The sequence below is a fragment of the Sphingobacterium sp. UBA7625 genome (assembly GCF_002484085.1).
GTDB lineage: Bacteria > Bacteroidota > Bacteroidia > Sphingobacteriales > Sphingobacteriaceae > Sphingobacterium > Sphingobacterium athyrii.
Genome location: NZ_DLJD01000021.1, coordinates 1 through 57,671 on the forward strand (window position 1 = coordinate 1; position 57,671 = coordinate 57,671).

The following is a 57,671-nucleotide window of genomic DNA, read 5'->3' on the forward strand; positions in this document are numbered from 1 at the left end:
TATAAGAAAATCTTATGCTTAATAAACTGGCCATCCTCAAAGCGCTTCTTGCTTTCTGTGATAGTAATGTAGTAATCGTTCGATCGAGTTGCTTTTACATCAAAAAAATAAGTTCGCTTACCTGCTCTCACCTTTTTTGAAAAAACCTCTTCACGCTCTTTGTTTTCAAAATCTCCCATTGGTTGTTATTTAAGTTTAAAGTAATCTTAATCTTTGATAAATATATAATAATTCATTTTAATACACCAAATAATATTAAAAAAAAAGACAATAAACCGCAAAAATGATATATTCGTTCAACCGACATCGGATAAAAATTAAACAACAATATTTTTTACCGACGAAATCAGTACATTTACCGAAAATATAAGTTGTATTACCTAAAGCGAATATGTATAGTTTATTTGTGCCTCTATCTTTGAGTCATAAATAGTAAAAACATTATGGAAAAAGAACCTATCATACCAAACAGCAATAACAGCCGCAATATCGTGGGGGCCATTGTGATCATTGTAGGTATATTCTTATTATTGAATAACCTCAATCTAGGAAACTGGTTTCCGAACTGGTTATTTAGCTGGCCAACGATATTGATCATCATCGGCCTTGTTATCGGCGTCAATTCCCAATTTCAGAAAAAATCGGCAATCATCCTATTAATTATCGGCGGAGCCAGCCTTATTTCAAGGATGATGCGTACTGACTTTGGTTCCGTAACCGTCCCTATCATCATCATTTCGCTTGGGATTTATTTTATCATGAGTAAACGGAAACCTCCGATGGTGCCGCCTACCTTCCCCAATCCGCCGCAAAATCCATACGATTGGGATAAACGGGTCAATATACCGACGGATAGTCCCGCTGATACAACGGCCCCGGATGCTGACGCAAAACCTTTTAACGAACAATACGGATCAAGCCAACAAGCCTCGCCCAACGCGCAGGCTTTTGGCGACAAAGAGAACAAATCATTTCATCAGTCTTTTGAAGACAGCCTTAATCTGAACACGATTTTTGCAGGCCAAAAGAAAGTCATCTATTCCAAACATTTTAGAGGCGGCAATTTGACCAATGTCTTTGGGAGTATTGAACTGGATCTAACAAAAGCAGACATCCAGCAGGCAATCGTCATTGACACCTTTCAATTATTTGGCAGTGCGCGTATTATTATCCCACCGCATTGGACGGTATTCAGCAATGTGGCTTCTATCTTAGGATCTGTCGATGACCGAAGGTTCCAGACGATCTACAACCCGGATACGGATAAAAAGATCTACATTACCGGCACTTGTATTTTGGGTAACTTAACGATAAAAAATGCTTAATCGATGAAAAATAGGCTGACGCTCAGTATTAAAAGTCGTTTAATAGGCATTATTTGTATCTCCGTATTTATCGGATATCTTGCATTACAATATTTACTGATGCTACGCTCAGGCTTTGATTCGCAACTGGCGTTTAAAGATTCATTGATCAATAGTGCCGTGATGATGTTTTGCTGCTACGGTATGTCCTCCGCGTTAAACTTCTACACACCACAACCGCGGGAGATATGGAAGGTATTGATCATAGGCTTAATTATGGCCGCCATTAGTACTGGATTGAGTCGTTTTTTAATGAATTATTTTATCCAGCCAAATTTTATCACACTTTTGGATTTGACGCTACCTTTTCGGGGTATAGTTAACTTCCTTATCCTCACTTCGGTCGCTATTATTAATATCGTCTGGAATATTCAGGAAGATAATATTAATAATATCAAACGAAAACAAGAATCCGAAAACCTGCTTCGCGAAGCAGAACTTTATAATTTGCGGCAACAGCTGCAACCACACTTTTTATTTAACAGCTTGAATTCGATCATTGCCCTTATTGGTGCCAATCCGGATGAAGCCCGTAATATGACATTTCAACTGTCCGATTTTTTACGGGGTACGATGAGAAAGGAAAACAATCAGATTATTACATTGGAAGAAGAACTAGACCATCTGCAACTCTACCTTGACATTGAAAAAGTGCGCTTTGGTCATCGTCTGAACACTTCCATTTCCTCCTCTGAGGAAATATTTACGAGTAAATTGCCCGCAATGATTATCCAGCCTTTGGTAGAAAATGCCATAAAGCATGGATTGTACAATATTACCGACCAAGTCGACATACAAATAAAATGCACCTCACATGAGGGCCAGCTTCACATCCAAATTACCAACCCTTTTGATGTAGAAGAACAATCAAAACCGAAAAAAGGAACCGGATTTGGGCTTTCCAGTATTCAACGTAGATTATATCTGCTATATGGCAGAAATGATCTTCTGGAAACTCAGATTCAGGACAATATATTTACTAGCACCCTAAAAATACCTCAATATGATTAAAGTCGTTATCATTGATGATGAACCCCTAGCACGCTCCATTATTGCGGGCTACTTAAAAAATGAAGCTGATGTGAGCGTTATGGCTGAATGTGGAGATGGTTTTGAAGGCGTTAAAGCAATCCAGACATATGAACCGGATTTGGTTTTTTTGGATGTACAGATGCCAAAATTGACCGGTTTTGAAATGCTCGAACTGGTCGATAACCCTCCAGCTATTATTTTTACAACTGCATTTGATGAGTATGCCTTAAAAGCTTTTGAGAAGAATGCCCTGGATTATCTGCTAAAACCTGTATCTCCGATGCGTTTCAAAAAAGCTTTGGAAAAGTTTAGGTCCAGCTATTCCGCTCCCGAGAAAAAGGTACAACCCAACTACGAGGTTCTCGCTGCGCAAGACGAAACAAAGATCGACCGTATCGTTGTCAAAACAGGTACACAGATCAAAATAATCCCTATTGATACAGTCAAATACCTGGAATCTTATGATGACTACGTAAAGATTCATACCAAAGATGGCATGTACCTCAAGAATAAAACCATGGCATTTTTTGAAAAATCCCTAGACCCAAATCAGTTTGTACGTATCCATCGTTCGTTTATCATTAAGGTCGATCAGCTGGCTAAATTGGAGCCTTACGAAAAGGACTCTTATATCGCTGCATTGGTCTCCGGTGAGAAGCTCAATATCAGTAAATCAGGCTATGCCCGATTAAAACAATTGATTGGAATTTAAACATTCCGTAGATTTGTGCCTAACAATGGTTATGAAACATTTTTATACAGCAATATTGTTGGGCATCACTTCTTACTCCTTTGCCCAGACAAATCAAGCGGAACAGGTCAACAAAGGAGTTTATAACAAATTGGAATTTTTTATCAATTCCCAGATGACTGACTCTGCCTATAATTTAGCGAGCGACTCCTATAAACAGCAATACAGTCTTCCGAAATTCACACAGATGTTGCGGCAGATCTACCCTTTGGGTAGGGTAAAAAGTTCTGAAATCACTAGTTTTGAAAAAGGAGCGGCAACCTACCGCCTGGATTTTGACAGTCAGTCTTATGAGCTATTATTTGCCACAGATTCAACACTTAAGTTTAACACCTTACACTTTAGCCAGCTGAACCAACCTGCTTCAGATAAAAGCAGCCCAGAAAAAACGATAGAGACAGTCACTCCGTCAAAAACCGTGGACAAAGATGACTTTTTCATCGACTCTGTTGCAAATTCTTACCTAAAGCAACAAAATGCCCAGTCTCTTGCCATAGGCATTATTAAAAACGGGCAGTCCAAAACCTATTTCTACGGCGAGACAGCAAAAGGCAATCAAACATTACCGACAACAACCTCGCTTTACGAAATCGGCTCGCTCAGTAAAGTCTTTACAGCCATCTTATTGTCCAATCTCGTTGAAGAGGGCACAATAACGTTAGATCAACCCATATCCTTATTCCTTCCTGATACACTCCAAAAGAACGAAGATCTGACTAAAATAACGTTTCAGATGCTAGCCAACCACACATCTGGATTTCCGAGGCTGCCAGACAACTTTGAAAAAGTAAAAGGATACAGCGGAAATGACCCTTACAAGGCATACGATAGAAAAGCACTCTATAACTATTTATCCGGTTTCAAAAATCAAAAGACACCGGGGCAGGAATACGAATACAGCAATCTTGGCTACGCGGTACTTGGGGATATCATCGCTAGCATCTACAAAAAATCGTATGATCAAATTGTCCGCGAAATAATCTGTAAACCACTTGAAATGAATAATACCTTTCAGGTATTAGATCCAAAAAGAAAAGATACTTTTAAAGTATACGACAAGAATGGGCAGGAAGTAACGGCCTGGTCTTTCGATGCTTTCAGTGCTGCCGGCGGGTTAAAATCCACCTTGGAAGATTTACTTAAATTTGCGAACGCACAGTTTAAGATGCCGCAGAGTCCACTGGAAAATGCAATGGCCAACACTAGATTGTTTACCTTCTTTCTTCCGCCCGACACTGATTTGGGGTTAGCATGGCACATGAACCTACTTGATGATCTTACTTTTTATTGGCATAACGGAGGGACAGCCGGAAGCAGTTCTTATCTGGCTTTATCTCCGGATAAAAAAAGTGCCGTAGTCGTCTTGTCCAATGTCGCAATTTCAGTCGATAACCAAGGAAAAAGCATTTTGGATTATTTGCTTCATACAAAATAAAAAAGCAAAATATCATTATCAAAGCTATATCGAAACAACGATATAGCTTTTTTTGTTCTAATAAAAACGATTTGTTTTGTTGTGACCCAAATGATTAAGAGTTAACTTTGATTACAGGCCATATAAAACGGGCCCTCTTAATTTTGTTGTACAACAAGCTATTGAATAACACAACATTTACATGAAGATATTTATTACGAAACGAATTCCGCAAAAAGGTATAGATTTATTACAAGCTGCCGGACATCAGGTAACAATACATGACTCATCCATTCCGCTCTCTCCTAGCGAGCTTATTCAAGCCGGACAACAGTGTGACTATATCCTGAATGGCGGTATGCAAAGGTTTGATGTGGATTTTTTCAAAAACTGTCCCAATCTTAAAGCGCTATCCCTAATGAGTGTTGGTTATGATAACGTTGACGTTTCTGCAGCAACTCAATACCGCATCCCCGTAAGCAACACTCCGGGCGTGCTGTCTGGAGCTACGGCCGATGTTGCCTTCTTGCTGATGCTAGCTGTTTCCAGAAAAGCTTTCTTTAACCATAAACAGATTCTTCGGGGACAATGGAAAGGTTTTGACCCAACTGCTCATTTAGGTATAGAACTTAACAATAAAACATTGGGTATCTATGGTCTCGGAAGAATTGGGTTCGAATTTGCCCGAAAAGCAAGAGCGGCGTATAACATGGAAATCATCTATTATAACCGTGGGCGCAACGCGGAAGCCGAGCAGGTCCTCGGGGCAAGATATGTCAACTTTGATGACCTGTTGACACAAAGTGACGTTCTTTCCATTCATGCCGCACTTACTGCGGAGACAGCCAATAGATTCAATCAGGACACATTTAAACGCATGAAAAATACGGCGATTCTGGTCAACACTGCACGTGGAGGATTGGTGAAAGAAGAAGACTTAGCCAAGGCGCTGCGTGAAGGGGAGTTATGGGGAGCCGGACTCGATGTGACAAATCCCGAACCGATGGCAGCCGACAACCCTTTGTTGAATCTTGAAAATGTCTGTATTCTGCCCCATATCGGATCCGCAACCGTCGAAACCAGAGACAATATGGCCTTAATGGCGGCAAGCAATTTATTGGCAGCGATCAGAGGCGAAAAGATGCCACAAACAATTAATCCAGAAGTCTATACATGAAACGACATTTTTTTCAGTTCCTAAATAAGCTCAATAAAGCAATTCTTCCCAAATATGGGAAGAAGGATCCGCTTAAACTAAAAAAGTACCAGCAAGCCATAATAGCCTACCGGTACTTTATTCTTATTCGTGCTCTGGCAGATGATTAAACGTCGACCTTAACCGGACTTCCTTGGTCATTTGCATTAGGGACAATGCTAATCTGTGTAGGATTGGGTGCAACACTGATTTCATTCCGTTCCAGTTCCAGCATAATTTTTTCCTGCATCGAATTGCGTGCAGCCCAATAATGCTCACGCTTTGTCCATGCTCTTACCGTTAATATAATTGAATTATTTCCCAATTCTTTAACAAATACTGTTGGTTCAGGTGCAGTCAGCACAGTTTCATTAGAACGAAGCACCCTAAGTATAATGTCCTTTGCATCCTTCACATTCTTATCGTATGATATGCTCACCGTGTATTCAAACATCCGTTGAACTATTTTTGTATAGTTCTTGATCACCGAATTGGCTAACGGACCATTCGGGCTGAAGATTCGGACACCATCGTCGCCGATCAATGTCGAGTATAAAATATCAATGCGCTCTACTGTCCCCGAAGTACCGTTGGCACTTGATATATAATCCCCGACTTCAAATGGTCTAAACATCAGAATCAATACACCTCCGGCAAAATTGCTCAGGCTCCCTTGAAGTGCCATACCAACGGCCAAACCAAAAGCAGACAAGGCTGCAATAAATGAAGTGGTCTGTATGCCAATTTGGCTTGCCACGGTCAATAGCAACATTACCCACATTACGATCTTTACAATGCTGGAGATAAATGTGCGGATTGAGGGATCCACATTTCTCTTCTCAAAACGTTTGTGCAGCAATCGGTTGACCAAAGCTATAACATATTTACCGATAACCAATAAAACAATACCACCAATAATACCCGGTATCGAATCGATGACGATATCAGTCAATCGTCCAAATCTAGTTTCCAAACTATTTAAATTACTTTCCATATGAATTAAATATATTTCCACGCCTTTTGAAACAAGTATTGTTCCAACATCCTTGCCTGATGTTTAAAATATTAAAATCGTTGAAAAATACCATAAAATAACAAATTAACACCACTAAATAAAGATTATTAAAGCTAATTTTGTATTATGAATAGAAAAAATACCATTCCCATCATAGATAGTTGCAGTCTGGATCTCAACAACAAAACAACTATCCATATTGATAATTTAAGTGAATACGTCATCAAACATGATAATATGGTGTTTCCTCACAAGCATAATTTTTTTCATTTTGTACTATTCACGAAAGGTTCAGGTAATCATATTATCGATTTTAATCACTACAAAATTCAGCCATTTCAGATTTATTTCATGGCTCCCGGTCAAGTGCATACATGGAACTTTGCGGGTGATGAAGCGGGTTACGTGGTTAATTTTTCGATTGATTATTTCCAGTCCTTTTTATTACGGACAGATTATCTGGAGCGCTTTAGTTTCCTACAGGGTAAAATCGAACATCTAATTTTTGAACTGGAAGAACCTTGCCGTGCGCAGGCGACAAATATCCTTGACGAAATCTTATCGGCCAAGTCTGTCGGATTATCCGAAGATTATATTCGTACCCTTCTGCTCCAATTTTTATTGTTTGTTTCTATTTGTTCAGAAAAAGAGCAAAAAGAGGGCAGCAACCCGTATAATCATAAAATATTCAATAGTTTTCAGCAATTGGTAGAGCAACAGTTTAAATCCACCAAATTACCGAGCATATATGCCGATCAACTGTTTATCACCCCCAATCACCTGAATGCGATCTGTAAATCCTATATCGGTCAGTCCGCGGGTGAGATCATCCGCAACCGAATTGTTCTGGAAGCGAAGCGACTCTTGATCAATCGAAATTTAAATATCACTGAAATTGCAAATGAATTGCAGTTTAAGGACAACTCTTATTTCACCAAATTTTTTAAAAAATACACTGATCTCACACCTGAGGAGTTCAGAAAACAATTATAACTATGGAAGAAGTTAAATACGAATTATCCGAATTTAAAGCGGCATGGCAAGCAAAATGTCCAAGGTGTAGAGTCGGTCATGTATATAAAGGTCCGGCCTATGGTCTAAAGGTTCAAAAAATGAACAGTCACTGCGAATATTGTGGCCTTCGTTATGAGCGTGAACCAGGCTATTTCTATGGTGCCATGTACGTCACCTATGCATTTGCCATTGCGGAGATGGTCACAGCCTGTATGGCAACTTATATCTTTACTGGAAATGATTCATCCTTCATTCTTTATGCAACTGTTGCTATATTAAGTGTTGTATTAATGTCTCCCTTCAATTACCGGTATTCACGTATCATTTTAATGTACTGGCTGACCCCGGGATTACGCTATGACCCCAATGTCAAAAAGAAGGAAGTTGATGTGAAAGCTTCTGCATAAACAGCATTATCCTTATCTTTATACTGATGAAGGATACCATATATTTGGACAACAATGCAACCACCCGAATTTTGGATGAGGTATGGCAGGAGATGACCCCTTATTTCATCCAAAATTACGCTAATGCGTCCAGTGTTTATCACCAGATGGGTAGAGCAGCAAATGCAGCGGTCCAACAGAGCAGAGCACAGGTCGCCAAGGCTTTAAATTGTACGCCAAAGGAAATTTTTTTCAATTCCGGTGCTACGGAGAGCATCAATACCGTACTGCAGGGCGTATTCGACAGATACCGGTCCCGGGGAAATCACATCATTACAGCTGCTACAGAACATAAAGCGGTATTAAGCTGCTGCGAACAGCTGGCCAAACAGGGTGCCCTAGTCACCTATCTCCCTGTTGACGAACGAGGGCACATCTCGCTAGATGATCTTAAAAGTGCCATTACAACCAAAACCATACTAATCTGCCTGATGGCGGCGAATAATGAGACAGGCGTACTTTCTGAGATCGAACAGGTGGCAACCATCTGTCAAGAAGAAGATATCCTATTTTTTTGCGACGCCACACAAGCAATCGGGAAAGTTGCGATTGACCTGCAGCAGCTCCCCATCGATCTCTTATGTTTAAGTGCACATAAAATTCACGGCCCAAAGGGAATCGGTGCGCTGTACATTCGACGCAAGTCAAAGCCAATTCAGCTTACACCATTAATTTTAGGCGGCGGTCAGGAGAATGGTTTTCGGGGCGGCACCTACAATGTTCCGGCTATCGTCGGCTTTGGAATGGCGATCTCCATGCTAACTCCGCAAGTCTATGCGACCGTTCAGGAGTATCGGGATCTGCTGGAAAATGAATTGGCTGATATCCCTGAAATTACGATACATGGGCAAAATACTCCCCGACTCCCAACGACAAGCTATATCAGTTTCAAACATGTGCTCGCAAGCGAGATTATGACCGCCTGTCCTACTTTGGCCCTGTCCTCAGGCTCCGCCTGTGTAACCGGATCAAGGGAGCCCTCGCATGTACTGCTGGCCATGGGTATATCCAAAGAAGATGCGCTTTCTGCGATCAGATTTAGCTTAAGTATTTTGACTACGCGTGAAGAAATTCTACAATGTGCACAATTGATCAAAGAAGCCGTACAAAAAATAAGGGATCAATCGCCGATATGGCAACTTTATAAAGCGGGTTTGATCAGTTAATTTATGACATTCTAAAAACTTAAGAGCAGACGAAATATAGCGAGATTGTATGTATCTTTGTTGTAGACAAAGATAGAACTATGATTACAGTTACTGATAAAGCAAAGACTCGTATCGAGGAAATCATGAAGGATGAGCAATATGACAGCAATTACTTTGTGCGTGTTGCTGTAGAAAGTGGTGGTTGCTCAGGCTTAAGCTATAAACTGAATTTCGATAATGAGGAAAAAAAGGGTGATCAGTTTTTCGAAGATAAAGGAGTGAAAATCTGTTTGGATATTAAATCATTCCTCTATTTAGCGGGAACGGAACTTGACTACTCCGATGGACTGGACGGAAAGGGATTTGAATTTCATAATCCAAATGCAAGCCGTACCTGTGCCTGCGGAGAAAGTTTCTCGGTATAACCTGATCCCATCCAATAGAACAGAAAAAGCCCTGAAATAATTTCAGGGCTTTTTTATCAGCGGCCAAGGTTAGTTGCACCGACAAATTAATAGTTTTATAATTACATATTGACCTATTCGCTTTTTCTTGTAATATTTATATTTTTTCAAGATTTTAATGGATAAATATCAAAAATCACAACAAAACATATTAGCAAATGTTATTTTCATATTTTTGTATCAAATAACTGAATAAGAAAAAATGATGCGATGTACAACGATCCGTACATTGCTTTTCAATTGACTCATATGGAGGGAAGAAAACTTTTAAACACCGAAGTTGCTATCAGCTTCGTCAAAGATACATTTGTCCAAGAATTAAAAAACAAGCTAAATCTGATTCCAATTTCATCACCGTTGGTGGTTCTGGATGGCACAGGATTAAACGATGACCTGAATGGCATCGAGCGCCCTGTTTCCTTTCCGATCAAATCCCTAAATGAAAAGCGTGCCGTCGTGGTTCATTCGTTGGCGAAATGGAAAAGAGTTCGGCTAAAAGAGCTTGAAATGTTACCGGGTGAAGGTATTGTCACAGACATGAAAGCCCTTCGTCCTGATGAGGATTACACCCCCATACATTCCATTTATGTGGATCAATGGGACTGGGAGAAAGTGATTGGAAAGGATCAACGTAATTTGGCTCTCTTGAAAGATACTGTACTCCATATATACGAATCACTTCGATTTACAGAATTGCAGGTAGAACGTAAATACCCTCATATAAAAGCGATCCTACCGGAGACCATCACATTTATCTCCTCGGAAGAGTTACTGCAAAAGTACCCCGATTTAAGTGCCAAAGAACGAGAAAATGCCATCACAAGAGAATACGGGGCAGTATTTCTGTACGGCATTGGCGGCGCACTGAGCAATGGGGTAGCACATGACGGTCGGGCGGCAGATTACGACGATTGGAGCACCACTAACGAAGCTGGATACAATGGTTTAAATGGTGATATTCTTGTTTGGAACCCGATTTTAAATTCAGCATTCGAACTTTCATCCATGGGTATCCGTGTCGATAAAAAAGCATTAGCCCATCAGATGGCAATCAGAAATTGCAGCGAAAAGTCCAAACTCACGTTCCACAGTATGCTTCTTAACGATGAACTGCCCGAGTCTATGGGCGGCGGTATTGGCCAGTCGCGTGTATGCATGTTTATGCTAAAAAAACAACATATCGGCGAAGTACAGGTCAGCATCTGGGAAGAGGATAAAAAACAAGCTCTACGAGAAGAAGGTATTGACATACTATAAACCGATACTTATAAAGTATTATAATTCGGATCTTAAAAAGCATTCATTTGCAATAAAGGCCAATACAAAAATCTAATAAAGGTAATCCATCTGAAAGAGGTGGATTACCTTTTCGTTTTAATTCGTACTTTTGTTGCCATGCAGCTAGAAGCTATTCTAAACAAATTAGGTATTTCATCCCTGAATGAAATGCAACAAAAGGTATTGGACGCCTATCAACAAGATAAAGATCTCATCCTACTCTCCCCTACGGGGTCAGGAAAAACATTGGCCTTTTCATTATTAATACTACAACAGCTAAAAGATATTGCCCGTGAAGTACAGGTCCTGGTTTTAGTGCCCACCCGTGAACTTGCTTTACAGATCGAGCAAGTCATCCGGAAACTGACAACAGGATACAAAGTGACTTGCGCCTATGGTGGCCATAGCACACGAATCGAAAAAAATGCTTTCAAAGATGCGCCATCTATTCTGATCGGTACTCCCGGTCGAATAAAACAGCATCTTGAAGAAGGAAATTTTGATCCGACACAGATCCATACCCTAATACTGGATGAATTTGACAAGTCACTGGAACTTGGATTTCATCAGCAAATGGATTTTATCATTCGGCATATGCCCCAAATTAAATCGCGCGTATTGACATCTGCGACAACAATGGAAACGATTCCGGCCTTTACACAGATTCAGGATCCCATTACTGTCGATTTCCTGAAAAATGCAAACAATATCCCACGGATCACAATAAAAAAAGTAGTTGCTACCAGCCAAAAGAAACTCGAAGCACTATTAAAACTTATCTGCAAGATCGGCACAAAAAAAATGATTATTTTTTGCAACCACCGCGATGCTGTAGAGCATATCAGTGACTTATTGGATAATCGCAATATTATTCATGACATTTTTCACGGAGGCTTGGAGCAGCAGGACCGCGAACTAGCGCTGCTAAAGTTCAGAAACCACTCCAACAATGTCTTGATTACAACAGATCTTGCTGCCCGGGGGCTGGATATTCCCGAGGTAGATGCCATCATTCATTATCAACTTCCGCATAAAGAAGATGACTTTACCCATCGTAACGGACGCACGGCACGTATGCAGGCCAAAGGTGATGTGTATGTGATATTAAAACCCGAAGAAAATTATCCCTACATTTCCGCTGATACAGCTGAAGAAGAATTCCCGGATTTTTATGATCTTCCCGAAAATTCTCCCTTTGCGACACTTTATGTCAGCGCAGGAAGGAAGGATAAAATCAACAAAATTGACATTGTTGGCTTTCTGTTAAATCTGGACGGAATCGAAAAAGACGATATTGGCATTATCGAAGTCAAAGACAAAGTTGCTTATGTTGCGGTTAAACGCAAACTTGCTTTAACGATCATTAATGCCGCAAATGGACAGAAGGTCAAAGGCCGAAAAGTGAAAGTTGGCAGAACTTAGAAAGCATAACGACGTGTATCTACGTGTAAAAAAAGAGGTTTGCTGGCAAACCTCTTTTTTTATTTGGCACGCTAAGCTTTACTTGATCAATCCAGATCTTTTAAATAGCCCAGATAACGTTGTACAGCTTCCCGTTTTTTATCCGTTAGGTGAAAGTCAAGATGTGCCGTTAAATATTTTGTATAGTCAAATCCTTCAAATTCAGGCAGTCCCTCAATGACATCGGTCGCATGAGCTACGCCATAGGCGAGCGCATCATTGAAATCTTTGACAAATGATTCGGGCAACTTTTTATTGCTTACCCATAGTGCAAACGCAAAAGGCAATCCAGTAAAATCAAACCATTCCTTTCCCAAGTCATAAACATAGGGTACGGTATTCTTTTTACCGAAGGTGCGGTCACCGATCAGGACATAAGCATCTGGCTCCACCCCGTCGTCAGTAATCAACTGAACCTCTCTCTTCCAGTAATTCTTTAGCAGCACACGGGCCAGACCATTCGATGTACGCGATTGCTTGTCCAACTTGAGGGTTTCCACCTCGGTAATGGGCTTATTGGAAAAAATAAACACCGAATCAACGGCGCCTTCGGTTCCAATACAAAAATCCGTATTGATGTAATATTCGGGGAGATTTAATAGTGCGGCCGTTGGAATAATTCCCATATCGGCCTCGTCATCTATTACTTTTTGTGCGCAGGCACTTGGATAATCGACACTGAGATCAATCTGATCCATAACCTTTGATTTACGTATTCCGTTCAAAAACGGATAAGTGTTTGTGTAAGATACGGCTGAAACTCTAATTTTATTCATTCATTAATGCTTCTAAGTGATCTGTATTGTAATGATCTATAATTTCAAATTGACCATTATCGTACAGCAATTTATATAAAGCAGTATTTGTGTGCGGAAAATCGTCCATATATCGGGCATCAATGCCAGTCATCAGGCAAAGCATAATACGTAGTGCACGACCATGCATGCAAACAAGGATATTTTCCTCATTTGTTTGGGCCAGCATATGATCCAGTGCAACTTGCTGACGGTTCATCAATGCGTTAGGAGACTCTCCATTTTCAATACTGACATCCAATTCTCCGTTACGCCATGCAGCAACCAATTGTTCAAAACCAGTCAACAACTCGGGCGTCTGCTCCTTTCCTTCGTAGATTCCCCAGCTAATTTCGTCCAATCCGACGAGCTGTTCCCAAGGCAAGTTAAGATCAATAAAACCCTTTACCGTCTGGTGGGTACGCAATAAAGTTGAAGTGTATACTTTGTCAAAAGGCACCGTATTGTACCGTTCAAAGAAAGCCTGAGCCTGAGCCATTCCGGTTTCATTTAATGGAGAATTAACCCCTCTCCCCTGCACAATGCCTTTTAAATTTAGATCAGTCTGTCCGTGTCGTATAAAATAAAATGTCTTTTTCAAAATGGGTATAGTCTAATTTATGAGTTCACAACAGGTAGTGCGTAATAACTTTTCTTTTTGGAGTCTTCGTCAAAGACAACATCTTTATAGTCTGTTACCACATTATATAATGTATCCCGTTCGATGGGATGACGTCCTACCTTCTTGATTAATTCCACGACCTCTTGCGTTGTCATCCCGGGTTTTTGCTCCTCGGCACCGGCCATGCTGTAGATTTTGGTTGTATCGTCCAAAGTGCCATCAATATCATCCACACCGAAAGCCAACGATAATTGTGCAGTGTCTCTCGAAATCATGGCCCAATACGCTTTGATATGGTCAAAATTATCCATGTAGATCCGCGCAACCGCATAGTTCCTTAAATCTTCGATAACCGAAACCTCGGGGATGTGCGACATTTGGTTTTCCTTATTTCGAAATTTCAACGGAATAAATGTTTGAAATCCGCTCGTTTTGTCTTGAAGCTGTCTCAAACGCTCCATGTGATCCACCCGGTGCCAAAACTGCTCAATGTGACCATACAACATCGTTGCGTTGGTATGCATCCCCAGACGATGCGCCTGCTCATGAATGTCCAGCCATTGTTCAGCGGTACATTTGTCGTGCGCAATCTGTTCCCTGATTTCCGGATGAAAGATTTCTGCTCCACCGCCGGGCATTGAGTCCAGGCCACAAGACTGCAAATACTTCAGGCCATCATAATGGCTCAACTTTGCTTTCTTGAAAATGTAATAATATTCTACTGGCGTGAGTCCCTTAATATGTAATTCTGGTCGATGTGCTTTACATCTTTTAAAGAAATCCGCATAAAACTCCAGATTCTGCTTCGGCACAACACCACCTGTAATATGCACTTCGGTAACGGCTTCATTGTCATATTTCTTCACAATATCCATCATGCCATCGACTTCCATTTCCCAACCTTCGGCGCGCTCTTTTATCAGCCTGGAATAGGAACAGAATTTGCAGTCATATACACAGACATTGGTGGGCTCTATGTGAAAATTGCGATTAAAAAAGGTATGGTCTCCATGACGTTTCTCACGAATGTAATTGGCTAAGACACCAAGATACCCCAATTCACCCTTTTCATATAAAAGAACTCCCTCATCAAAAGTGATACGCTCCTCTCGCAAAACTTTCTCCGCTATATTTCTTAATTCAATGTCTAAATTTTTATCATTGATCAAGAAATTTAATTTATCTAATGCGTTCATTAATGTATCTCCTATCTTAAACAAATGTACCGAAAAGGCAACAAAAGTTATAATAAAATTGTGATAACACTTATTCAGCAGTGTATCTTTTTCCTGTTATAAAGACGATGAAAACTCTGTCAAAACAATACCTTTAATCTGTAAATTGCTGCATTTCGATCAACTTCTTATATAAGCCTTCGTGTTGCAATAATTCACTATGGCTCCCTGCCTCAACAATCTTTCCTGCTTCGATCACAACGATCTTGTCCGCATTTTGAATCGTACTTAGACGGTGGGCGATGACCACTGTTGTCCGGTTGTCCATCAATTTATAGAGTGAATCCTGTACCAATTTTTCAGATTCGGTATCCAAAGCCGAAGTCGCCTCATCCAGTAGCATGATCGGTGGATTTTTCAGCACTGCCCGAGCAATACAGATCCGCTGGCGTTGTCCACCGGACAATTTCCCCCCTCTGTCGCCAATATTCGTTTGGTATCCATGATCAGTCTTAAGAATAAATTCATGTGCATTGGCGATCTTCGCTGCTGCTTCAATTTCTTCCTGACTCGCAGACAGGTTGGCAAATGCGATATTATTGAAAATGGTATCGTTAAATAAAATCGACTCCTGATTGACCACACCGATCATATTACGCAAGGAATCCTGATCCAGCTCTCTTAAATCCACACCGTCGAAAAGGATCTGACCATCGGTAACATCCATAAAGCGAGGAATAAGGTCGACCAATGTTGATTTCCCTCCACCAGAAGGACCAACCAAAGCCACTACTTTTCCCTTTTCAATCGTCAGGTCTATCCCCTGAAGGATTTTCTTATCCTTCGTGTAAGCAAAATTCACGTCCTTAAAAACAATATTTCGTGCAAAACTTTCAACTTTTTTTGCATTAGGCCTGTCGGTCACTTCACTCCGCTCATCGACCAGTTCCAATACCCGTTCTCCAGCCGCAAGACCATTATGAATACCACTAAAGGCATCGGTCAATGCTTTTGCAGGACGCATAACCTGTGAAAAAATAGCAATGTAGGCGATAAATGCGGGAGCAGTCAAACTCTGATCCCCTGAAAGCACCAGATGGCCTCCATATAACAAGATGATGGCCACCATGATAACCCCCAATAATTCCGAGACAGGTGAACTCATTTGTTGCCGTTTAGCCATCGCACGCCCGATATTAGCATAGCGTTCATTCTCGTTGTGAAATCTATTTTTGATAAAAGAAACTGCATTGAAGGCCTTGATGATTTTGACACCTGATAATGCTTCGTCCAGATAGGAAATCATGTTTCCATAGGACTCCTGTGCCGAACGCGCCTGACTTTTCAGATTCTTTACAATCCGGGCAATAAAAAATGCAGAAATAGGAATAACCAACAACGAAAAGAAGGTCAGTCTTGCTGAAATATTAAACAGCATCACGATATAAGCGATCAATTGCAAAGGTTCTTTGAATACTACTTGCAATGTACCCGTGACCGAATACTGCACAACTTGTACATCGGATGCCACCTTTGAGACGATATCTCCTTTGCGTTGCCCTGTAAAATAGCCAACGTGTAGGTCCATTACATTATCAAATACAGCTCTACGGAGTTTCAACAAGGTGTGGATCCGAAAATTCTCCATAATCCGCTGGCAGAAATAGCGGAAAAGATTGCTTATAAATACAGAAATTACAATAACAATACAAACGTACTTTAATGCGCCATAAGCACCCAATTGTTCATTTGCCATACTAGCGTAGTAATTAAACCATGCTAAAATATCGGTGTAAGTATCAGGTTTTATTGTTTCGACGGTAGCTTCCCCTGTATTAAAAAGTGTATGAAGTAATGGAGCGAGTAATGCTAGATTTAATGTGCTAAAAACAACCGTAATCAAGGTGCAGATTACATACGGAATTGCAAATTTCTCAATGGGTTTAGCAAATGATAAGAGCCTAAAATATGTTTTCATTTATTTTGAACTAAGACAAATTAATTTTATACAAAAAAGTAATTTGTCGATCTCTCCTCTTCCGTTAGGATTTCTTTTAGCGAGGAAATTGAACAAAAATAACAAATTAATCAAGAAAAGCACTCATACACTTCTTTTCAATAAAATTGTTGCACCTCAGTGATAAATACAGAGCGGCGCATTAAATTGAAAAAACGACAAAAATAGCTGCTTTTTATAGATAATTCCCTAATTTAGCTTCATTCAAATACCAAAATTATTAAAAACAAAATGCAAATAGACGTTGCCAAAAGATTGCAGCACACTGAAGAATATTATTTCTCAAAAAAATTAAGAGAAATAGATGAGTTAAATAAACAGGGTGCACGTGTAATCAATCTAGGAATTGGAAGTCCTGACTTGCCTCCTCATCCGGAGGTAATTGCGACATTGAATGAGAATGCCCAACTTCCAAATGTACATGGCTATCAAAATTATAAAGGAGCTCCAGCTCTAAGGCAAGCTGTTGCAGATTGGTATCAACGCTATTATCAAGCTACTTTTAATCCGAACACCGAGATCTTACCGCTAATTGGATCGAAAGAAGGAATCGTCCACATTTGCATGACTTACCTCCAAGAAGGAGATCAAGCGCTAATTCCTAATCCCGGTTACCCGGCCTACGCTGCGGCCGTAAGATTAAGTGGAGCAGAAGCAATCACCTATAAGCTTACGCAGGAAAAAAATTGGCTGATTGACTTTAACGAACTTCGTAAACAAGATCTGTCTCAGGTCAAGTTGATGTGGATCAATTATCCGCACATGCCTACGGGTGCCTCGGCCTCGGATGCATTTTATGGTGAATTGATTGCGTTCGCAAAGGAATACAACATCCTCATCTGCCATGACAATCCCTATAGTTTTATCCTGACAGATAAACCACGTAGTATCATGAGCATAGAAGGCGCTAAGGATGTCGCGATCGAGTTAAATTCTTTAAGCAAATCATCCAATATGGCGGGCTGGAGAGTCGGAGTATTGGTTGGTAGTGAGGAGCGTATCAATCAGGTACTACGTTTTAAAAGCAATATGGATTCCGGAATGTTTCTTCCCGTTCAACTAGCCGCAGCGAAAGCCCTGCAGCTGGACGCATCCTGGTACCAGGATTTAAACAAAATTTATGCTGATAGACGTCAGAAAGTTTATGAAATCATGGACCTATTAGGCTGTTCATATCAAAAAGATCAGGTAGGCTTATTTGTCTGGGCCCAGATCCCGAACACCTATGCTGACGGTTATGCGCTGAGCGATGCAGCATTGAATAAAGCACGTGTGTTTATCACACCGGGAGGAATCTTTGGAGATGGTGGCAATCAGTACATCCGCATCAGTCTCTGTGCCACGGTTGAAGTTCTTGATGAATCCATCCAACGTATCAAAGAAAGCTTCTAGCAGCAATTTTCAATGTTAACATCTCAGTCAGATGAAATAGCTCCTGATGACGAAAAACAAAACAGCTATTTCATCTTATGCTAAAAAAGACAGGACTTCAAGAGCCCATAAAATAAATGTGAAGCATTTATACATACAATAAACACGAATTAATAATTATTCACATATGAATATTGCCATCGTAGGCGTAGGCTTAATTGGCGGCTCAGTTGCCATTCGCCTAAAGGAAACAAAATTCTGCAGTAAGATTATTGGTGTAGATAAAAGCGAGAAAAATCTTGACAAAGCGAAGCAGATCGGCTTTATCGACGAAGCAATGACCTTGGAAGAAGCAATAAAAACATGTAAGGTACTTATATTGACTATTCCTGTTGATGCTATTTTGCAGGTCGTTCCACAGATTCTTGATCAGGTCACCGATCAAGTAGTTATCGATATGGGATCCACCAAAACAAACATACTTAACAAAATCAAAGACCATTCAAACCGAGGACGCTATATTGCGGCTCACCCTATGGCAGGTACAGAATATTCTGGCCCAGAAGCTGCCGTTGCGGGTCTTTTTAAAGGAAAGATGATGGTTTATGTCGAGGCCTTCAGGACAGATGAAGACGCTTTCGAAATTACGGATGCGATCACGGATCAACTGGAGATGCGCACTTGCTTCATGAACGCTGACGAGCACGATGTGCATACAGCCTATGTTTCGCATATCTCCCATCTTACTTCATTTGCCTTAGCATTAACAGTATTGGAAAAAGAGAAATCGCAGGGACGCATATTTGAGCTTGCAGGATCAGGCTTTGAATCCACCGTGCGTTTGGCCAAAAGTTCCCCCGATATGTGGACACCCATCTTCAAACAAAATCGGGAAAATGTGCTGGAAGTGCTGGAAGAACATATCAAGCAACTACAGTCGTTACATGATTCCATTGCTAGCGAAGACTATGACAAATTGCACAAACTGATCAAGCGTTCAAATAAAATTAAGCGCATCATTAAATAGGGCGAGCATTCATAATAGACCACCTATCTATCGTAATGGTGTAACACAAGTCAATTGCAGCTCCAGTCAGCACTTGCCTAAAATAGAAACGGGGCCGTCCTAACTTTGGACCGTCCCGTTTCCATTTCATTTTATTCGTCCTCCAAAAAGCCTCTACTTAACTATTCAATTCTCCAGAGGTACCTTTTATTTGAATCGCTTTCTTCTTTTTACTCGTCTTCCAATTCGTTAAACTTATCTAAATCAAACTTCGCCCCTACCGTATCACCAAGCTTTTCTTTGATAGCGGCACGATAAGAATATAAGTCCGAATAATAAGGATTCAACTCAATAGCCATTGAATAATCAGCCAACGCCCCGTGCATATCTTCCAGTCTTTCCTTAAGATCTGCCCGTAGAGAATATACATAAAAGTCCTCCGGATTCAGTTCGACCAATCGGTCGAAATCAGACAATGCTTCAGGTAGACAACCTAAGCGCTCAAATAAAGAAGCCCGTTCCTCATAAACGATAGACGAGTTATTGTCATTTTCTTCAGCTTTAGCATAGTCCTGCAGCGCTTTTTCGGAATAACGGTATGATTCGAATACCTTCGCACGGAAAACATAGGCAGCAGTTTGATGGTCATCCAGTTCAATTGCCCGGTTAAAATCATCCAAAGCTAGCTCAAAACAGGTGAGTTTAAGATAGAGACTTCCCCTAAAAACAAAGAGATTGCTATTATCTGCCGTATTTTTGTTGATAGCTAAGGTATACAATTCGATTGCTTTCAGATAATCATAACAGTGTACATACTCAAGTCCCAACGAATTCAACTCATCCATACTGAGATCTTTCTGCGTAGATTCTAGCTCTTGAATGACGAGGTTCTCTGCTTCAAAGTAGCTTACCTCAGCTTGGTTTTCCTGCCACTCCAAAACACTATGATAGTTAAAATCCAATCTTTTGGCAATCTGGTAATCATAAAATGCGCCTTCATCTTCTCCGATAATGCGATAGACCAGGCATCGGCTTGCATAAAAATAGGGTTCTTCCTTAAAATATTCAATTGCTGTGGAATATACAGCTATAGCTTCATCATAAGCCTTTATTTTAAAATAATAGAGCCCAAGGTAACTGTAAGCCAACACGCTTTTCGACAAAGCAATTGCTTCTTCAAAAAGCTGTACAGGATCTTCATCACCGATGATTCCAATAGAAAAGCCTCTTAACAAAAGTTTGATATCTTCTTCCCGAATGTGATCAAAGCGGTCTTGGGATAAGGAAATGGTATCCGTTGGAAAAAAAGACGAAATTGGCAAAAAAGAGAACTTAGCAAGTAATACGGGAGGCGGAAGTTTAAAATCTGCCTCAGTAACAGCTTTGTCCCAAAGGGTAACAGATAGATTTGATATCAGTTGCTTCATACCCAAAACTAAGCTAAATTTCAATATAAAAGAAATTTAACAGCCTGCAATCCCTGTTTAAAAAACAGCTTTAATTCAGTTCACCAGTCAAATAAAGATATTTGTAGCGGACGATATCTCTTGAATTGGTAAATCTGACAAGTTTTTCACGTTTAAAGACATAATTGGAAACTTTATCCTCCATTAAACGTAGAAATTCCACAAACTCCGCAAAAAAATCCTGACGTTCACCAGCTGTAAACTGACTATTTCTTACAATCCAGAAGAATTGTTCTTCATTTACATGAAAAGACACTTCATTTTTCTTCTCTTTTCGAAAAATAAAAATCGGATCATTTTCTTGGTTAATAAATAAAGCAAAACCAGTATTTCCCCCATCCAGGTTTACCACAAAAGCAGAAAAATAGACGGTACCTATCTGTAAATTTTCCAGACAAATTAATTTATGCAACATCAGGTCGACAGTTAGATCACCTAAAAGTATTAAGTTTTTATTAAAAAACAAAAAAAAGACCCACAATTATGTGAGTCTTCTTACTACGAAATAGGATATTTTATTAGAATGTAAACTTCACAGAAGCGTTCCATGTTCTCCCAAGACCGATCAATACAGTGTTAGAAGTATTGATTCCGTTCCAATATTCATTCTTCTCGCCGGCCTTTGTGTTTTCAAAAATATTCGTCGTCGCTTCAGAAATATAGAACTTATTCAATAAGTTATTGATGTTAAATCTAAAACTTATTGCGTTTTTATCACTGATATCTATTTTATAAGAAACCCCGGCATCAACAAGTTGGTACGAAGGTAATTCTAACACTTTGCCCTGACCAGCTTGTCTTGAAGAATACAAGCGATCGTAGGATCTCCAGTCTCCATCAACAGACAGACCTTTCGTGATAAAATACTTGGCACCTAAACCATAGGTTGTTTGTGCGGCATCCCCTACTTTTCCGTTCGTTAGATCGGTTTCTTCTGTTGCCAACACAACTCGGTCTTCATTACGGACAATCGTAACAGATTTTCCATCGTATTTCCAGTCACCAATAGATGCAAAACCTTTAAGGGTAAATCCGCTGAATGGACGGGCAGCGAAGTCCAACTCGACGCCTTTGTGGTTTTGTTTTACACCGTAATTTGAGAAATAAAGATAATCACCTTCCGCTAAGATGTTCGGATCATTGGTGGGATTGTATTTTTCAACATCTGCTTTTACAGCATTTTTTGAATTACCTGTCACCCTATTTTCCCAAGTCGTTTTATAGGCATTCACATTCACATCAATGTATCTTGACACGAATTTATACCCTAATTCAAGACCTAAGATCTTCTCGTTCTCCGCATAGGGGTTCACGTCATTTCTGTAGTTCATGAAGATATTGTTCTGATAAGGCTGACGTGAATAGTATCCAGCGTTAGCAAAAAGACTATGTTTGCCCAAGGTATAGCTTACACCACCTTTGGTGTTATATCCAAAATTATTGACATTTTCCGATTTTGAGTTTTCGGGTTTCTCTAGATAATATTCTCTACGGCTATTTTGCTGTTGTGAAACCGATCCTTGGAAAAATGCGGTAAAACCATTTTTAGCATATTCTAATTGACCGAATAGACCACCGTAACGGATCATTTGCTCATAATCCCATGCTAATCTATTTTCTGTTGATTTAGGTTGGCTAGAAAATGCTTTCCATGGATTGGTTGAATAAGTCTCTGTAATAAAGACATTATTGCCCAAGTTTACGTTACCTACGTTGGCAATTGATGACTGACCCAACATATCGGTCACCTGACGATAGTGCTCACCTTTATAATCGCGTAAGTCAAATCCAACATTGAAATTTAAATTCTCATTTAATTTACGGTTATAGTTAGAAACGATACCATACCATTGATGATTGTTTACATCAGCAGACAAATAAGGGCCCTTATTGGTTTTCTCTGTTCTTTTCGACTGACCACCACCACTTGCTACAGAAGCATAAACAACGGTAGATAAAGAAGACTTATCATCGATGGTCCAGTCCCAGTTAAAATTGGCTACTGGTTTATGGTAGTAATTTTTACGGTAGTTAACTTCAGTACCATTCACTATCTCCACATTACTGTTATATCTTCGTCCATTTTTCAAGTAGTTGTCCAATGTCGAAGTGAAACCTTGATTATGCCATTGTGGGGCACCAGTAACCATTAAGTTAAAGTTGTGCTTCTCGCTCGCTTTATAACCTACAGACAGGAAATAATTTTGTCCCTGCCCTTGTGTACCGTTCACATAACCATCACCGGACCAATGTGTAAACATTGCTGAAACGGCAAAACCGTTTTTCATCATTCCAGTACTATAGCCAACCGTTCCTTTCATCAGCATGTCATTACCGACTGTCGTCCGCACAAAACCGCCTTCTTTCATATCGGTGGACTTGGTTACAAAGTTAATCGTTCCCCCCACAGATGAAATCGCTAATTTGGAAGAACCCAAACCACGTTGGATCTGTACCAAAGACGCAATGTCGGTAAGACCAGACCAATTAGACCAATATACACGGCCATTATCCATTCCATTCACCGGCTGACCATTCAATAAAAATGCGGTATTGGATTGGTCAAAACCACGTGTAGTCATTGAAGATTCACCAAAACCTTTCGCCTGTCCCGTAATGTAAACAGATGGCGTATTTGCCAAAGTTGACGTAATATCTTGCGCACCTACTTTTTCTTCAATTTCAGTTTTGTGAATTGTTGAAACCGCAATAGGTGTTTTTCTACCTACAGCAATATCAATAACACCATGACCAACAACAACAACCTCATCTAAATCCGTTGAAGAGCCCTCCGAAAAAGTCGGGTTTATATTCAACGATTCGCCCGATTTCAACATAATGTTTTCAATGACAACTGGCTTTTCACCAATGTAGGTCACCTCCACTTTATAGGGACCACCCTCCTGAAGATTTGAAATTTGAAATTTTCCTTGAGCATCAGCTGAGCCGCTTACAACTTGTCCACTTGGGATGTGGGTGATTTTAATGGTTGCTCCTTTAACTGTTTGTCCAGTAGCCTCTTTTACAACTCCTGAAACCGAACTAGTATTTGCCGTTTGTGCATGAACCGCGCCATAACCAGCAAAAACAAGTGCAAAAAAAAGTAAAGACTTTTTCATGTTAGATGTGATTGTTTTGTTTTTGTGCCGCAAAATTAGGAATTGATTGTCTTTTTAACTAATTTTAACACTAGGGTCGCTATAAATACAGCTTTTATATTCCCTTCATATTTTAATCTTCCACAGGTTAAACTCGGTTTTAAAATTAAAAAGTCAATAGACAAGCGGTACCGTTAACATAACCACAACAAAAACACCTTTTTTATATCAATACATGAAAAATAATCAAAATAAAATTTTGTCTTTTTTGAATAACTCAAATAATTCTTCCCTCTCCATATTTATCGTCAACACCACTTCTCTTGCCTGCCTTGATCGGGTTTTACGATCAACACGATCATCTTTTTCAGTGGACATGGAGCTTTCAATACGATTGAAATCGTTATATTTAAATGAATAATAATAAACTATGTTGTCCATTGAGCAAGCTTACGCAGGAATACTAGAACCTGCATTAATTGAAGAAATCACACAGATTGCACAAATCAGAACATTCCATGAAGGTGATCTGATTATTGATACCGATCAGTATATCAGAGCCATGCCCCTACTACTGGAAGGTGCGATCAAAGTTGTTCGGGAAGATGAAGCAAAAGGTGAACTCCTGCTATATTATCTCGAGCAAGGACAGACTTGCACCATGTCTATTGCCTGTTGTATGGGAAATAAAAAAAGTGAAATTCGTGCGTGGGCAGAAAAAGATACTACCGTAGCGATGATCCCTAATGAACAGGTTAATAACTGGATGGGAAAGTATTCTTCATGGCGCAATTTCATTATATCGAGTTATGCGAACCGTATGAATGAAATGCTTCAGGCGGTAGATAATCTTGCCTTTTCCAACATGGAAGAACGCATAATCAATTACTTGCAAGCGAAAGTAAATCTCAGAAATGACCGGATTCTTACCCTCACTCATCAGGATATCGCATCAGATTTGAACACGTCACGTGTGGTGGTCTCGCGGATCTTGAAGAAATTGGAAAATGAAGATAAAATCGTACTGCTCAGAAATGAAATCAGGGTCTTACTTTAAATCCAAAATAAATTGGTAACACACGAATATAGCAGCGACTCCTTCGGATCTCGAAATAGCGCGGTCTTAGTGTAGCTTTGCGACTCCCGGATACAAAAACATTTGTACCTTTATTGGTAAGAGAATACTCGATTCACACCATTTAATTTAATATGACAACAGAAAACGTAGGATTTATAGGATTAGGAAATATGGGCCATCCCATGGCAAAAAACCTAGAAAAAGCAGGATTTTCCCTTTCCGTTTATAATAGAAATATCGCTAAGACAGCAGGCTTTGGAGCACAGTCAACTGTTTATAGCGAAATAACGGATTTAATCAAGGACAATGACGTTGTTTTCACGATGCTGACAAATGACGACGCCGTCCAGGAAGTTTATGGAAAAATTCTTGGACTGCCTATCAGCGGAAAATTATTTGTGGACATGAGTACCATTGCACAGGATGTAAGTATTGATCTCGCCCGTAAGCTAAAAGAAAAAGGGGCCACTTTTCTGGATGCACCTGTGGCCGGAAGTACCAAGCCTGCCGCAGAGGGTACACTGATCATTATGGTGGGTGGAGAACAAACAGACCTTGACCGCGCTAGACCTTACCTTGAAAAAATGGGGAAATCCATTAAACATCTCGGTAAAAATGGAAAAGGTCTCGCCGCAAAACTAGCCATAAATTATTTTCTATCTATTATTTACCAAGGTTTGGCTGAAACCATCTTATTTTCTGACCAATTGGGCATAGAACGTAGCGAAATGCTCGAAATTATTAATGATAGTGCAAGCGGTAGCGGAGCAACAAAAGTAAAGACACCGCTCCTCATCGAACAAAACTATACCGCTGCATTCGCGCTGGACCTGATGTTAAAAGATATCCGATTGGCCCAAAAGGCGGGCGCATCCTATCCATTGCTCGGAACTTTGCTCGATACCTACGAAACGGCACATGAAAAAGGTCTGGGACAATTGGATGTGATCGGAATTATTGAATCTATAAAACAATCCTGAGTTTATTAAGGTTAATAAAACATATTAAGGTCCCGCCCTTACACAAGGCAGTTACCTTAAAGGACGATCATAAACAAATGGTTTAACCAAATCGAATAGCAGATGAATCCGCGGGAGTTAAAACTTCATTTAATCGCGAACAACATCTGTCGGATAAAAAACAGAACAGATGAAAACAGCTTTGACATTATTTCTATTAACTATTGCCACGATGAGCATGAAAGCACAGGAGTTAAAAAAGGTATCCTATAAAGACGGAACACAGCAACTGAATGGACTAATCACATCCAATACGGATAAAAAAGGTCCAGCGGTACTTATTTTGCCCGCATGGAAAGGAATTGACAATGAAGCGACACAAGCAGCCTTGCAATTACAAAAAGAGGGGTACATCGCATTCATTGCCGACATCTATGGTGAAGGGAATATTCCAGCGGACAATACAGCGGCTTCAAAAATCGCAGGTCACTACAAAACTGACTACAAAGCCTATCAGCAACGAATCTCTGCTGCCCTCGACCAATTGAAAAAAGTCGGAGCTGATCCAAAGAAAATTGCAGTAATTGGTTATTGCTTCGGTGGAACGGGAGCTCTCGAAACAGCGCGCGCTGGCTTACCCGTTTCAGCCGTGATCAGTATCCATGGTGGACTCTCCAAATCGCCCGACAGACCCAATACCGCGATCAATGTGAAAGTATTGGTTGAACACCCTGCAGCTGACAAAAGTGTATCAAAGGAAGATTATGATGGATTAGTCAAGGAACTGAACGAAGGAAAGGCTGACTGGCAAATAATTACCTATGCGAATTCCGGGCACACCTTTACCAACCCCGAATCACCGGAATATAACCCTGTTATGGCGAAACGTGCCTGGGCCCATACCTTATTGTTTTTAAAAGAAGTCTTAAACTAAAAAGTCAGCGTAAGCGTCCTCCTTATCCAAATGAACGGTCATCCGAAATCCAGCGTACTGCGTTATGTGATTTTCCAGCTATCGGTATTGCTTTTCTGTGTGGGTGTAGCAAAGTCTCAGGTAAAAAAATCAATTGAAATCGGGGCTCCTACCCAAGCCATTCTGTTTGTTACCAATGCTTCTGATAAATCAACGGATTTTATGATGCGTCTCCATGATCAAAAGGCAAATGAAATTATTCGACAGATTCCTTATAGCACGACTAAGCTCCTAGTGACAAAAACAGATGCCCAGCAACTTACTTTTATCGTCAACAAAAGCAAATGGACATTGGATGTAGCTACCCTCAAACAAAGAAATGCCATGATTCTGTTTGATGGTCAGAGCCGACCAAAAGTGATCTATGAAAGTCAAAGGTATCTCCAGGCCGCAAAGCCAATATTGACAAATAATAAGCAGTCAAGTACGCCTCAAAAAGCGCTTAAATACGATGGGAAACTATTCTTCGATTCCATAGCAGCTATCCCGTTTAAACCATCCAGACAATATGCTGAGGGCATCATTTCCCGATCCAGTCTTCCGATCTACTCTACTCAGAAAAAAGGCAAATATGACGGAACCTATATTTCGCAGACCTTTACAGGGGAGAACCTCGAAAAACCCAGCGGTATGATCACGACTGTTTATCAGCAAGGCAAGGAACTCTCCGCAAACAATTTGTCTAATGGAATCAATTTTTACACCAAATATTTTTACAACAAATGGGGATTAATCGATTCGATACAACAGCTTCAAAACAGCAAATGGTCCTCTAGTACAATTTATCAATACTTACCGCATGCTATTCTCATTACCGATCCTGAGCGACGGTCCGCCTCCATCCATCATTTAAATGATCAATATCAAGTGGTCCGGGAGGAGTCCATCCACTTCGTTTACCAACGGATGCATTGGGTCGACTACCGTTACAATGAAAATGGGCAGCTTATTGAGGAAGTTTCAGGGCTAAATGACGCCATCGAAAACCGTAGACTGTATTATTATGATAACCCAAAAGCAGACAATTTCTCTTCGTGGCAGGTATTTGACGCCACAGGGAAGCTCACTGCCGAATCCAAAATAGCTGTGCAAGGCAACGAAAGCACCTACCTGTTTTATCGTGATGGTACATTGGAATTGAAAATAGTCTCAAAAGAACAGGGCGATTATCAATATGAGAGCACTGTATTTGATAAGCAGAATAAAATCACCTCTAAAACAATACAAACAAAGAAAAGTTCCTCCAATTCTCAATAATTAAAACGCGCAAACTGAAATAGAAGGAAGCAATAAACCATCATTTGTTATTAGTGAAAAAACGGAAATTAATAAGTCAACGTCACCCTTTGCTGTATCTTCTTGCTGTCTGGGCAAGAAGAACACAAAGAAAAGCCATTTGGTTACTGGACAATAAAAAGTATACAAAAACCAAATCTACAACAGTGTTGCAATGCCGCATCAAAAAACACCAGTCTGTTTTATTAAAGAAGCTGGGGGAAAACAATATGCAACTGCAGATCAACAAAGTGACGAATCTAAAGATTGCGGCAAAGCAAATCAATGGTATACTGATCCGCCCGGGTGAAACGTTTTCGTTTTGTAAACTGGTCGGCCAGCCCACACAAAAGAAAGGCTATCTTCCGGGGATGGAATTGTCTTTCGGTGAAGCACGGGCCGGTATTGGTGGTGGGATCTGCCAGATCTCCAATCTGATCCATTGGCTTGTTATCCATAGTCCGCTGACAGTCACAGAACGTTATCACCATTCTTTTGACCCTTTTCCCGATGATGGGCGAGTGCTACCTTTCGGAAGTGGTGCTACTGTATTTTACAACTATCGGGACTATCAGTTTACCAACAATACAGTCTACACGTTTCAGATCAATCTCTGGTTTACCGAAAAATGTCTTGAAGGTGAACTGAGGATCGATCAGGAACTCGATTTTGCCTATCACGTCATTGAAAAAGAGCATCAATTCCTTAAAATCGGAGATCAATTCTACCGAAAAAATGAAATCTGGCGGGAAAAGTTCCTAAAATTTCAGGGCGGAAAGGTTGTTGATACAGAACTCCTGACTAAAAATTTTGCCCGTGTCACTTATATCCCACCGGACTATTTGGAACTGCCAGCTGAAGACAATATAACGTCTTAAGTACACCGAATTCATCGTTGAGAGCAATACTATTCTTGGCAAATAGACTTGCCTGCCATTGATCATTACTTGCCTATCGCTTCCCTCGTATATGCCCAGTCTATTTTGCTCGCTCGAATGCGGCTGAAAATACACGCGCATTCCGGTCTATTGATTAACGTCTAGTTTTACTATTCCGGGACTGAATAAAACACTCGTTATAAAAAGTCCTTTTTTTTGTCTAAGTTTGATATGGCTTTGGGGGTATTCTGTATAGAATTGAGATAGTCCCTTCGAACCTGATTCGGTTTATACCGGCGTAGGGAAAAGCAACCGCTTAGGTATAATGAAATATACCCGACAGCCCATCTGTCTCATTTCTTCCTGACAAAGCCACCTGCAAATATAGAAAACAAAAGGAATGGAAGATTTAATTATCGATCTGTTAGCACAGGTCAGAAGACAAAAACCACTTGTACATAATATTACGAATTTGGTGGTGATGAATAACACCGCCAATGCGCTTCTCGCTCTTGGAGCTTCTCCGGTCATGGTTCACAGTCCATCGGAAGTACGCGAGGTTGTTGACCTTGCCCAGTCGTTGGTACTTAACATCGGCACATTGAGTGAACTTACCGCCGAGTCCATGCTTGTAGCAGCAGAACACGCCAATAACATTGGCCGGCCTTGGGTATTGGATCCTGTGGGTGCGGGAATATCCGCTTTTCGCAATGACTTATTGGCAAATCTCCTGGAACTAAAACCAACCGTTATCCGGGGAAATGCATCGGAGATCATGAGCCTTTACAATTTCAACCAGGTCAATACCAAAGGCGTAGACAGCACGGCAGATAGTAAGGACGCGATTGGCTTTGGTAAAGCACTACAAGAACAATTGGGGTCTATCATCTGTATCTCCGGAAAGGTAGATTATGTCCTGTCCAAACAGCACACCGCTGAGGTGCACAATGGACACCCCTTGATGCCCCAGGTTACTGGACTTGGCTGTAGCGCAACTGCACTCATTGGTGCATTTTTAGCGGTCACAGACCATCCCTTTGAAGCAGCGACCGCCGGTGTCTCCCTTTTGAGTTTAGCAGGTGAACTGGCAACAGCGCGATCTTCGGGTCCAGGCTCCTTACAGGTGAATCTCTATGATGAGCTCTATCTGCTGAATGATGAGCGTATCCGGATGCATCTCAACCTGAAACATTATGGCAATTAATCCCCTATTTCCTTACCCCTTGTATCTGGTTATCTCCGAACAGGACTGTTACCCACAATCTTGGCTCCATGTTGCCGAAGAAGCCATAATCGGCGGTGTAGATATCATTCAATTACGCGAAAAGAATGAAACGCCAGCAGGTTTTTTGGAAAAAGCAAAGAAGTTAAAACAGATTACCGATCGTTACGGAATCCCATTGATCATTAATGACGCTGTGGATATTGCAATTGAAATCGAAGCATGGGGGGTGCATGTCGGACAAAGCGATCGTCGACCTTTAGAAATAAAGGAAAAATACGGACAGCGTCTTCAAATTGGCTGGTCGCTCGAAGATCGGTCACAACTTGACAGCAAACAGATGATCGCCGTAGACCATCTTGGTGTCAGTCCAATTTTTCCAACAAAAACAAAAACAGACACCATTACAACCTGGGGAATCAGTGGACTGGGTGAGCTACGGAATTTAACCGAAAAGCCCTTGATCGCCATTGGCGGCATGAACCTGGATACCAGCGCAAGTGCCTGGCTGTCTGGCGCAGATTCCATCGCGGTCGTCTCGGCAATTTGCCAAAGTAAAAATCCAAGAGAGCGTAGCGCTCAATTAAAGGAATTATTAACATGAAAATAGTGAAACAATACACAGTGCCCACAGTTCTGAGCATAGCGGGGTTTGATGGTAGCGGCGGAGCTGGCATCCAAGCCGATACGAAAACCATATCAGCCCTGGGATGTTATGCAATGAACGTCTTAACGGCATTACCAATACAAAACACACAAGGGGTGCGGAATATTTACGAGATACCGACCCAAGCAGTGCGTGAGCAGCTGGATGCGATCTTCGACGATATTTATCCGGATGCGATCAAAATCGGGATGGTTCATAACATTGAGCTTGTCGAACTGATCAGCAGCTATTTGAAAGATTACCGTGGAACAATCGTATTTGATCCTGTGATGGTGTCGACAAGTGGTCACAAATTGATCAATGATGACACAATACAGGCATGTATGGACTTGCTTTTTCCACAAGCCACAATTATCACTCCCAACCTGGATGAAGTCAGTGTACTTGTCGGACGAACCATAGCTGAGGTCAAAGAAATGGAAAAAGCAGGCATTGAACTTCTTGAAAAAGGATGTCAGTCAGTCCTTATTAAAGGTGGACACCTCCAGACAAGCGAACTCACCTCCCTCCTCTTTCAGCAACATGCGTCACCATTGGTGTTTAAATCACAAAAAATTGACAGCAAAAATACACATGGATCCGGCTGCTCTCTTTCTTCAGCAATAGCGAGCCAGTTGGCGCAGCAATTCCCTCTTGCTGAGGCTGTCGCTACTGCTTTAGATTATGTCCACGAGGCAATCAAAGGCAGCAAGGATCTCGTGATTGGCAAAGGAAATGGGCCACTTAATCATTTCCACAACCCTTCTAAACTTATTATTCATGAAATGGAGCGATAAAGCCTGGGATGCTATTAGACCAATTTATGCTGATATCTTAGCGATGCCCTTTATTTCTGAACTGAGCAATGGCAGTCTACCGCTGGACAAATTTCAATTCTATATGCGCCAGGATGCGTTCTATCTGGAAGAATTTGGACGTGTATTAGCTTTTATCGGTGCAAAGAGTGCAGACAATCAACAAGCCCTGGATTATTTTGAATTTGGACGCAATGCGCTTATCGTCGAAAAAGCGCTCCATGAAAACTATTTTAAAGAATTTGGTCTGGATCCGGAAGACGACAACAAAATAGAACCAGTTTGCCACCATTACGTGCATTTTTTAAAAAGTGTAGCTGCCTTTGAACCTATTGAAGTCGCTATGGCTGCGACTTTACCCTGCTTTTGGATTTATAAAGAAGTTGGCGACCACATCGTTTCGATCGCCAGTGGCGACCAAAACCCCTATTCCAAATGGATCGATACCTATAGTGGTGAGGACTTCGCCGAGGGCGTGAACAAAGCCAAAAATTACGTCGATCAAATTTCTGAACAAACGACTGCAACAAATCGGGAGAAAATGCGACAAGTATTTATAACAGCTTCCCGATTGGAATATCATTTCTGGCAGGCAGCTTACGAAAAGAGCATGTGGTAACCACAAAGACAACTGTTAAATTGTTCGATAGCGAACACCAGTTGTTCAAAAATGGGCAATAGGAGAAAACGTATAAAAGTAAAAATAGCTATTTATCAGCGATTTACATGGTTTTTAAATTCTGGCACCACTATTATATCTGTAAGGGAGGAAATGAGGCTGTTTTTCGGAATTAAAATAAAAATTATTATAGCATAGAATTAAAAACTACTAATAGACAAAACCATGAAAAGAATTTTAACTATCGCCTTTATTTCTTTTTTATACGTTGCCCAAGCCCAAGAACGTGAAACCCGTAAGATTTCCGCTCCGGATGGCATTTCGGCAGCGACATCACTACGTGTTGACTACGTTCACTCCAATCGCAATGAAGTTGTTGTTGAAGCGGACAATGCGGAGCATCTGTCGTTGATAGAGACAAATGTAAAAAATGGCATATTACATGTACAATATAAACGGAATTCACAGATCAGAAATGCAAGAAACAACCGTGTTACGGTATATTCAAGTAAAATTCCGACAAGTTTTTCGGCTTCTTCCAGTGGATCAATCTACAGCAACGAAACCATCAAGGCAAACAAAATAGCTGTCAATGTTTCTTCATCGGCCAGAATTACACTTAAAAAATTAATTGCCGATGATATTTCACTTTCGACAAGTTCCTCGAGTAGGTTAACGGCTGATGTAAGTGCAAAAAATCTAACGGTGAATTCCACAAGTTCGTCAAGACAGGAAATTGCAGGAAGTGCGACGAATCTGGATTTAAATGCCAACTCCTCTACTTTAGTTGACATGGCCGCTTTTACAACTACCAATGCAGAGGTCAATGCCAGCACATCCTCGGGTGTAACCCTAAGTGTTAAGGACAATCTACACGGTAAAGTTTCAACCTCGGCAAAGATCTCCTTAAAAAATCAGCCACGAAATGTCCAAGTTAACAAATCGACAAGTGGCCGAGTCGTTATGTAATTTTAGTTTAGGTCTTTAAAAAAGACTGTTTATTTATGTTTAATGTTTAGTTAGCTAAAGGTGGCGCCTTCCCCAGTGCCACCTTTTTTCCGCCCTTCCCTCATCAGCCAGAAACTGGGCCAGGCTGTTCCTCCAACAACCATTTACTTGAGTCAATTCTCCGGATATCATCGGATATTTTTGTATCTTGTGCTAAGAAACACAAGCACACATAACACTCAATCCAATGGATAATTTTTTAGCAAGTAGCCTCAAGCAATTTCGAGAATTCAAATCTTTGGGAGACAAAACCTTCGCTCAATTGAGCGATGAGCAATTGTTCTGGCAATTCAACCCATCAAGTAACAGTATTGCTCTCATAGTGAAACATCTACATGGGAACATGCTTTCGCGTTGGACTGATTTTTTGAATACTGACGGTGAAAAAGAAGGAAGAAACCGCGATATGGAATTCGAAAACACAGCGATGGAAAGAGCGGAGCTTATCGCGCTATGGAACGAAGGCTGGGATCGTTTATTCCATGCCCTTGAGTCTCTGAATGAGCAGGATCTATCAAAAACAATTTTTATCCGGGGAGAAGGGCATTCCGTATTGGCGGCCATCCACCGTCAGCTTGCTCACTACCCATATCATGTGGGACAAATTGTTTATATCGGAAAAATGTGTAGAGATGAACAATGGTCCTCTTTATCCATTCCGAAAGGAAAATCTTCGGAATTTAATCAAGAAAAATTTGGTCAAAGCAAAAAAGTATAAAATATACCTGTCGATTTTCGCTGCCCAACAAACAATTGGGCAGCATTTCTTTCTTCTCTTTTTCAATCGAGATGATAGACTATAAATCTGTTTAAAACATTCCATGGAAAGCAGTTGTTTAGTCCTGCTTTTGCAAACATTTGATTATATTTGTATGATCTACCATTACTCATTCCTTTACGAGTCAATCCCATGGAAATTAGCTTGTTTAGGGTTGTAAAACAAATAGCAAGCGCGGGGAGCTCATTGATCCACTTGAGCGTAGATAGGTAATTTATAATTATTTACAGATGAAACCATCATGATTTATTTAATCACATTGGGGATTGAATAACCGAGCAAAACGAGCTCATGAATACCGTTTAAAACATATACTCGATGAATAAATCTGATAGCTTCATCACAATTGAAAAACAAATTTATATCGATGAAAAATTCAATTAAGATCATCAACAATTACGAATATAAAAAGTTATTCTTACCTGATGTTTCTGAGCATAATCTATTTAACGAAAGTAAAATCCAGGTTTATCGAATTGAAAATTATCTCCGGAGCATTTTAATGCCCGTCATTCCTTATCGTACTACATTTAATTTTCTAATTTTCGTAACAAAAGGCTCCCTGACACAACACCTGGAATCAGCCTCCTATACACTGACTGAATACCAAGTCATCAATATCAAGCAAGGTAATATCACCGCAACGTTGGCGATCTCCGATGATGTTGAAGGTTTTTTTGTGGTTTATGAAAACGAAATTGTCACTGATATCGAACTTGGGATCAATGACATCAAATTTTTCAATTCCCATCCCTTCACTACGTTAAAGCCGCATGTTGCCAATTGGATTCAGCAAATGCTGATTCTTTTGGAGGAAGAGCTTTTTACCGAAGGTCGCGTGATGGAGGTATGTATCTCGATGATGCAGTGCATCTTATTGAAGGTCATCAAATCGGATATCGAAACCAAGGCACCGATGAGTAGACAACTAGATATTGCATTTCGCTTTCGTGAATATGTCCAAAAGTTCCATATCGACCATAAAAATGTATTGTTTTACGCCAATCTATTGCATATCTCGGAAAATTACCTAAACAAATGTGTGAAGGAGGCAACCAATAAACCGCCCAAGCAATGGATTACAGAAATCAGTATCCTGCATAGCCAGATCCTTTTGCAGGATGCCACGAGAGATATTGCGGGAATAGCTTTCGAGTTGAAGTTTCAATCGCCCTCCTATTTCACGAGGCTATTTAAAAAAATCACCGGGTATTCACCCAGTGATTATCGAAAACATAAGTTTATGGCAGACTAATGTTTATGGTAAGGCAGGTTCCAAATGAGGTCAACCGCCAGATAATGCACGCCAAAATCCACTTGATCATAGCCCTTGATCAAATCATTCATGTAACCTACATCCAGTCGTAAAGGCGTCTTTGGGATATCTGTCATGTAATAAAAGCCCAAACGTGTTTCCTTGTAACCAAAGCTCGACCAAGTATCCGGTTCATTCAGTTTACTGATCGCAAAAAGCCCCTCGGCACTCAGTGCCAGTTCCTGCTTATTTTTATCGGAGATTTTAAAATTCACCTGCGATTTCAGCCGGGTTCTAAACTGAAAATTCTCTTCCGCTTTGTGAAAGTCCGCAGTAAAAAATTTCCGGAACTCCTGCCGCAGTGTATTTTTCCATTTCCAGCGCTCAGCCAGCTTAAAAGTATACGCATAACGTCCATACAATCGGAATTCCTGTTCAACTCCTTCATTGTGGTAGGGTGCTGTTTCATCATATACATTTTGACGTCTATAGCTCAACGCATAACTATACTGCTGATTAGGGGCAAATTTGTGATAAACCTCATGGTTCAACACCCAGATCGCCTGTTTATGGAAAGGATCGGAATCATCGGGCGTACTTTTTGTTCCCAGACCGATATAAGTCAGCGCTTCCTTTGTTCCGGCACTGTCCAGCTTCCGTCTGAGTCCTAACACTGACCAAGAGGCCGTTTTGGCTTTCCCCAGCCCGGGTGGGCTTACCTGCCCATAAACGGTATTAATATGAATTCCCAAAAAAAGCACTATTGGGATTAGTTTTATGAAACGAAATTTCAACATAGATAAAGTTTAAGTAAAAAAAGACCATGCAGTCTAGGCCGTTGCCGAAAACTTGACCACCAGCCAATTGTCAAGCCGCTTAACAGGCTCTATTGCCCACATCGCAACCACAAAAGGAAAAGTTAAGGTAGCCCAACCGTTATGAATCAGGAAATGGTCGAAATAAGTAGCGATAACAACGGCGATCAATACATACACACCGTCTCTGACACGTTGGCCACTCAAAGCAATTCCACATAAAACTGCGTTAAAGCTAAAGATCCCATTATTGGTCATATCGGTTGATTCATGCCCATGATGCGAAATATAAACACTAATAATGACAGCTGCAGAGGCATATAACGCCGCGATTGGCTTACTGATAAAAACACCAATGAAAAAGATTAATCCCGCGACTAAGCTCCCCTGAAAAATAACCTGACCAAAGGCATGTCCCTCGATAAGGAAATCATCCATTTCCTCAATATCTACAAAATGTTCGGGAACCGTGCGTAAGGCCAATTCAGGAATACTCAGTACATATAACGCAATCCAAGTGATCATAATAAAAGGAAACGTAAATACAGGAATATTTTTCTTCAGTGCAAAGCCCATTAAAATCGTCGTCAATGCAGAACCGATGATCAAGGCAGCCCATACCCAGATATTGGCCTGAAAATAAAAGACCAGCGCAATCCCATATAATGTGGCATTAAATCCAAAGAGCCCATCATTGATATGGTCCTCATCAAATTTCATCAATTTCGCTGTTATTACCCCGATCAGATTTGCAAGGATCCCGGCAAATCCCATGAGTGCCGAGTCATAGATGATAGCCCCTATAAACAGTACACCAGTCCAGCTATTACCCTGTAACATAATCTGTCCAAATCCTTTAAAAAAAGCTTTAACAAAAGCTAGGATGTTATTTTTCATTCGAATAATTTGTTATTTAAAAATTGTATTCAGCCCCGTTATTTAATTCAGGAATAATTTTTCCCACAATGCACTTTGCATTTCTTTAAAAAGAAGATAAAGCTGCTCAGCACCATAGCCCAGTACCCGCACCATAAAACCATCATGCTGCAAGCCACTGATGCCAAAGGCAACATCCTTGGTTTCTCCATATTTCTCATAAAATGCTTCGATCCATTCATCCGGACTTAACCCGGCACTATTCAGATAGATCAGCGTTCCCTGATGTGTATATCCTTCCAGAATGCCCAGTCCCTGAATGGGCATACGGTCCGGTTGTAACAGCACATTATCTTTGACAACGAGTCGACCATTCACATAACATTCCGTCAGGTTCTGAAAATGATTGTATTGAAATTCCTCCCCCGACATTTTCCTTCCACAGGTCACGATTTCACTCAGTAGTAGATGGCAATTGGAATCAAGATGGATAATGTTGTGACTCAAAAAATGAGAGGAATGTTGAGGTACTACGGGGTGAGGAACATAGGAAAACACGGAATCTTCGCCCAAAGTCACCTGCATTGTCTGCGAAGAATGCCCCTTCATGTGAAACAGACGCTGATAAGCCTGCGTCTGCAACTGTAATTTTGCTCCTGGCGCAATATCAATTTTGATCTGATGATCATCACCATCCAATAATCCCGGTGAGGAACTCATGATCATCAAATAAGCCGCATTGTCTTTTTGATATTGACCGACAGGGACAATGCGAAAAGGTTGAGTGACATAAGCATCCTTCATAAAGGATTTCCCTTCACGATGTGCTATTTTGACGGCTAAAGAACAAATCATAATTAACGAAGTAAATTAGGTTCTTCAATATCTTGAAGCAATGCATATTTCTTGATCCAGCCCACAATCTCTTCCAGACCGTCGCCAGTTTTCAAATTGGAGAACAAAAATGGAGCACCTTTGCGCATCATACGGGCATCATGTTCCATGACCTCCAAGCTCGCTCCCACATAAGGCGCCAAGTCTTTTTTATTGATCAATAACAGATCCGAACGTGTAATCGCCGGACCGCCTTTACGCGGCATTTTTTCACCTTCAGCGACATCAATGACGAAAATGGTGATATCTGCCAAATCAGGGCTATAGGTCGAAGTGAGATTGTCGCCCCCGCTTTCAATCAAAATAAGTTCCAGATCGGGAAACCGGCTGGCCAGTTCGTCTACCGCTTCCAGATTCATACTCGCATCTTCACGGATCGCGGTATGTGGGCAACCACCTGTTTCAACACCGATAATACGTTCGCGGGGTAATAAGCTATTTTTTGCCATATACTCTGCATCTTCTTTGGTGTAAATATCATTTGTAATAACCGCCAGATCTAACTCATCCACCAGACGTCTGCTCAATCTTTCCAATAACGCTGTTTTGCCGGAACCCACAGGACCGCCTACACCGATCTTAACATATTTTCTATTTTCCATTTTATTTGATTTTAAGAGATATAAACCCTAGAATATAATCGTTCGTGTTGCATGCATCGGATATCAAATCCGATATTGCACAGCCCCACTAAATTTCTTTCAACGGCTAAAGTCTCGAGACAGAGCTCAAGTATATCATCGTGCAGCCCAAAAAGAACATCCTGGCCATCGAGTTGCCCGAGCGGCACGAGTTTCACGGCATTCGTCACCATGGTGATAGCTGCATTGTAGTAAAAGCCATGTAAGGCTTCTTCCAATGGAATTTCCAATAAAGAAGCCAGCATACCATACATCAAGCAATAGTGGCTATCGACTTCCTTTTTCTGAATCAATTTGCCCCAGGCAACAACAAAATCCTGTTGTTGATAACGGCTAAATATTTTGTAAATGCGTACGCCCAGTTTTTTACTGGCTTCCCGGATCTCTTTTGGACTCTTCAATGCAGTACACTCCTGATCCAAAGCGATCAATGCATTTAAATCCTCGGATGTGGTGGCCTCGTAAGCCAATTTCATCAGGGCAGCATCGTTATACTTTAGATTGTACCATAAATTATGGCGCACATAGTTGTCCGTAGTTGCTTTATCACAGACTAAACCCTGCTGCACATAGGTTTCCAGCCCATTTGAATGGGTAAATCCACCGATCGGTAGTGTTGGATCTGCAAGATGGAGCAACTTGCCCAGAAAAGTATTTTTCATTGACATAAATTATTTATTCATTATTTGTAGATGCGACCGTCGGCGCTGTCCCAGTATCCTCTTTTTCTTTAATGAACAGGGGAATATTTTTTGTCGAAAATTTCAACTTTTGGTGATGTTTCGGATCTACGTTTGCATGCAGTGGATTCAACAGCTGATGCATACAACATATAGGGTCAAATCCATTTCTGGCCAACCACTCATACATAGAGCGTTCGTAGGGCATCAGCAATTCATTTGCCTCTACGAATAGAGGCAAATGTTTGTTTCCGATTTCACTGCTGACAAAAGCAACCTCAAGGAAATCAATTGCCGTAACTTTAATGACTTCACAAGGTCTGATGGTAACCACAACTATTTTTTCTTCATCTTCATACAAGATATCGCCGTCCTGCAAGCAGGAAGTATTGCCCAATAATTTTACAGCGATATCCATTCCCTCCGCTGTACGAAGACGTTGAATACGTTTGGTGGATTCATACCATTCAATCGACAGCAGATCATGACGCTTATAGGTCTGCTCGCGATTGATATTCCTTGTGATTTCTGTGATAATCATTTTCGTTCTTTAAAAAAATAGATTTTTTGACAATCCCAATCCCACAGTTGAGCCATTGATTCCTGTAATCACTTCGTGATCATTTGGAATAACAGCATCCTTGCCATGCTTCTTCTTGTAAGAGAGCTCCGCGACTTTTGCTTTCAAAGCCCAGCCTTTTCCCAGGTTAATACCCACCAACGGGTATACTCTGAAAAGGAAACCATTGTAGCTTCCATCCACCATGCCTCCGGATGCATTAACAACATGTTGGTCGCCCCAGATGTAATGTGCATCCACTTGACCGATCAACATAAAATGTTCCCCTAACGGCCAGGTGTTGCTGTAGAATGGACCAACTTCATGGGAATGATCTGTAAAGTCAAGCGCCTTCGTATAGGCGTTGTTGAATCCATAATTTATCCCCACATTCATGTTGTCATTAAAAAAATAGCCTACGCCCACTGGTGCCGCACTAAATTGGTGGCCAGCAGCGGTTTCATGGTAATTGAGCGAACCATATAGCATGATTCCGCCTTTTTGAGCAGAAGCTGATTGTATCGAAAAGCATGCTATTGCCAGACAACATCCCAAAAATTTTTTAAAATTTTTCATTGCTATATCGTTGTTTTTAAAGCCAATAAAACGATCATGAGCCTTACTTTACCCATTGATCATCAGCGCTATGTTTGGCTCATGACCGTTTTATTCATGTGTTTTTCATTTATAATGGCCTGATGCAAGATCAAGCCATCGTAGTCACCATTCAGCTTAAAACAAGAAATACAACTGTCCTAAAGAAACGGTATCAATCGGCTGTGAACGCAAAATTTCTCCATCCAGACTTACTTCATAGTTCTCCGGATTAACGATAATTTCGGGCGTAGCGTCGTTGTGGATCATATCTTTTTTGGAGATATTTCTACAGTTTTCTACAGGAAGTAAGCCTTTTGCTAAGCCATATTCCTCTTTAATGCCGTTTTCGAATGAAATTTTGGAAACAAAGTTGAAACAGGTGTTATGAACAGCTTTTCCCAATCCGCCGAACATTGTACGTAAGATAATCGGTTGTGGTGTAGGAATGGATGCATTGGCATCCCCCATTTTGGATGCGATGATCATACCACCTTTGATAATCATTTCTGGTTTAGCACCAAACAAAGCTGGGCGCCAGATGACCATATCCGCGATTTTACCCGGCTCGATAGAACCCACGTATTTCGAGATACCATGTGCAATCGCTGGGTTGATTGTATATTTTGCGACATAACGACGTGCACGGAAGTTATCATTGTTTTTTCCTTCGTCTTCAGGTAGCGGCCCCACTTGTTTTCTCATTTTGTCCGCTGTCTGCCAAGTACGTGTGATAACCTCACCTACACGCCCCATTGCCTGCGAATCTGAACTCATGATGCTGAATACACCACGATCTTGCAATACATCTTCAGCAGCGATTGTCTCCTGACGGATACGCGAATCGGCAAAAGCCACATCCTCAGGAATTTCCTTGCTCAGGTGGTGACAAACCATCAACATATCCAAGTGCTCATCAATCGTATTTTTTGTAAATGGACGTGTCGGATTTGTGGAAGCTGGCAATACATTTGGATACATTGCTGATTTGATGATATCCGGAGCGTGACCACCACCAGCGCCTTCGGTATGGAAGGTATGGATGACACGGCCGTTGATCGCCTGAATGGTATCCTCTAAGAAACCCGCTTCATTTAAGGTATCGGTGTGAATAGCAACCTGTACATCGTATTTATCAGCTACCGTTAATGCTCTATCAATTGTTGCGGGTGTTGCTCCCCAGTCTTCGTGAATTTTAACCCCCAAAGCTCCGGCTTCAATCTGCTCAACAATAGGTTGTTCAGTTCCCACATTTCCTTTTCCGAAGAAGCCAAAGTTCATCGGTAGATCTTCCACCGCTTGCATCATACGACGGATATTCCACTTTCCTGGTGTTACGGTGGTTGCATTTGTACCATCTGCTGGACCGGTACCACCGCCGATCATGGTGGTAATACCACTGTATAGGGCTGTTTCAACCTGTGTAGGACTGATATAGTGAATGTGGGTATCTATACCGCCTGGCGTTAGGATATAGCCAGATCCACCATGCACTTCGGTAGATGCACCGATAATCATATTTGGCGTAATGTTATCCATGGTATCCGGATTTCCGGCACGGCCGACGCCGACAATCTTACCATCCTTGATACCGATATCACCTTTCACAATTCCCCAGTGGTCAATCACGATAGCGTCTGTGATCACCATGTCCAAGGTACCTTCATCACGTGTGTGAACCGAAGATTGACACATACCGTCACGGACGGTCTTACCACCGCCAAATTTTGCCTCATCGCCATAATAAGCATAATCCTTTTCGACTTCGATAATGATGTCTGTATCGCCTAAACGGATTTTATCGCCACTTGTCGGACCAAAGATGGCACTATAATTTACTTTGCTAACTTTTAAACTCATGATACTTTGTTTTTAAAGCCTTGTTCTTTCACTTTTTTCATTGCATTTTCTTTCGCGACTTCGGTTTCGGTATCACCGTTGACCAAGTCGTTGTGTCCGTAGATTCTTCTGGCACCTGCATACGGAACCAATTCTACATCTTTGGATTCTCCCGGCTCAAAACGCACCGCTGTACTTGCAATAATATTCAATCGCTTGCCAAAAGCTTTTGCACGGTCAAATTCCATCATCTTGTTCACTTCAAAGAAGTGAAAATGTGAACCCACCTGAATTGGTCTATCTCCTGTGTTTGTTACGGTAATCGTCGTAACCTCTCTACCTTCATTACAGATGACATGGCCATCCGCTATAAAAAATTCTCCTGGAATCATAAATTCTCTTTTTTAACAATTATCGAATCGGATTATGAACGGTAACCAACTTGGTACCATCCGGAAAAGTCGCCTCAATCTGCACATCGTGAATCATTTCGGGTACACCTTCCATGACATCCTCTCGTGTCAATAATGTCGCGCCATACTGCATTAAATCAGCCACAGTACGGCCATCACGTGCAGCTTCCAGAAGCTCACTGCTGATCAATGCAATAGACTCCGGATAATTAAGTTTAAGTCCTCTAGCTCTACGTTTTTTCGCTAGTTCACCGGCAAGATGAAGCAATAGCTTCTCTGTCTCTCTAGGTAATAAATGCATATAAAATATTATTTAAATTGTTGTTATTTCAGTCGAAAACAAGTCAGTACAAGCCCTGACGATTTAAAAAAATCGTTCAAAAAAGCTGATAGACGAAGCCCATAGCAAATGTTTACGGCATAGCGTATCAGTTCTCAGCGTTGTAAGAAAAGGAAAGGATTATCCCTGAAATGGGATCTTTAAACTTTGGAAAAGAATGTATTTTGGTGGTAGGATCAATCGATCCATGTAAGGTGTTCTGTTATTCCGCATGTTGAGACATACAGGATAGCAAAATATAAAAAGACAAATGTACAATACGGTCCAACCGAGGAGCTTACTCCATTCATCTTTTAAGTCGACCTGTTCACTGACATCATAAAGGTCATGATCGTGTACAGCGGCAACTATATTCTCCCGTTCAGGTTGATCAGCACCTTTGTCAATTTGTTTATGGGTGCTGGACAAATCCAGATAGATACCCGAGGAATTATGAATTTTAAGCTGTTCAGAAATAGTCATTCCTTTCAGGAGCAGGACGCTCAAAAGAAAAACTATAAAAACTAAACTATGCCTAATCATTGTATTCACAATCCTATTATTTGTTGTCCAAATTTACAACCAAAGCAGGCCACTTCACTAGTACAAATCTTGAATTAAATAGTCTAAATTTGTCGAAAAACCTGCTTTGATTGCTTTTTTTAGCTAAAAGGAATAACCAATTGAAACCATAATGTTTCTTGGTGCCCCGGCGAAGGCACGTGTATAGTCAAATCCCCCTAAAAAATAGTATTTATCAAATACATTGTTTAGGTTAAGCGCCATTTTCATGGCACCGATATGATAATAAGCCGCCGCATTAACTGTCGTATAAGAAGGCCATTGTCCCCAAAGAGCATTTCCTTCGCTATCCTTCCCAATACTATTGTCCATGCGTTTGCTATTAACATAATAAACACCGGTACCAAAGCCAAGTCCTTTTAAGGAAGTATTGGAGAAGACATATTTTAACCAGGCACTGGCCATATTTTTAGGCGCTCCCGGTAGCGCCTGCCCGACTTCAGAAGCAACAGAAGAGGCCTTCACTTCGGTATGGTTAAACGTATAATTTGCCATCACCTGGAATTCTTTGGTCAGCTGTCCACGAACATCCAACTCAACTCCCCGCGACAATGCTTTGCCAGATTGTCTATACTCTGGTAATCCCGAGTCATTGATTGTCCCTGTCGCGATAAGCATATTTCTACGCTCGATCTGAAACAAGGAAAGATCCATTTGCAGCTGGTCCTTAAAAAAGCCCGTTTTCAGCCCTGTTTCAATTTGAAAACTGCGTTCAGCTTCAAAAGCTTTGTCCGCACCATAGTCTTTATAGTTCTGGATAAAATTAGCGCCTACCGGTACAAAACCCCGCGAGTAGCTTGCGAAGTAATTAATCTGCTTGTTGATTCCATAAGTCAGACCAAAACGGGGCAACAAGGCATTTTGTGTAGCATGGAAGCGATTCTGTCCATCGATAGTTTCCGAAGAATAATGTTCATGCCGCAACCCCACAATTAATTTCAGACGATCGGCAATACTGATCTGATCCTGTATGTATTTACCGGTCGTTTTATAGGGACTCAAAAAAGGATAAGCGACCTGTGTACGCCAGACGTAGTTGGTCAGATCATGTTTGGTATAGGTCGGGTTGTTCATGTCAAAAGTCAATGGCACCACTTTGCCATCCACAGTTTGCTGTCTGGCTTCCCGTAACTGATTTTCTTTGTCACCACGATACTGTGCGAAGTCGATCCCCGCAACGATATGGTGGTCAATTTTATCCCCTAGCAGATCCCATTTAATATATCCAACGACGTTGTCGGTATAATCACGACCATGGCGGTCAAAGAAACGCATATTCATAATGGTATTATGGGGGGCGTCCGCAAAAGTATTTAGCGTACGGTGCTCGTTGACATCTTCCTGATAGATGGATTTCATATAGCTCAGGTTCAGGCTCACATTTTCTGCCAGTCTTTGCGCCAATCGTCCACTAAATGAAAAAGTCTTGGAGTTATAGAAATCAGAAGGCTGACTTAAAGTAAACGAACGTGGCAGGGCATAAAAGTTATTTTCCTTTATTCCCATTCCCCGATCCAGATAACCGTTGAATTGATTATATACCACGTCGATGTCTACGGTCGTCCCCGCAGCGGGTTTAAATGTAAATGAAGGCGCCAGCATCATCCGTTTTTGACGGTTCACATCACGAAAGGTTTTGGTATCTTCATAGCCTGCATTGAAACGATAGAGAATTCGTTTTGCACTATCCAAGGGACCGCCGAGATCTACTGTTGTGCGCATCGTTTCAAAACTTCCAGCAGCAAAACTGACATGACCTTTAAAATCTTCCAAAGGCTTTTTCGTCGTCATATTGATGGTACCACCGGGTACAATGTCGCCAAATAGAGAAGCTCCAGGGCCTTTCAGCACCTCAAGGTTTTCGAGATTGATGGTTAGTGGGGAATTATAATAACTATTGCCGTAACCATAGCCCGAACGTAGCCCGTTCACCAAACGGACTCCGGTTTCATAACCGCTTTTAAAACCACGGATCACCACATCATCATAAGATGAAGCCTCAGTGACACCCGCAAGGTCCTGCACCAGTGCTCCCGTTGTAAATGCTTGCTTATCTTCAATAAATTCCTTACTCAGTACAGCCACCGATTGTGGTAGATCTTTCAGCTTTCCAGCGAACTTACCACCCAACTCCATGTTGTTGGTCAAATAGGAATTATTACGACGGCCGGTAACCAATACTTCATCCAGGGTCCTCTTACCCTCTTCCATCATGAGTCGAATTCCTTTTTTCGGATTCCAGGTAGTCTCATCAATACGAAGAAGCTGTGATTTATAGCCGATCGCTTCGGCACGCAATTGTACCGGAAAGGTTGTCGCCGTAGCAAAAGCAAATTCGCCATTCGTGGCAGTACTTATCTTTTGTCCCTGGTTTTCAAGTGTCAAAGTCACTCCTGGAATTGGATTTCCGTTTTCATCCTGGATCTTCCCAAAAATCATAAAGCTCTGTTGGGCGTAAACAGCCACCGGTGTGACAGCACCTGCCAATAATGCGAAAGCGAGTGCTTTCATTGTGTTTTTCATCTGTATAAATTGTTCATTAGCTAGATGGCACATACCCTGTTTAAAACTCACCTACGATGATCTTATTGAAATAAGATGCTAAACAGGGACAGTTGCTCTGGAATTATTTTTTATCTTCTATTGCTGATTTATTTTATTTCTTGCATTCAGCGCGAATTCACTTCACAAAACTGAATAGCCTTATTTTGACAATTCCAGTTCCGCTGAACATATCAGTTTACTAGGCTGCCTCAGCAGTAGTTCCATGTGAATTGTCGGAAAGCCCGATTCATCGCAGAATTCTTTGAGATAGAATCCTTGTTTTAACCAGAATTCATGGGCTCCCGCCAAAAAAGGATGGGTGTGTAAGTACAATCTTTCGACCGCTTTTTCCTTGGCCACCTTTGTTAATTGGCGAAAAAGTGCTGTTCCAAGTCCGGAACGACGGTAATCGGGGTCGACAAAAAGACGCGCGACCTCGACAGTCTTCCGGGCGTCCAAATCTAGATGCGGAAAACGATAGTCATAAGCGAGCATACCGATCACACCAACCAGTTTTCCGCTCTTGTCCCTTGCCTGTAGAAATGTTCCAGTTTGTCCATCCAGATACAGCTGTTTAAAGTCCTGCAAATCCCTGGGTATCTTTTGCGGGTCAAGCATGGGAAACAGCTGTTTCCGAAATTCAATAACATAAGGTAACACAGTTTCCATATCCTGAACAGTGACCGTACTTATCACGATATTTCTGTTTGAATCTGTCCTTTGCATGCCTATTTTATTCATACTATTTTCATTTTTAGCGTCTATACTGTCAAATGGATCTGTAACCTTTTTGGCCGATTGCTTACAATAGGTTAGAGCTTATTATGTATTCCATCCAGTTCAAGGGATTTTAGCGAAGCCCAGTCATGTGTATAAAGCATGGGTGCAAACATCCATTTCCCTTGGTTTTCCAAACTGATCAATGGCAACTCATAGGTCTGTTCCAATACTTTCCGAACCTGCTCCCTGTCCATCCCTTGTAGATCCACCAGTGTATTGTCCTGCATCAAATAAAAGTGGTCGCCAAAAAGATAGGCCATATTGGGGTCGTGCATAACACAGAGCACCGTTGTTCCCTCCTTGACCAGTTCTTTAGCAGTCTGCAAAACGGCAATCTGATAGTTCAGGTCAAGATGGTTTGTCGGTTCATCCAAAAGCAACAGATTAGGCTGTTGCACCAATACCCGACAAAGCAAGACCAGCTGCCGCTCCCCACCTGACAGGGAAGTATAAGATTTATCCTTTAAATGTGCGAGATTAAATTTCTCCAGGATTGCATCTAAAGCCTCAAAATCTTCGCGGCGCGGCGAAAAGCGGGAGAACGATGCACGCCCTGTTAAAATAACATCTGCCACCTTAAAAGGGAAAGTTGTCTGATGAAACTGGTTTAAGAAACCCAGTTTAAGCGCATTTGATTTACCAACCTTCCAGTTTCTACGTTCTGTTTTACCGATTAATACCGATCCCTGATAGTGTTTCTCCAATCCGGCAATAACATTGAACAAGGTCGACTTACCACTACCATTCCGGCCCAGAATAACCGAAAGCTTTCCTTCCGGGAAGGACACATTGACGTCCCGCAAAATAGTATCCTTACCATAGGCAAAGGATAGGTTTTTGATATGGATGGATTTGCTCATGAGTTCCAGTTAATTTCGTTCCGGCGCATCAGATAGATAAAGAGTGGAGCGCCAATAATCATTGTAAATACCCCTATCGGAATTTCGAAAGGCATGACTGCACGGGAAAAATCGTCAATCAATAACAGGAATGTCCCACCGATACTGATATTCGCCCATACGACAATATTATTGTTGGGGCCAAAAATCATGCGGCTGATATGTGGAACAATGAGTCCAAATAAGCTGATCACGCCTACCGCAGCAACAGCTGATGCGGTGATCATGGTCGCAACCCCAATCATTACCAATTTCAAGAGTTTTGGATTCACCCCCACAGCAATTGCTTCCTGATCTCCCAATGCCAACAAATTCAATTTCCAACGCAATAAGATCAATATGATCAATCCGATCACTATCGGTAAAAAGGCGTTCTGCACTTTTGACCAGGAGGCGGTATGGAGATTTCCCATCGTCCACTGCACAATAGCCTGCAATTTATAAGGATCACTGATATATTGTAATAGGGTAAGCATCGCTGTAAATACCCCTGAAATAACCATTCCTGCCAAAACCATCCCAATGATTGATGTTTTTAAACCGGCATTGGATACAAAGTAAGTCAAGGCCACAGCACAGACACCAAAAAGAAATGCCGAAACATTGACGGACAAAAGTGGAAACAGCATGGCTAATGCGGCACCGAAAGCAGCACCGGAAGATATTCCCAACGTAAATGGGTCTACAATAGGATTTCGAAAAATAGCTTGTAAGGTCCCTCCAGACGAGGCAAGAGCGGCACCGACCATAAAGGTCAATAAAATCCGTGGCAAACGTACTTGCCACAAAATGGTATCCATGCTGCCCATCAATACTGTCGTATCATTTCCTTTATAAAGCCCTAATTCCAACCCTATACGTTGGCAGAGTTCAATAAAACCAATATGCTGACTTGAGCCGATCAATAATGAAAGCAGGAGCAGCACTAATGGCAATATCACCAACAATAAAAGCTTTTTTAATTGAAGTATCATTGCAGAAGCCCCGCTTTACCGTATAATTTGTCAAAAGCCATTGTCATATCCTGATCGAGTTGTTCCTTGGTATAACTCGGGAAACACCAATGCCGCACCTGTTTGGCAAAGAGCATAAATTTCACTGTATGTGGATCAAAAGGAAAGGACGGTGACATCACAAATACCTGTTTATTTTTTACGGCAGGCAGTGCGGCCAATTCTTTCAAATTGTAAACATCAGAACTTTTGGAATTCCATAGAATCATGAGATCGGGATTCCACTTGTAGATCGTTTCAGCCCCTACATTTGGTGCTTCCATTTCCAAGGGACAGGCATTTGCCGCCCCCGATAGACGAATAGCCATATCGATGAGGCTACCCTTCCCCGAGGTCGAAAGTACCCGTCCTTTTGACCAGGCGTAATACACTTTCTTTTGCGGCTGATCTAACGGAGCTGCCATTTTTTTAACCTCATCTCCGACAAATTTCACAATTTCCTCAGCCCGTGCTTTCTTGTCCAAAAGCGTTCCCATTCCGATCAATTCGTTAAAGATACTGGTTTCATCTTTCGATGAAAAAGTGAAGACGGGAATACCCAAATTTTCGAGTTGCGCAATATTATCCTGATCGGTATTAAATGTCAGGACAAGATCGGGATTCAGGCTTACGATGCTTTCCACATTGTTGGCCTGGCCGCCAAAAGTTGGTGTAGCTATACTTTTTTCAACGATACGTGGATCTAACTTGGATAAAAAAGCATAGGTATCTTCCATTTGATAGACTTGTTCTGGAATACCGACCAGCCGGTCACTGGCCTTTAGCATATACACCTCATCCACAAGGGAGGGATACAGGACAACAACACGTTTTGCAGGTTGCGCTAACGTAATTTCCTTGCCGCGGCTATCTAGGGCCTTCACTCCATTTTTATTTGCTTTGGACTGTTGGTTTTGGCAGCCTTGTAAACAGACCAACAAAACCAGGGACAATAGCAATGTATAGATACTAATTTTCATTGTTTCTCCTGTTCTTTAGCTGTTGGTGAATCCGATTTTCAGACAGCAATATCGCTTCTTCCAATTGGACAGACGCACCATATTTCGCCGCAATTTGCTCATAGAGTCGACCATCGTAGGGCAAACGGAGAGATTTGAGCTGACCGACCTGGAATATCGGTAGATGTCGATTACCGACGAAATAACCGAAATCTGCCAGCTGGAAAAAATCCGAGGGGTTAAACCTGATCGCCAGAGTCGGTTTGACCGTAACGATTGCCTGCAGTTCCCCATTGTGATACAGCGCATCTCCATGATGCCACTCCTGTCCCTGCTCCAGTTCCATCAGGATCGTATTGCCAGACAAGGTATTTCTGGTCAAACGGCGTTTATTAATTTCAAACCATTCGATGTATACCCGATCTACCTGATCAGTGATGGTTTGATACTGGGGTATAATGGTATCTATCGTTACAGGCAATCTATTCATTGTTATATTGGGTATCTCATTCGTGCTTTGCGCTGTGATCAACTATCGTGCTATCTGAGTGTTAATCACTTTCGCGCATTTACTATTTCGCCGCAGCTACTTTCTGTTGTTCTTTTTTCAGTTGGACTTTCTCTTTCAACCAGTCACACCAGTTATCTAGGCCATCTCCATTCAAGGTACTGATCGTGATCACTTCCAGATTTGGATTCACTTCACGTGCATCTTTTGTCACGGCTTCTACGGAGAAAGGTACATACGGTAACAAGTCTGCTTTTGAAACAAGCATCAATTCACTGGTCAGAAACATACGTGGGTATTTTTTTGGTTTATCATCACCTTCGGTTGTCGCCAATAAAGTGACCCGATAGTCTTCACCAAGATCAAATGCCGAAGGGCAAAGTAAGTTTCCGACATTTTCGATAAATAACAAATCGATGCCTTCGATATCGATGTGATCCAAGGCCTGCAAAATCATTTGCGCCTCGATATGGCACATACCGCCGGTAACAATCTGCAAAGCATTGATGCCAACATCACGCATGCGGATGGCATCACGTTCCGTTTCAGGGTCTCCCACTAACACGGCAATGTTTAGATCTTTGGAAAGACGCTTTCCAGTCTCTTGCATCAAGGTTGTTTTACCAGAACCCGGAGAAGAACATACATTAACCACACATACATCTTTCAGTCTGTCGCGGATACTTTTGGCGACAAAATCATTTGCTTTTAATAAATGTAGGGTTGTATTTTCACATTGAACCGAACCGACGCGGTTACCTAAGCTCTTAGGATTTTGAGTATTGTCTGACATGATAATTGATTTTTTAATCGTGTTTAAAAATTACTTTGGAAATATAGAGTTCATCTCCTTGAACAATTGTACTCGAAGGCTGCCCACAATCGCAGACAAATCGGTGAAAATGAACAGGAAAATTCTTCTGGCAATGTTCACAATAGGCAATGATATCATTTACCACAACCTCCATTTCCATATTCCGGTAATGGGTGTTTTCAGTGATAAAAGCGTCAAAAGCATTTTGGATCAGCACAGGCTGCACATTGGACAATAGTCCTGCTGTCACCTGAATTTTCTGGATATCATCCACCCTAGTCTCGTAATGCGAGGTCAGGGTATCGAAGATATCCTTTACTATACTTAGCTCGTGCATGGGTATATTTTAATAAATCAATAAAATAAATTTAGAAAAGAAATTACGACTTTTTCGTTCAGCTTCCGTCAAAACCGAAAGCCCAAAATTGTTAAAATGGGATTTTTATTTGCTCAAAAAGCAGGAACCGTGCGATGGGAATCGGTTCAATATCCAAAACATGTAGATAACGGTAGTCGTTTTGCAGCGTCGAAGGCAGTAATTCATGCCATAGTAAATCGACCATAGCCACCCAGCGATCCGTTAACCAATCCTGATTATTCTCAACATCCAGTTCTGCGATAGATTGCAGCGATGGATATAAAGGATCTAAATCTGGATTGTCTATTTTTTGAGGGGTCGAGGGTAGAAAGTTATCCTTATTCGATTCAGTTTTTAGGGAAGAAATGTTATGGTGAGAACTATCACTTTTCAGTACAACACTGTTTGCATTTAAACTTTTAAATGAAACAAACAGAACTGTAATTAGAAAAATAAAGTGCTTCCACATAGCTGTAAACTAACAAAGTAACAAGTTTCCCTTTGAAAACAACACAAAGTTACTACCGATCAAACAACAAAAAGTAGCACAAATCTTGAATTTTATTTCACAAAATAGGAAAAGTCCAAAGAAAATTCCATAATTCTTCATATATTAAATTAAAATTTGGTTAAAGCGAGATTAAAATGATCTTAGAGGTATAAATTGACGATTTTGGCACAAAAAATTAAAACAGTTTTAAGCGATTATAACCATCGTCCCTGGCCTATACTAACTAGCCCTTGGCGTTACTATCAGGAATGGCTTGATTTACTTTTTTTACATTTTCAAGTCGATTATGAGCTACTCCGGCCATTAGTTCCTGCCGAATTGCAAATCGATCAGCACAAAAGTCTATGTTATGTATCTTTGGTTGCTTTCAAAATGAAAAATATCCGTCCCAGAAATTTGCCTGCATTCCCACCCATTTCGGACTTTTATGAGATCAATTTACGTACCTATATCGATCAGGATGGTAAAAAGGGTGTTTATTTTATCAATATTGAAGCAAGCAAATACTTATCCGCATTGGTCGCAAAAAAATTATCGGGTCTGCCTTACGAAAAGTCCACTATGTTGCGGGATACGCAAGGGTATCATAATCTTAACCAAGAAAGGGGCTTTAGGTTAAAAACGATCTTTGCCGTGACCGATAAGATTAAAATAAAATCAAGCCTTGATACCTGGCTTACCGAACGCTATTGCCTTTACCTGGACAAACCCGATGGAATATATTGTTTCGACATCCATCATCCGGAGTGGCCGTTGTTTTCAGTGCAATTGCAAGAATGTCAGTTGGACTATAAAACAGGAGGTATTCATCTCCATAACGAAAATATTGCGCTGATACACTACTCTCCAGGTGTACAAGTACTGGCCTGGGACGCTGTAACGATCAAGCCCCACCAACCATAACAATAATACCTACATTCACGTTTTCTCGGCAAATTCATCTGCCAAAATGCAAAACCCCAGGAGAAAACTATACTTTCCCATGGGAGAATCTTCCGTCCTCCGGGGGTGATTTGTTTTTTTCTTAAGGGAATCTTCCGCCCTCCGAGGGGAATTTGTTTTTTCCTTAAGGGAATCTTCCGTCCCCCGAGGGGAATTTGTTTTTTCCTTAAGGGAATCTTCCGTCCCCCGCGGGGAATTTGTCTTTTCCTTAAGGGAATCTTCCGTCCCCCGAGGGGAATTTGTTTTTTCCTTAAGGGAATCTTCCGTCCCCCGAGGGGAATTTGTCTTTTCCTTAAGGGAACCTTCCGTCCCCCGAGGGGAATTTGTTTTTACCCCAAATCTAGGACAGAGAAATCTGAGTAACAAACTATGGGATTAAAGACGATAGATCAAGTTTTTAGCAAAAAACAAATTGAAACTCAATAAAAAAATAGGGTAAAATTCCGCCAAAAAGTTTTTCGTGCCTCCTGAATTTTGGCGGAATTTTACCCCTACTATTATCCTTTAATTTTGTATACAACGCAAAAAAGGCCTGTACGACTGATCATGTACAGGCCTTCATATTATTAATCACTTGTCAGGCGTCGCTACTGTGCTTTGAGATTACATTAGCAAGCAGTGCTTCGTCCAGTTATCTGTGTAAATCAAAACGATCCAACTCCATCACTTTATTCCAGGCAGCGACAAAATCCTTAGCGAATTTTTCTTTCGCATCAGCACTACCATAGATTTCAGCAACAGCTCTTAATTCAGCGTTAGAACCAAATACCAGGTCCGCGCGTCCAGCAATCCATTTCTTTGCGCCCGTTTTACGGTCTGTTCCTTCAAAGAGTTCCCTATCCTGCGAAACGGCTGTCCAGGCTGTTCCCATATCCAATAGATTCACAAAAAAATCATTGGTCAACTGTCCGGGGCGCTCGGTCATAACACCTGTTTGAGAACCATCAAAATTAGCCTGCAATACACGCATTCCACCGATTAAAACGGTTAATTCTGGAACGGATAAGGTCAGTAATTGCGCTTTATCAATCAATAATGACTCTGTCGAAACCGTGTAGGCACCCTTTCGATAGTTTCTAAATCCGTCAGCAATAGGCTCTAGATAACCCATCGATTCTACATCAGTCTGCTCTTGGGAAGCATCCATGCGTCCAGGATTAAACGGAACTTTGAGGTCATGGCCGCCAGCTCTGGCTGCCTGTTCGATCGCTGCCACACCGGCAAGAACAATTAAATCAGCCAACGATACTTTTTTCCCTCCTTGTTGTTTACCATTAAAATCCTGTTGGACCTGCTCCAGCACTGTAAGTACCTTTTGCAATTGCGTCGGGTTATTAACCTGCCAGTATCGTTGTGGCGCCAAACGAATTCGAGCTCCATTTGCGCCACCGCGCATATCCGAACCGCGGAAAGTAGATGCCGAAGCCCATGCTGTGGTCACGAGCTCCGCTGTGCTAAGACCTGACGCCAAAATAGCTGCTTTTAAATCCTCAATATCATTTGCGTCAACCAAGACATGGTCTATGGCAGGAATAGGGTCTTGCCATAGCAATTCTTCACTCGGCACTTCTGCCCCCAAATAACGTTCTCGTGGACCTAAATCACGGTGCGTTAATTTAAACCATGCACGCGAGAAAGCATCCGCAAAAGCATCCTGATCTTCATAGAATTTACGGGAAATCTTTTCGTAAACGGGATCAAAGCGCAAAGACAAATCCGTTGTCAACATCGTCGGCCTACGTTTTTTATTCGGATCAAAAGGATCAGGAACAGTAGCTTCCACTCCCTTGGCTACCCATTGATGAGCGCCTGCAGGACTTTTTGTAAGCTCCCATTCATTTTCAAAAAGGTTTTTAAAAAAGAGGTTTGTCCATTCTGTGGGTTTTTGGGTCCAGATCACTTCCAGGCCACTGGTAATCGCATCAGTACCTACTCCGGTACCATAGCTGCTTTTCCATCCGAGCCCTTGTTGTTCGATACCAGCAGCCTCTGGTTCCTTGCCGACATTGTCCGCAGGTCCGGCACCATGCGTCTTCCCAAAAGTATGTCCTCCGGCAATTAGGGCAACAGTTTCCTCATCATTCATTGCCATACGCCCGAAAGTATCTCTGATATCCTTTGCAGCTGCAATTGGGTCTGGATTTCCATCCGGCCCTTCCGGATTGACATAAATCAGCCCCATCTGTACCGCTGCCAAAGGTTTCTCAAGATTGCGGGAATGTTGTTTGCCATCTGCATCATCGTCCGCTGATAAAACACCATGCGACTCAACCACACCTTCAGAGCCATGCGCATAACGGACATCACCACCTAACCAGGTCTTTTCAGATCCCCAGTATACATCCAATTCCGGTTCAAAAGCATCCACACGACCTCCTGAAAAGCCAAAGGTTTTAAATCCCATTGATTCCAACGCAACATTTCCCGTTAAGATCAATAAATCTGCCCAGGAAATATGCTTACCATATTTTTGTTTGATCGGCCACAACAGCCGACGGGCCTTATCCAAGCTAACATTGTCCGGCCAACTATTTAAAGGAGCAAAGCGCTGCTGTCCGGATCCTGCACCGCCGCGGCCATCACTTACACGATAAGTTCCTGCACTATGCCAGGCCATCCGAATAAATAAGGGACCATAATGTCCAAAATCTGCTGGCCACCAATCCTGTGAATCTGTCATTAGTACATGTAAATCTCTTTTAACGGCCTCCAGATCCAACTGTTTGAAAGCTTCAGCATAATCATAGCCTTCGTCCATAGGATTTGATTTTGTCGCATGCTGTCTCAAAAGATCAACACGAAGTCTATTTGGCCACCAATCTTGATTCTGAGTTCCCCCTCCCGCAACGGCGTTGCGCATCGTTCCATTGTGAAATGGGCATTTGCTAATGTCTTTTTCGTTGTTGTCCATATTAAAAGAAAGTTTAATTATATAATATCCTAAATGATCAAATTGTTTGACTTTTACTTTCATAAAATTAAACATATATGCGATCCCGAGCTCATCGAATGATTCGATATAATATAATCAAAATCTATAAATAGGACTACACACTATAAACAATCCCCAGTACAACTACCTTGATGTAATATTTACCTCCATCGTTCGCAACAATTAAAAAACAAAAAACACTCTTTTTTTATTCTATGAATAGAAAGAACTAATATTCATTTGTCATGGGGGAGTTATCCACATACCTAATCAGTGCATTTATCGGTATAAGTCTGGCCGCGGCAACCGGCTTCCGAATTTTTATGCCACTATTTTTATTAAGTTTAGGCTGTCGTCTCGAATTGTTTCAGGTGGGCAATGAATGGGCTTGGGCGGGTTCGAATTTGGTCCTGATTACGACAAGTATAGCAATGATTGTTGAAATTGCTGCTTACTACATCCCAGGTGTGGACAATATCCTGGACACAATTTCTATTCCCTTGGCAACGATTGCGGGAACATTACTATTTGCGGTCCAGTTTACCGATATTTCTCCGTTTTTCCGCTGGTCAACGGCCATTATTGCTGGCGGGGGAACTGCTGCAACAATTAGTACAGTACTGGCTGGTACTAGAGCCGCATCTTCCATCGGTACCGCGGGTCTTGGCAATTTTATTATTTCGACCATGGAGACCATTGGTTCCTCCGTCTTGACCATTCTGGCCATATTCGTTCCTTTTATGGCTATTTTGGTCGTTCTAGCACTATTTTATTTCTTCGGAAAATTTGGAAAAAAACAGCTACAAAAAAAACTCAAAAAAACATAAAAGAGGTCAATGCGCCCGCATCGACCTCTTTTGGAGTTGCTGTTTAGCTACTTGTTGCCGATTATTTAGTCAATAATGACTTCTTGTGGTCTTTTCACCTTGTCAAGATCCTTAGGGAGAATGACTGTTAGTACACCATCTTCAAAACTGGCATGTACATTATCTGTAAGCACCTGTTCATTTAATTGAAATTCACGTTCAAACGCAGTGCCCAAATGCTCTTTATAGATATAAGCTGCCGCATCGTTGGCATTTTCTGTACAAGAAATCGTTAAGATTCCCTCATTTATACTGACCTGAAATTGCTCTTTCTTTCGGCCGGCGGCAAACACCTGCACTTCGTAGAACTCGGAATTTTCGGAAATATTCACAGGAACAAATTGCTGTCCTTCTCCGCGCTGCCCTGCTTCGCCTTCAAAAAAATGCTGTTGAAATTTTTCAAAACGGTCTTTGAAATGCTGACCGCAAAATCTATTTTGATTTGAATATCCGCTGGAATAATGATCTCTTTTAAACATGTCTTTATTTTTTTAGTAATGAATATTGTGTATTGAGTAATGAGCAGCCCAAAGGACTTCACTACTGTCTCTATTTATGTTATTTGGTTTTCTACCAGGTCCTGATTAGTACACCGGGACGATTGTCGCATTCTTATTCCGTTGTTGTTTGTATAAAGGAACGATTGCACTATTCGTCCTCGACGCACTGTACATTCCGGGGTGGATCGGAGCCTTGTCCATTTTAAATGAACGCATT

58 protein-coding genes, 1 pseudogene and 1 riboswitch (1 of these 60 running past the window's edge) are annotated in these 57,671 nt (G+C 41.3%); of the genes and pseudogenes, 27 read left to right on the forward strand and 32 right to left on the reverse strand.

Annotation, left to right across the window (positions count from 1 at the left end):
- Window positions 1-179: DUF3276 family protein (locus B4G94_RS07415; protein ID WP_286858213.1), on the reverse strand; the 179-nt coding region annotated here is incomplete at its 3' end.
- Between the two features lie 264 nt (window positions 180-443).
- Here B4G94_RS07415 and B4G94_RS07420 point away from each other — a divergent pair.
- The 5 genes from B4G94_RS07420 (at window position 444) to B4G94_RS07440 (ending at window position 5,738) form a co-directional block, all read left to right on the forward strand.
- Entirely contained in the window at window positions 444-1,325 is an 882-nt protein-coding gene (locus tag B4G94_RS07420) for a LiaF transmembrane domain-containing protein (RefSeq protein WP_286858034.1), read from the forward strand.
- A gap of 3 nt (window positions 1,326-1,328) precedes the next feature.
- Window positions 1,329-2,375: a sensor histidine kinase gene (locus tag B4G94_RS07425; RefSeq protein WP_108632346.1), complete on the forward strand. Its 1,047-nt coding sequence runs from the start codon at window positions 1,329-1,331 to the stop codon at window positions 2,373-2,375.
- On the forward strand, window positions 2,368-3,108 hold the full coding sequence (locus B4G94_RS07430) for a LytR/AlgR family response regulator transcription factor (protein WP_108632347.1): 741 nt from the start codon (window positions 2,368-2,370) through the stop codon (window positions 3,106-3,108). Before B4G94_RS07425 ends, B4G94_RS07430 begins: the two co-directional genes overlap by 8 nt.
- 31 nt (window positions 3,109-3,139) lie before the next feature.
- A complete protein-coding gene (locus B4G94_RS07435) occupies window positions 3,140-4,582 on the forward strand; it encodes a serine hydrolase domain-containing protein (protein ID WP_286858035.1) in 1,443 nt (480 codons plus the stop codon).
- A 181-nt stretch (window positions 4,583-4,763) separates the two neighbouring features.
- Entirely contained in the window at window positions 4,764-5,738 is a 975-nt protein-coding gene (locus tag B4G94_RS07440; protein ID WP_286858037.1) for a 2-hydroxyacid dehydrogenase, read from the forward strand.
- 145 nt (window positions 5,739-5,883) lie between these two features.
- On the opposite strand, the gene B4G94_RS07445 is transcribed toward B4G94_RS07440, so the two are convergent.
- Window positions 5,884-6,750, reverse strand: a complete 867-nt coding sequence (locus tag B4G94_RS07445) for a mechanosensitive ion channel family protein (protein WP_165306276.1) — start codon at window positions 6,748-6,750, stop codon at window positions 5,884-5,886.
- 147 nt (window positions 6,751-6,897) lie between these two features.
- Between B4G94_RS07445 and B4G94_RS07450 the strand changes: the two genes are divergently transcribed.
- The 6 genes from B4G94_RS07450 to B4G94_RS07475 all read left to right on the forward strand — a co-directional run bounded on the left by B4G94_RS07450 (window position 6,898) and on the right by B4G94_RS07475 (window position 12,543).
- Window positions 6,898-7,764, forward strand: a complete 867-nt coding sequence (locus B4G94_RS07450) for a helix-turn-helix domain-containing protein (RefSeq protein WP_286858039.1) — start codon at window positions 6,898-6,900, stop codon at window positions 7,762-7,764.
- A 2-nt stretch (window positions 7,765-7,766) separates the two neighbouring features.
- A complete protein-coding gene (locus B4G94_RS07455; protein WP_108632352.1) occupies window positions 7,767-8,192 on the forward strand; it encodes a DUF983 domain-containing protein in 426 nt (141 codons plus the stop codon).
- Between the two features lie 26 nt (window positions 8,193-8,218).
- Window positions 8,219-9,397: a cysteine desulfurase family protein gene (locus B4G94_RS07460; protein WP_286858041.1), complete on the forward strand. Its 1,179-nt coding sequence runs from the start codon at window positions 8,219-8,221 to the stop codon at window positions 9,395-9,397.
- An 80-nt stretch (window positions 9,398-9,477) separates the two neighbouring features.
- On the forward strand, window positions 9,478-9,804 hold the full coding sequence (locus B4G94_RS07465) for a HesB/IscA family protein (RefSeq protein ID WP_108632354.1): 327 nt from the start codon (window positions 9,478-9,480) through the stop codon (window positions 9,802-9,804).
- A 249-nt stretch (window positions 9,805-10,053) separates the two neighbouring features.
- The gene (asnA, locus tag B4G94_RS07470; RefSeq protein ID WP_241254966.1) at window positions 10,054-11,100 is read left to right on the forward strand and encodes an aspartate--ammonia ligase; all 1,047 of its coding nucleotides are present in this window, start codon (window positions 10,054-10,056) and stop codon (window positions 11,098-11,100) included.
- A 138-nt stretch (window positions 11,101-11,238) separates the two neighbouring features.
- Complete coding sequence (locus B4G94_RS07475) at window positions 11,239-12,543, forward strand: DEAD/DEAH box helicase (protein ID WP_165306272.1); 1,305 nt, start codon at window positions 11,239-11,241, stop codon at window positions 12,541-12,543.
- Between the two features lie 86 nt (window positions 12,544-12,629).
- On the opposite strand, the gene B4G94_RS07480 is transcribed toward B4G94_RS07475, so the two are convergent.
- From B4G94_RS07480 to B4G94_RS07495, 4 genes are all read right to left on the reverse strand, one after another.
- Window positions 12,630-13,358, reverse strand: coding sequence for a menaquinone biosynthetic enzyme MqnA/MqnD family protein (locus B4G94_RS07480; protein ID WP_286858043.1), 729 nt, complete (start codon window positions 13,356-13,358; stop codon window positions 12,630-12,632).
- Window positions 13,351-13,977 carry a histidine phosphatase family protein gene (locus B4G94_RS07485; protein WP_165306270.1) on the reverse strand — a complete coding sequence of 209 codons (627 nt, stop codon included), beginning with the start codon at window positions 13,975-13,977 and terminating at the stop codon, window positions 13,351-13,353. The genes B4G94_RS07480 and B4G94_RS07485 overlap by 8 nt, the downstream gene beginning before the upstream one ends.
- Before the next feature lie 17 nt (window positions 13,978-13,994).
- The gene (locus B4G94_RS07490; protein ID WP_286858045.1) at window positions 13,995-15,194 is read right to left on the reverse strand and encodes a radical SAM protein; all 1,200 of its coding nucleotides are present in this window, start codon (window positions 15,192-15,194) and stop codon (window positions 13,995-13,997) included.
- Between the two features lie 133 nt (window positions 15,195-15,327).
- Entirely contained in the window at window positions 15,328-17,151 is a 1,824-nt protein-coding gene (locus B4G94_RS07495) for an ABC transporter ATP-binding protein (protein ID WP_286858047.1), read from the reverse strand.
- A gap of 270 nt (window positions 17,152-17,421) precedes the next feature.
- Here B4G94_RS07495 and B4G94_RS07500 point away from each other — a divergent pair, with 270 nt between their 5' ends.
- Together B4G94_RS07500 and B4G94_RS07505 are read left to right on the forward strand one after the other, a co-directional pair.
- Window positions 17,422-18,582: a pyridoxal phosphate-dependent aminotransferase gene (locus B4G94_RS07500; protein ID WP_286858048.1), complete on the forward strand. Its 1,161-nt coding sequence runs from the start codon at window positions 17,422-17,424 to the stop codon at window positions 18,580-18,582.
- A gap of 148 nt (window positions 18,583-18,730) precedes the next feature.
- Entirely contained in the window at window positions 18,731-19,588 is an 858-nt protein-coding gene (locus tag B4G94_RS07505) for a prephenate dehydrogenase (protein ID WP_262707654.1), read from the forward strand.
- A gap of 209 nt (window positions 19,589-19,797) precedes the next feature.
- Here the strand turns inward: B4G94_RS07505 and B4G94_RS07510 are convergent, their stop codons facing one another.
- The 3 genes from B4G94_RS07510 to B4G94_RS07520 all read right to left on the reverse strand — a co-directional run bounded on the left by B4G94_RS07510 (window position 19,798) and on the right by B4G94_RS07520 (window position 24,152).
- Entirely contained in the window at window positions 19,798-20,994 is a 1,197-nt protein-coding gene (locus B4G94_RS07510) for a tetratricopeptide repeat protein (RefSeq protein ID WP_286858049.1), read from the reverse strand.
- 70 nt (window positions 20,995-21,064) lie between these two features.
- Window positions 21,065-21,448: a hypothetical protein gene (locus B4G94_RS07515; protein ID WP_104382713.1), complete on the reverse strand. Its 384-nt coding sequence runs from the start codon at window positions 21,446-21,448 to the stop codon at window positions 21,065-21,067.
- Window positions 21,449-21,551: 103 nt separating this feature from the next.
- Entirely contained in the window at window positions 21,552-24,152 is a 2,601-nt protein-coding gene (locus tag B4G94_RS07520) for a TonB-dependent receptor (RefSeq protein WP_165306264.1), read from the reverse strand.
- 409 nt (window positions 24,153-24,561) lie between these two features.
- Here B4G94_RS07520 and B4G94_RS07525 point away from each other — a divergent pair, with 409 nt between their 5' ends.
- The 12 genes from B4G94_RS07525 to B4G94_RS07580 all read left to right on the forward strand — a co-directional run bounded on the left by B4G94_RS07525 (window position 24,562) and on the right by B4G94_RS07580 (window position 35,637).
- Window positions 24,562-25,188, forward strand: a complete 627-nt coding sequence (locus B4G94_RS07525) for a Crp/Fnr family transcriptional regulator (RefSeq protein ID WP_286858053.1) — start codon at window positions 24,562-24,564, stop codon at window positions 25,186-25,188.
- 152 nt (window positions 25,189-25,340) lie between these two features.
- Window positions 25,341-26,189: an NAD(P)-dependent oxidoreductase gene (locus B4G94_RS07530; protein ID WP_108632367.1), complete on the forward strand. Its 849-nt coding sequence runs from the start codon at window positions 25,341-25,343 to the stop codon at window positions 26,187-26,189.
- 169 nt (window positions 26,190-26,358) lie between these two features.
- On the forward strand, window positions 26,359-27,102 hold the full coding sequence (locus B4G94_RS07535; RefSeq protein ID WP_286858055.1) for a dienelactone hydrolase family protein: 744 nt from the start codon (window positions 26,359-26,361) through the stop codon (window positions 27,100-27,102).
- Between the two features lie 30 nt (window positions 27,103-27,132).
- Complete coding sequence (locus B4G94_RS07540) at window positions 27,133-28,398, forward strand: hypothetical protein (protein ID WP_286858057.1); 1,266 nt, start codon at window positions 27,133-27,135, stop codon at window positions 28,396-28,398.
- A gap of 53 nt (window positions 28,399-28,451) precedes the next feature.
- A complete protein-coding gene (locus B4G94_RS07545) occupies window positions 28,452-29,294 on the forward strand; it encodes a VanW family protein (protein ID WP_286858060.1) in 843 nt (280 codons plus the stop codon).
- 229 nt (window positions 29,295-29,523) lie between these two features.
- A riboswitch (TPP riboswitch) is annotated at window positions 29,524-29,616 on the forward strand.
- Between the two features lie 78 nt (window positions 29,617-29,694).
- Complete coding sequence (gene thiM / locus B4G94_RS07550; RefSeq protein ID WP_286858062.1) at window positions 29,695-30,498, forward strand: hydroxyethylthiazole kinase; 804 nt, start codon at window positions 29,695-29,697, stop codon at window positions 30,496-30,498.
- Complete coding sequence (gene thiE / locus B4G94_RS07555) at window positions 30,488-31,120, forward strand: thiamine phosphate synthase (protein ID WP_286858063.1); 633 nt, start codon at window positions 30,488-30,490, stop codon at window positions 31,118-31,120. Before thiM ends, thiE begins: the two co-directional genes overlap by 11 nt.
- Complete coding sequence (thiD, locus tag B4G94_RS07560) at window positions 31,117-31,959, forward strand: bifunctional hydroxymethylpyrimidine kinase/phosphomethylpyrimidine kinase (RefSeq protein WP_165306256.1); 843 nt, start codon at window positions 31,117-31,119, stop codon at window positions 31,957-31,959. The genes thiE and thiD overlap by 4 nt, the downstream gene beginning before the upstream one ends.
- Window positions 31,943-32,596 (forward strand): thiaminase II, encoded by a 654-nt coding sequence (tenA, locus tag B4G94_RS07565; protein ID WP_286858065.1) that lies wholly within the window; start codon window positions 31,943-31,945, stop codon window positions 32,594-32,596. The genes thiD and tenA overlap by 17 nt, the downstream gene beginning before the upstream one ends.
- 225 nt (window positions 32,597-32,821) lie before the next feature.
- A complete protein-coding gene (locus B4G94_RS07570) occupies window positions 32,822-33,565 on the forward strand; it encodes a GIN domain-containing protein (protein ID WP_286858066.1) in 744 nt (247 codons plus the stop codon).
- 226 nt (window positions 33,566-33,791) lie between these two features.
- Window positions 33,792-34,322, forward strand: coding sequence for a DUF1572 family protein (locus tag B4G94_RS07575; protein WP_286858068.1), 531 nt, complete (start codon window positions 33,792-33,794; stop codon window positions 34,320-34,322).
- Between the two features lie 427 nt (window positions 34,323-34,749).
- Window positions 34,750-35,637, forward strand: a complete 888-nt coding sequence (locus tag B4G94_RS07580; protein ID WP_282255568.1) for a helix-turn-helix domain-containing protein — start codon at window positions 34,750-34,752, stop codon at window positions 35,635-35,637.
- Here B4G94_RS07580 and B4G94_RS07585 read toward each other — a convergent pair.
- The 20 genes and pseudogenes from B4G94_RS07585 to B4G94_RS07680 form a co-directional block, all read right to left on the reverse strand.
- On the reverse strand, window positions 35,634-36,434 hold the full coding sequence (locus B4G94_RS07585; protein WP_286858071.1) for a DUF2490 domain-containing protein: 801 nt from the start codon (window positions 36,432-36,434) through the stop codon (window positions 35,634-35,636). The genes B4G94_RS07580 and B4G94_RS07585 overlap by 4 nt on opposite strands.
- Window positions 36,435-36,467: 33 nt before the next feature.
- Entirely contained in the window at window positions 36,468-37,349 is an 882-nt protein-coding gene (locus B4G94_RS07590; RefSeq protein WP_108632379.1) for an urea transporter, read from the reverse strand.
- Between the two features lie 42 nt (window positions 37,350-37,391).
- On the reverse strand, window positions 37,392-38,183 hold the full coding sequence (locus B4G94_RS07595; RefSeq protein ID WP_286858073.1) for an urease accessory protein UreD: 792 nt from the start codon (window positions 38,181-38,183) through the stop codon (window positions 37,392-37,394).
- Between the two features lie 2 nt (window positions 38,184-38,185).
- Window positions 38,186-38,824 carry an urease accessory protein UreG gene (gene ureG, locus B4G94_RS07600; protein ID WP_286858075.1) on the reverse strand — a complete coding sequence of 213 codons (639 nt, stop codon included), beginning with the start codon at window positions 38,822-38,824 and terminating at the stop codon, window positions 38,186-38,188.
- Between the two features lie 11 nt (window positions 38,825-38,835).
- Window positions 38,836-39,525, reverse strand: coding sequence for an urease accessory protein UreF (locus B4G94_RS07605; RefSeq protein WP_108632382.1), 690 nt, complete (start codon window positions 39,523-39,525; stop codon window positions 38,836-38,838).
- Between the two features lie 13 nt (window positions 39,526-39,538).
- On the reverse strand, window positions 39,539-40,084 hold the full coding sequence (locus B4G94_RS07610; protein WP_286858077.1) for an urease accessory protein UreE: 546 nt from the start codon (window positions 40,082-40,084) through the stop codon (window positions 39,539-39,541).
- 9 nt (window positions 40,085-40,093) lie between these two features.
- A complete protein-coding gene (locus B4G94_RS07615; RefSeq protein ID WP_286858078.1) occupies window positions 40,094-40,678 on the reverse strand; it encodes a hypothetical protein in 585 nt (194 codons plus the stop codon).
- Between the two features lie 156 nt (window positions 40,679-40,834).
- Complete coding sequence (ureC, locus tag B4G94_RS07620) at window positions 40,835-42,556, reverse strand: urease subunit alpha (RefSeq protein ID WP_286858080.1); 1,722 nt, start codon at window positions 42,554-42,556, stop codon at window positions 40,835-40,837.
- A gap of 65 nt (window positions 42,557-42,621) precedes the next feature.
- A pseudogene (ureB, locus tag B4G94_RS07625) lies at window positions 42,622-42,927 on the reverse strand (urease subunit beta); the annotation flags it as partial.
- A gap of 19 nt (window positions 42,928-42,946) precedes the next feature.
- Complete coding sequence (gene ureA, locus B4G94_RS07630) at window positions 42,947-43,249, reverse strand: urease subunit gamma (protein WP_077435612.1); 303 nt, start codon at window positions 43,247-43,249, stop codon at window positions 42,947-42,949.
- 159 nt (window positions 43,250-43,408) lie between these two features.
- Complete coding sequence (locus B4G94_RS07635) at window positions 43,409-43,819, reverse strand: hypothetical protein (protein ID WP_286858083.1); 411 nt, start codon at window positions 43,817-43,819, stop codon at window positions 43,409-43,411.
- 114 nt (window positions 43,820-43,933) lie between these two features.
- Window positions 43,934-46,372 (reverse strand): TonB-dependent receptor, encoded by a 2,439-nt coding sequence (locus tag B4G94_RS07640; RefSeq protein ID WP_286858085.1) that lies wholly within the window; start codon window positions 46,370-46,372, stop codon window positions 43,934-43,936.
- A gap of 180 nt (window positions 46,373-46,552) precedes the next feature.
- Window positions 46,553-47,134, reverse strand: a complete 582-nt coding sequence (locus tag B4G94_RS07645; protein ID WP_286858087.1) for a GNAT family N-acetyltransferase — start codon at window positions 47,132-47,134, stop codon at window positions 46,553-46,555.
- Between the two features lie 71 nt (window positions 47,135-47,205).
- Window positions 47,206-48,033 carry an ABC transporter ATP-binding protein gene (locus B4G94_RS07650; protein WP_286858089.1) on the reverse strand — a complete coding sequence of 276 codons (828 nt, stop codon included), beginning with the start codon at window positions 48,031-48,033 and terminating at the stop codon, window positions 47,206-47,208.
- Entirely contained in the window at window positions 48,030-49,046 is a 1,017-nt protein-coding gene (locus tag B4G94_RS07655) for a FecCD family ABC transporter permease (protein WP_108632388.1), read from the reverse strand. Before B4G94_RS07655 ends, B4G94_RS07650 begins: the two co-directional genes overlap by 4 nt.
- Window positions 49,043-50,044, reverse strand: a complete 1,002-nt coding sequence (locus tag B4G94_RS07660; protein WP_286858092.1) for an ABC transporter substrate-binding protein — start codon at window positions 50,042-50,044, stop codon at window positions 49,043-49,045. The genes B4G94_RS07655 and B4G94_RS07660 overlap by 4 nt, the downstream gene beginning before the upstream one ends.
- The gene (locus tag B4G94_RS07665) at window positions 50,034-50,513 is read right to left on the reverse strand and encodes a hypothetical protein (protein ID WP_286858093.1); all 480 of its coding nucleotides are present in this window, start codon (window positions 50,511-50,513) and stop codon (window positions 50,034-50,036) included. Before B4G94_RS07665 ends, B4G94_RS07660 begins: the two co-directional genes overlap by 11 nt.
- 82 nt (window positions 50,514-50,595) lie before the next feature.
- Complete coding sequence (hypB, locus tag B4G94_RS07670; RefSeq protein WP_165306245.1) at window positions 50,596-51,324, reverse strand: hydrogenase nickel incorporation protein HypB; 729 nt, start codon at window positions 51,322-51,324, stop codon at window positions 50,596-50,598.
- Between the two features lie 13 nt (window positions 51,325-51,337).
- Window positions 51,338-51,682, reverse strand: coding sequence for a hydrogenase maturation nickel metallochaperone HypA (locus B4G94_RS07675; protein WP_165306244.1), 345 nt, complete (start codon window positions 51,680-51,682; stop codon window positions 51,338-51,340).
- 91 nt (window positions 51,683-51,773) lie between these two features.
- A complete protein-coding gene (locus B4G94_RS07680) occupies window positions 51,774-52,172 on the reverse strand; it encodes a hypothetical protein (protein WP_108632393.1) in 399 nt (132 codons plus the stop codon).
- Between the two features lie 204 nt (window positions 52,173-52,376).
- On the opposite strand from B4G94_RS07680, the gene B4G94_RS07685 reads away from it, so the two are divergent.
- The gene (locus B4G94_RS07685) at window positions 52,377-53,117 is read left to right on the forward strand and encodes a YqjF family protein (protein ID WP_286858097.1); all 741 of its coding nucleotides are present in this window, start codon (window positions 52,377-52,379) and stop codon (window positions 53,115-53,117) included.
- A gap of 670 nt (window positions 53,118-53,787) precedes the next feature.
- On the opposite strand, the gene katG is transcribed toward B4G94_RS07685, so the two are convergent.
- A complete protein-coding gene (gene katG, locus B4G94_RS07690) occupies window positions 53,788-56,067 on the reverse strand; it encodes a catalase/peroxidase HPI (protein WP_286858099.1) in 2,280 nt (759 codons plus the stop codon).
- A gap of 266 nt (window positions 56,068-56,333) precedes the next feature.
- Here katG and B4G94_RS07695 point away from each other — a divergent pair, with 266 nt between their 5' ends.
- The gene (locus B4G94_RS07695; protein WP_108632395.1) at window positions 56,334-56,915 is read left to right on the forward strand and encodes a DUF4126 domain-containing protein; all 582 of its coding nucleotides are present in this window, start codon (window positions 56,334-56,336) and stop codon (window positions 56,913-56,915) included.
- Between the two features lie 65 nt (window positions 56,916-56,980).
- On the opposite strand, the gene B4G94_RS07700 is transcribed toward B4G94_RS07695, so the two are convergent.
- Both B4G94_RS07700 and B4G94_RS07705 read right to left on the reverse strand, forming a co-directional pair.
- A complete protein-coding gene (locus B4G94_RS07700) occupies window positions 56,981-57,433 on the reverse strand; it encodes an Hsp20/alpha crystallin family protein (RefSeq protein ID WP_165306241.1) in 453 nt (150 codons plus the stop codon).
- A gap of 105 nt (window positions 57,434-57,538) precedes the next feature.
- Window positions 57,539-57,671, reverse strand: the end of a protein-coding gene (locus B4G94_RS07705; RefSeq protein WP_286858102.1) for a hypothetical protein. It continues 161 nt past the right edge of the window; 133 of the gene's 294 nt are visible here — the last part of the coding sequence; the start codon falls outside the window, past its right edge; the stop codon is at window positions 57,539-57,541.

What these genes read in the sequence shown, in the direction of transcription:
- B4G94_RS07595 (WP_286858073.1), bottom strand. Translation starts at nt 38,183, where the DNA reads ATGATTTGTTCTTTAGCCGTCAAAATAGCACATCGTGAAGGGAAATCC.
- B4G94_RS07590 (WP_108632379.1), bottom strand. Translation starts at nt 37,349, where the DNA reads ATGAAAAATAACATCCTAGCTTTTGTTAAAGCTTTTTTTAAAGGATTT.
- ureG (WP_286858075.1), bottom strand. Translation starts at nt 38,824, where the DNA reads ATGGAAAATAGAAAATATGTTAAGATCGGTGTAGGCGGTCCTGTGGGT.
- B4G94_RS07515 (WP_104382713.1), bottom strand. Translation starts at nt 21,448, where the DNA reads ATGTTGCATAAATTAATTTGTCTGGAAAATTTACAGATAGGTACCGTC.
- katG (WP_286858099.1), bottom strand. Translation starts at nt 56,067, where the DNA reads ATGGACAACAACGAAAAAGACATTAGCAAATGCCCATTTCACAATGGA.
- B4G94_RS07610 (WP_286858077.1), bottom strand. Translation starts at nt 40,084, where the DNA reads ATGATTATCACAGAAATCACAAGGAATATCAATCGCGAGCAGACCTAT.
- B4G94_RS07535 (WP_286858055.1), top strand. Translation starts at nt 26,359, where the DNA reads ATGAAAACAGCTTTGACATTATTTCTATTAACTATTGCCACGATGAGC.
- ureA (WP_077435612.1), bottom strand. Translation starts at nt 43,249, where the DNA reads ATGCATTTATTACCTAGAGAGACAGAGAAGCTATTGCTTCATCTTGCC.
- B4G94_RS07575 (WP_286858068.1), top strand. Translation starts at nt 33,792, where the DNA reads ATGGATAATTTTTTAGCAAGTAGCCTCAAGCAATTTCGAGAATTCAAA.
- B4G94_RS07650 (WP_286858089.1), bottom strand. Translation starts at nt 48,033, where the DNA reads ATGAGCAAATCCATCCATATCAAAAACCTATCCTTTGCCTATGGTAAG.
- thiD (WP_165306256.1), top strand. Translation starts at nt 31,117, where the DNA reads ATGAAAATAGTGAAACAATACACAGTGCCCACAGTTCTGAGCATAGCG.
- B4G94_RS07700 (WP_165306241.1), bottom strand. Translation starts at nt 57,433, where the DNA reads ATGTTTAAAAGAGATCATTATTCCAGCGGATATTCAAATCAAAATAGA.
- B4G94_RS07495 (WP_286858047.1), bottom strand. Translation starts at nt 17,151, where the DNA reads ATGAAAACATATTTTAGGCTCTTATCATTTGCTAAACCCATTGAGAAA.
- B4G94_RS07645 (WP_286858087.1), bottom strand. Translation starts at nt 47,134, where the DNA reads ATGAATAAAATAGGCATGCAAAGGACAGATTCAAACAGAAATATCGTG.
- B4G94_RS07615 (WP_286858078.1), bottom strand. Translation starts at nt 40,678, where the DNA reads ATGAAAAATTTTAAAAAATTTTTGGGATGTTGTCTGGCAATAGCATGC.
- asnA (WP_241254966.1), top strand. Translation starts at nt 10,054, where the DNA reads ATGTACAACGATCCGTACATTGCTTTTCAATTGACTCATATGGAGGGA.
- B4G94_RS07425 (WP_108632346.1), top strand. Translation starts at nt 1,329, where the DNA reads ATGAAAAATAGGCTGACGCTCAGTATTAAAAGTCGTTTAATAGGCATT.
- B4G94_RS07435 (WP_286858035.1), top strand. Translation starts at nt 3,140, where the DNA reads ATGAAACATTTTTATACAGCAATATTGTTGGGCATCACTTCTTACTCC.
- B4G94_RS07655 (WP_108632388.1), bottom strand. Translation starts at nt 49,046, where the DNA reads ATGATACTTCAATTAAAAAAGCTTTTATTGTTGGTGATATTGCCATTA.
- B4G94_RS07480 (WP_286858043.1), bottom strand. Translation starts at nt 13,358, where the DNA reads ATGAATAAAATTAGAGTTTCAGCCGTATCTTACACAAACACTTATCCG.
- B4G94_RS07490 (WP_286858045.1), bottom strand. Translation starts at nt 15,194, where the DNA reads ATGAACGCATTAGATAAATTAAATTTCTTGATCAATGATAAAAATTTA.
- B4G94_RS07525 (WP_286858053.1), top strand. Translation starts at nt 24,562, where the DNA reads ATGTTGTCCATTGAGCAAGCTTACGCAGGAATACTAGAACCTGCATTA.
- B4G94_RS07450 (WP_286858039.1), top strand. Translation starts at nt 6,898, where the DNA reads ATGAATAGAAAAAATACCATTCCCATCATAGATAGTTGCAGTCTGGAT.
- B4G94_RS07465 (WP_108632354.1), top strand. Translation starts at nt 9,478, where the DNA reads ATGATTACAGTTACTGATAAAGCAAAGACTCGTATCGAGGAAATCATG.
- B4G94_RS07570 (WP_286858066.1), top strand. Translation starts at nt 32,822, where the DNA reads ATGAAAAGAATTTTAACTATCGCCTTTATTTCTTTTTTATACGTTGCC.
- B4G94_RS07675 (WP_165306244.1), bottom strand. Translation starts at nt 51,682, where the DNA reads ATGCACGAGCTAAGTATAGTAAAGGATATCTTCGATACCCTGACCTCG.
- ureC (WP_286858080.1), bottom strand. Translation starts at nt 42,556, where the DNA reads ATGAGTTTAAAAGTTAGCAAAGTAAATTATAGTGCCATCTTTGGTCCG.
- B4G94_RS07520 (WP_165306264.1), bottom strand. Translation starts at nt 24,152, where the DNA reads ATGAAAAAGTCTTTACTTTTTTTTGCACTTGTTTTTGCTGGTTATGGC.
- B4G94_RS07580 (WP_282255568.1), top strand. Translation starts at nt 34,750, where the DNA reads ATGAAAAATTCAATTAAGATCATCAACAATTACGAATATAAAAAGTTA.
- B4G94_RS07680 (WP_108632393.1), bottom strand. Translation starts at nt 52,172, where the DNA reads ATGTGGAAGCACTTTATTTTTCTAATTACAGTTCTGTTTGTTTCATTT.
- thiE (WP_286858063.1), top strand. Translation starts at nt 30,488, where the DNA reads ATGGCAATTAATCCCCTATTTCCTTACCCCTTGTATCTGGTTATCTCC.
- hypB (WP_165306245.1), bottom strand. Translation starts at nt 51,324, where the DNA reads ATGTCAGACAATACTCAAAATCCTAAGAGCTTAGGTAACCGCGTCGGT.
- B4G94_RS07445 (WP_165306276.1), bottom strand. Translation starts at nt 6,750, where the DNA reads ATGGAAAGTAATTTAAATAGTTTGGAAACTAGATTTGGACGATTGACT.
- B4G94_RS07605 (WP_108632382.1), bottom strand. Translation starts at nt 39,525, where the DNA reads ATGAAAAATACTTTTCTGGGCAAGTTGCTCCATCTTGCAGATCCAACA.
- B4G94_RS07695 (WP_108632395.1), top strand. Translation starts at nt 56,334, where the DNA reads ATGGGGGAGTTATCCACATACCTAATCAGTGCATTTATCGGTATAAGT.
- B4G94_RS07475 (WP_165306272.1), top strand. Translation starts at nt 11,239, where the DNA reads ATGCAGCTAGAAGCTATTCTAAACAAATTAGGTATTTCATCCCTGAAT.
- B4G94_RS07420 (WP_286858034.1), top strand. Translation starts at nt 444, where the DNA reads ATGGAAAAAGAACCTATCATACCAAACAGCAATAACAGCCGCAATATC.
- B4G94_RS07430 (WP_108632347.1), top strand. Translation starts at nt 2,368, where the DNA reads ATGATTAAAGTCGTTATCATTGATGATGAACCCCTAGCACGCTCCATT.
- tenA (WP_286858065.1), top strand. Translation starts at nt 31,943, where the DNA reads ATGAAATGGAGCGATAAAGCCTGGGATGCTATTAGACCAATTTATGCT.
- B4G94_RS07510 (WP_286858049.1), bottom strand. Translation starts at nt 20,994, where the DNA reads ATGAAGCAACTGATATCAAATCTATCTGTTACCCTTTGGGACAAAGCT.
- B4G94_RS07540 (WP_286858057.1), top strand. Translation starts at nt 27,133, where the DNA reads ATGAACGGTCATCCGAAATCCAGCGTACTGCGTTATGTGATTTTCCAG.
- B4G94_RS07660 (WP_286858092.1), bottom strand. Translation starts at nt 50,044, where the DNA reads ATGAAAATTAGTATCTATACATTGCTATTGTCCCTGGTTTTGTTGGTC.
- B4G94_RS07500 (WP_286858048.1), top strand. Translation starts at nt 17,422, where the DNA reads ATGCAAATAGACGTTGCCAAAAGATTGCAGCACACTGAAGAATATTAT.
- B4G94_RS07530 (WP_108632367.1), top strand. Translation starts at nt 25,341, where the DNA reads ATGACAACAGAAAACGTAGGATTTATAGGATTAGGAAATATGGGCCAT.
- B4G94_RS07460 (WP_286858041.1), top strand. Translation starts at nt 8,219, where the DNA reads ATGAAGGATACCATATATTTGGACAACAATGCAACCACCCGAATTTTG.
- B4G94_RS07440 (WP_286858037.1), top strand. Translation starts at nt 4,764, where the DNA reads ATGAAGATATTTATTACGAAACGAATTCCGCAAAAAGGTATAGATTTA.
- B4G94_RS07665 (WP_286858093.1), bottom strand. Translation starts at nt 50,513, where the DNA reads ATGAATAGATTGCCTGTAACGATAGATACCATTATACCCCAGTATCAA.
- B4G94_RS07585 (WP_286858071.1), bottom strand. Translation starts at nt 36,434, where the DNA reads ATGTTGAAATTTCGTTTCATAAAACTAATCCCAATAGTGCTTTTTTTG.
- B4G94_RS07640 (WP_286858085.1), bottom strand. Translation starts at nt 46,372, where the DNA reads ATGAAAAACACAATGAAAGCACTCGCTTTCGCATTATTGGCAGGTGCT.
- B4G94_RS07455 (WP_108632352.1), top strand. Translation starts at nt 7,767, where the DNA reads ATGGAAGAAGTTAAATACGAATTATCCGAATTTAAAGCGGCATGGCAA.
- thiM (WP_286858062.1), top strand. Translation starts at nt 29,695, where the DNA reads ATGGAAGATTTAATTATCGATCTGTTAGCACAGGTCAGAAGACAAAAA.